Source organism: Altererythrobacter aquiaggeris, from assembly GCF_037154015.1.
In the GTDB taxonomy this organism is placed as follows: Bacteria; Pseudomonadota; Alphaproteobacteria; order Sphingomonadales; family Sphingomonadaceae; genus Aestuarierythrobacter; species Aestuarierythrobacter aquiaggeris.
In genome coordinates, this window is record NZ_JBANRL010000001.1 from 2,443,007 (window position 1) to 2,499,842 (window position 56,836).

General features: G+C 58.6%; 56 protein-coding genes (2 of these 56 cut by a window edge). 33 read left to right on the forward strand and 23 right to left on the reverse strand.

Going from position 1 to position 56,836, the window contains the following annotated elements; genetic code table 11:
• Positions 1 to 2,557, reverse strand: partial view of a DNA-directed RNA polymerase subunit beta gene (gene rpoB, locus WFP06_RS12050; RefSeq protein ID WP_336987405.1) — the 5' portion only. The gene continues 1,691 nt to the left of window position 1, outside the view; the window shows 2,557 of its 4,248 coding nt (coding positions 1-2,557); it begins with the start codon at positions 2,555 to 2,557; its stop codon lies off the left edge, out of view.
• 447 nt (positions 2,558 to 3,004) lie between these two features.
• Between rpoB and WFP06_RS12055 the strand changes: the two genes are divergently transcribed.
• The 8 genes from WFP06_RS12055 to WFP06_RS12090 all read left to right on the forward strand — a co-directional run bounded on the left by WFP06_RS12055 (position 3,005) and on the right by WFP06_RS12090 (position 6,712).
• On the forward strand, positions 3,005 to 3,136 hold the full coding sequence (locus WFP06_RS12055; protein WP_336987406.1) for a hypothetical protein: 132 nt from the start codon (positions 3,005 to 3,007) through the stop codon (positions 3,134 to 3,136).
• Between the two features lie 20 nt (positions 3,137 to 3,156).
• On the forward strand, positions 3,157 to 3,684 hold the full coding sequence (locus WFP06_RS12060; protein WP_336987407.1) for a DUF2975 domain-containing protein: 528 nt from the start codon (positions 3,157 to 3,159) through the stop codon (positions 3,682 to 3,684).
• Positions 3,684 to 3,890 (forward strand): helix-turn-helix domain-containing protein, encoded by a 207-nt coding sequence (locus tag WFP06_RS12065; protein WP_336987408.1) that lies wholly within the window; start codon positions 3,684 to 3,686, stop codon positions 3,888 to 3,890. The genes WFP06_RS12060 and WFP06_RS12065 overlap by 1 nt, the downstream gene beginning before the upstream one ends.
• Positions 3,891 to 4,153: 263 nt before the next feature.
• On the forward strand, positions 4,154 to 4,396 hold the full coding sequence (locus WFP06_RS12070) for a hypothetical protein (protein WP_336987409.1): 243 nt from the start codon (positions 4,154 to 4,156) through the stop codon (positions 4,394 to 4,396).
• A 93-nt stretch (positions 4,397 to 4,489) separates the two neighbouring features.
• Entirely contained in the window at positions 4,490 to 4,756 is a 267-nt protein-coding gene (locus WFP06_RS12075) for a hypothetical protein (protein ID WP_336987410.1), read from the forward strand.
• A gap of 402 nt (positions 4,757 to 5,158) precedes the next feature.
• Positions 5,159 to 5,674 (forward strand): 50S ribosomal protein L10, encoded by a 516-nt coding sequence (gene rplJ, locus WFP06_RS12080; RefSeq protein WP_336987411.1) that lies wholly within the window; start codon positions 5,159 to 5,161, stop codon positions 5,672 to 5,674.
• An 81-nt stretch (positions 5,675 to 5,755) separates the two neighbouring features.
• Positions 5,756 to 6,124: a 50S ribosomal protein L7/L12 gene (gene rplL, locus WFP06_RS12085; protein WP_336987412.1), complete on the forward strand. Its 369-nt coding sequence runs from the start codon at positions 5,756 to 5,758 to the stop codon at positions 6,122 to 6,124.
• A 294-nt stretch (positions 6,125 to 6,418) separates the two neighbouring features.
• Entirely contained in the window at positions 6,419 to 6,712 is a 294-nt protein-coding gene (locus tag WFP06_RS12090) for a hypothetical protein (protein WP_336987413.1), read from the forward strand.
• Positions 6,713 to 6,745: 33 nt separating this feature from the next.
• Here the strand turns inward: WFP06_RS12090 and WFP06_RS12095 are convergent, their stop codons facing one another.
• The gene (locus tag WFP06_RS12095; protein ID WP_336987414.1) at positions 6,746 to 7,285 is read right to left on the reverse strand and encodes an acyloxyacyl hydrolase; all 540 of its coding nucleotides are present in this window, start codon (positions 7,283 to 7,285) and stop codon (positions 6,746 to 6,748) included.
• A 124-nt stretch (positions 7,286 to 7,409) separates the two neighbouring features.
• Here WFP06_RS12095 and WFP06_RS12100 point away from each other — a divergent pair, with 124 nt between their 5' ends.
• From WFP06_RS12100 to WFP06_RS12115, 4 genes are all read left to right on the forward strand, one after another.
• Complete coding sequence (locus WFP06_RS12100) at positions 7,410 to 8,801, forward strand: MATE family efflux transporter (RefSeq protein ID WP_336987415.1); 1,392 nt, start codon at positions 7,410 to 7,412, stop codon at positions 8,799 to 8,801.
• Between the two features lie 243 nt (positions 8,802 to 9,044).
• Positions 9,045 to 9,332 carry a co-chaperone GroES gene (locus WFP06_RS12105; protein ID WP_336987416.1) on the forward strand — a complete coding sequence of 96 codons (288 nt, stop codon included), beginning with the start codon at positions 9,045 to 9,047 and terminating at the stop codon, positions 9,330 to 9,332.
• Between the two features lie 118 nt (positions 9,333 to 9,450).
• On the forward strand, positions 9,451 to 11,106 hold the full coding sequence (groL, locus tag WFP06_RS12110; protein ID WP_336987417.1) for a chaperonin GroEL: 1,656 nt from the start codon (positions 9,451 to 9,453) through the stop codon (positions 11,104 to 11,106).
• Between the two features lie 156 nt (positions 11,107 to 11,262).
• On the forward strand, positions 11,263 to 11,490 hold the full coding sequence (locus WFP06_RS12115) for a hypothetical protein (RefSeq protein WP_336987418.1): 228 nt from the start codon (positions 11,263 to 11,265) through the stop codon (positions 11,488 to 11,490).
• Here the strand turns inward: WFP06_RS12115 and WFP06_RS12120 are convergent.
• Genes WFP06_RS12120 through WFP06_RS12130 form a run of 3 tightly spaced genes read right to left on the reverse strand, consistent with a single transcriptional unit; the run spans position 11,487 to position 13,407 of the window.
• Entirely contained in the window at positions 11,487 to 11,960 is a 474-nt protein-coding gene (locus WFP06_RS12120; RefSeq protein ID WP_336987419.1) for a hypothetical protein, read from the reverse strand. The genes WFP06_RS12115 and WFP06_RS12120 overlap by 4 nt on opposite strands.
• Before the next feature lie 10 nt (positions 11,961 to 11,970).
• Positions 11,971 to 13,098, reverse strand: a complete 1,128-nt coding sequence (locus WFP06_RS12125) for a HigA family addiction module antitoxin (protein ID WP_336987420.1) — start codon at positions 13,096 to 13,098, stop codon at positions 11,971 to 11,973.
• 12 nt (positions 13,099 to 13,110) lie between these two features.
• On the reverse strand, positions 13,111 to 13,407 hold the full coding sequence (locus tag WFP06_RS12130) for a type II toxin-antitoxin system RelE/ParE family toxin (RefSeq protein WP_336987421.1): 297 nt from the start codon (positions 13,405 to 13,407) through the stop codon (positions 13,111 to 13,113).
• A gap of 125 nt (positions 13,408 to 13,532) precedes the next feature.
• On the opposite strand from WFP06_RS12130, the gene WFP06_RS12135 reads away from it, so the two are divergent.
• From WFP06_RS12135 to WFP06_RS12150, 4 genes are all read left to right on the forward strand, one after another.
• Entirely contained in the window at positions 13,533 to 14,420 is an 888-nt protein-coding gene (locus WFP06_RS12135; RefSeq protein WP_336987694.1) for an IS1 family transposase, read from the forward strand.
• A gap of 82 nt (positions 14,421 to 14,502) precedes the next feature.
• Positions 14,503 to 15,804, forward strand: a complete 1,302-nt coding sequence (locus WFP06_RS12140) for an APC family permease (RefSeq protein WP_336987422.1) — start codon at positions 14,503 to 14,505, stop codon at positions 15,802 to 15,804.
• Between the two features lie 118 nt (positions 15,805 to 15,922).
• A complete protein-coding gene (locus tag WFP06_RS12145) occupies positions 15,923 to 16,330 on the forward strand; it encodes a baeRF12 domain-containing protein (protein WP_336987423.1) in 408 nt (135 codons plus the stop codon).
• A gap of 128 nt (positions 16,331 to 16,458) precedes the next feature.
• Positions 16,459 to 17,475 (forward strand): serine hydrolase, encoded by a 1,017-nt coding sequence (locus WFP06_RS12150; RefSeq protein WP_336987424.1) that lies wholly within the window; start codon positions 16,459 to 16,461, stop codon positions 17,473 to 17,475.
• A 92-nt stretch (positions 17,476 to 17,567) separates the two neighbouring features.
• Here WFP06_RS12150 and WFP06_RS12155 read toward each other — a convergent pair whose 3' ends face one another.
• On the reverse strand, positions 17,568 to 17,816 hold the full coding sequence (locus WFP06_RS12155; protein ID WP_336987425.1) for a hypothetical protein: 249 nt from the start codon (positions 17,814 to 17,816) through the stop codon (positions 17,568 to 17,570).
• A 236-nt stretch (positions 17,817 to 18,052) separates the two neighbouring features.
• Between WFP06_RS12155 and polA the strand changes: the two genes are divergently transcribed.
• Positions 18,053 to 20,893: a DNA polymerase I gene (polA, locus tag WFP06_RS12160; RefSeq protein ID WP_336987426.1), complete on the forward strand. Its 2,841-nt coding sequence runs from the start codon at positions 18,053 to 18,055 to the stop codon at positions 20,891 to 20,893.
• 60 nt (positions 20,894 to 20,953) lie between these two features.
• Positions 20,954 to 22,030 carry a mechanosensitive ion channel family protein gene (locus tag WFP06_RS12165; protein ID WP_336987427.1) on the forward strand — a complete coding sequence of 359 codons (1,077 nt, stop codon included), beginning with the start codon at positions 20,954 to 20,956 and terminating at the stop codon, positions 22,028 to 22,030.
• Positions 22,031 to 22,048: 18 nt separating this feature from the next.
• On the opposite strand, the gene WFP06_RS12170 is transcribed toward WFP06_RS12165, so the two are convergent.
• Positions 22,049 to 24,355 (reverse strand): CDC48 family AAA ATPase, encoded by a 2,307-nt coding sequence (locus tag WFP06_RS12170; protein ID WP_336987428.1) that lies wholly within the window; start codon positions 24,353 to 24,355, stop codon positions 22,049 to 22,051.
• Between the two features lie 369 nt (positions 24,356 to 24,724).
• Here WFP06_RS12170 and WFP06_RS12175 point away from each other — a divergent pair, with 369 nt between their 5' ends.
• The 6 genes from WFP06_RS12175 to WFP06_RS12200 are packed head-to-tail and all read left to right on the forward strand — an operon-like array spanning position 24,725 to position 29,513.
• Complete coding sequence (locus WFP06_RS12175; RefSeq protein WP_336987429.1) at positions 24,725 to 25,432, forward strand: CoA transferase subunit A; 708 nt, start codon at positions 24,725 to 24,727, stop codon at positions 25,430 to 25,432.
• A complete protein-coding gene (locus tag WFP06_RS12180) occupies positions 25,432 to 26,337 on the forward strand; it encodes a hypothetical protein (RefSeq protein ID WP_336987430.1) in 906 nt (301 codons plus the stop codon). Before WFP06_RS12175 ends, WFP06_RS12180 begins: the two co-directional genes overlap by 1 nt.
• Positions 26,338 to 26,396: 59 nt before the next feature.
• Entirely contained in the window at positions 26,397 to 27,032 is a 636-nt protein-coding gene (locus WFP06_RS12185; RefSeq protein WP_336987431.1) for a CoA transferase subunit B, read from the forward strand.
• 5 nt (positions 27,033 to 27,037) lie between these two features.
• Positions 27,038 to 27,664: a glutathione S-transferase family protein gene (locus WFP06_RS12190; RefSeq protein ID WP_336987432.1), complete on the forward strand. Its 627-nt coding sequence runs from the start codon at positions 27,038 to 27,040 to the stop codon at positions 27,662 to 27,664.
• A gap of 7 nt (positions 27,665 to 27,671) precedes the next feature.
• On the forward strand, positions 27,672 to 28,823 hold the full coding sequence (locus WFP06_RS12195; protein ID WP_336987433.1) for a CaiB/BaiF CoA transferase family protein: 1,152 nt from the start codon (positions 27,672 to 27,674) through the stop codon (positions 28,821 to 28,823).
• A gap of 3 nt (positions 28,824 to 28,826) precedes the next feature.
• Positions 28,827 to 29,513: a glutathione S-transferase family protein gene (locus tag WFP06_RS12200; protein WP_336987434.1), complete on the forward strand. Its 687-nt coding sequence runs from the start codon at positions 28,827 to 28,829 to the stop codon at positions 29,511 to 29,513.
• 4 nt (positions 29,514 to 29,517) lie between these two features.
• Here the strand turns inward: WFP06_RS12200 and metK are convergent, their stop codons facing one another.
• The 6 genes from metK to hisS form a co-directional block, all read right to left on the reverse strand.
• Positions 29,518 to 30,735 carry a methionine adenosyltransferase gene (gene metK / locus WFP06_RS12205; RefSeq protein WP_336987695.1) on the reverse strand — a complete coding sequence of 406 codons (1,218 nt, stop codon included), beginning with the start codon at positions 30,733 to 30,735 and terminating at the stop codon, positions 29,518 to 29,520.
• Positions 30,736 to 30,788: 53 nt separating this feature from the next.
• The gene (gene lnt, locus WFP06_RS12210) at positions 30,789 to 32,363 is read right to left on the reverse strand and encodes an apolipoprotein N-acyltransferase (RefSeq protein WP_336987435.1); all 1,575 of its coding nucleotides are present in this window, start codon (positions 32,361 to 32,363) and stop codon (positions 30,789 to 30,791) included.
• Positions 32,364 to 32,403: 40 nt separating this feature from the next.
• A complete protein-coding gene (locus WFP06_RS12215; RefSeq protein ID WP_336987436.1) occupies positions 32,404 to 33,135 on the reverse strand; it encodes a DUF4167 domain-containing protein in 732 nt (243 codons plus the stop codon).
• A 229-nt stretch (positions 33,136 to 33,364) separates the two neighbouring features.
• Positions 33,365 to 34,198, reverse strand: coding sequence for a peptide chain release factor N(5)-glutamine methyltransferase (prmC, locus tag WFP06_RS12220; RefSeq protein WP_336987437.1), 834 nt, complete (start codon positions 34,196 to 34,198; stop codon positions 33,365 to 33,367).
• The gene (gene prfA, locus WFP06_RS12225; protein WP_336987438.1) at positions 34,198 to 35,265 is read right to left on the reverse strand and encodes a peptide chain release factor 1; all 1,068 of its coding nucleotides are present in this window, start codon (positions 35,263 to 35,265) and stop codon (positions 34,198 to 34,200) included. Before prfA ends, prmC begins: the two co-directional genes overlap by 1 nt.
• A gap of 118 nt (positions 35,266 to 35,383) precedes the next feature.
• The gene (hisS, locus tag WFP06_RS12230; RefSeq protein WP_336987439.1) at positions 35,384 to 36,676 is read right to left on the reverse strand and encodes a histidine--tRNA ligase; all 1,293 of its coding nucleotides are present in this window, start codon (positions 36,674 to 36,676) and stop codon (positions 35,384 to 35,386) included.
• Between the two features lie 118 nt (positions 36,677 to 36,794).
• Here hisS and WFP06_RS12235 point away from each other — a divergent pair, with 118 nt between their 5' ends.
• Both WFP06_RS12235 and ppa read left to right on the forward strand, forming a co-directional pair.
• Positions 36,795 to 38,735: a M61 family metallopeptidase gene (locus tag WFP06_RS12235; protein WP_336987440.1), complete on the forward strand. Its 1,941-nt coding sequence runs from the start codon at positions 36,795 to 36,797 to the stop codon at positions 38,733 to 38,735.
• A 48-nt stretch (positions 38,736 to 38,783) separates the two neighbouring features.
• Positions 38,784 to 39,314 carry an inorganic diphosphatase gene (gene ppa / locus WFP06_RS12240; protein WP_336987441.1) on the forward strand — a complete coding sequence of 177 codons (531 nt, stop codon included), beginning with the start codon at positions 38,784 to 38,786 and terminating at the stop codon, positions 39,312 to 39,314.
• A gap of 2 nt (positions 39,315 to 39,316) precedes the next feature.
• Here the strand turns inward: ppa and WFP06_RS12245 are convergent, their stop codons facing one another.
• Positions 39,317 to 40,711, reverse strand: a complete 1,395-nt coding sequence (locus WFP06_RS12245) for a mechanosensitive ion channel domain-containing protein (protein WP_336987442.1) — start codon at positions 40,709 to 40,711, stop codon at positions 39,317 to 39,319.
• Between the two features lie 97 nt (positions 40,712 to 40,808).
• Positions 40,809 to 41,201, reverse strand: coding sequence for a hypothetical protein (locus WFP06_RS12250; RefSeq protein ID WP_336987443.1), 393 nt, complete (start codon positions 41,199 to 41,201; stop codon positions 40,809 to 40,811).
• Positions 41,202 to 41,383: 182 nt separating this feature from the next.
• On the opposite strand from WFP06_RS12250, the gene lptB reads away from it, so the two are divergent.
• The 4 genes from lptB to trmB all read left to right on the forward strand — a co-directional run bounded on the left by lptB (position 41,384) and on the right by trmB (position 45,473).
• On the forward strand, positions 41,384 to 42,181 hold the full coding sequence (gene lptB, locus WFP06_RS12255) for an LPS export ABC transporter ATP-binding protein (protein WP_336987444.1): 798 nt from the start codon (positions 41,384 to 41,386) through the stop codon (positions 42,179 to 42,181).
• Between the two features lie 26 nt (positions 42,182 to 42,207).
• A complete protein-coding gene (gene rpoN / locus WFP06_RS12260) occupies positions 42,208 to 43,680 on the forward strand; it encodes an RNA polymerase factor sigma-54 (protein ID WP_336987445.1) in 1,473 nt (490 codons plus the stop codon).
• A 154-nt stretch (positions 43,681 to 43,834) separates the two neighbouring features.
• Entirely contained in the window at positions 43,835 to 44,530 is a 696-nt protein-coding gene (gene ctrA, locus WFP06_RS12265) for a response regulator transcription factor CtrA (protein WP_336987446.1), read from the forward strand.
• 226 nt (positions 44,531 to 44,756) lie between these two features.
• Positions 44,757 to 45,473: a tRNA (guanine(46)-N(7))-methyltransferase TrmB gene (trmB, locus tag WFP06_RS12270; protein ID WP_336987447.1), complete on the forward strand. Its 717-nt coding sequence runs from the start codon at positions 44,757 to 44,759 to the stop codon at positions 45,471 to 45,473.
• A 40-nt stretch (positions 45,474 to 45,513) separates the two neighbouring features.
• Here the strand turns inward: trmB and WFP06_RS12275 are convergent, their stop codons facing one another.
• Positions 45,514 to 47,082, reverse strand: coding sequence for an amino acid permease (locus tag WFP06_RS12275; RefSeq protein ID WP_336987448.1), 1,569 nt, complete (start codon positions 47,080 to 47,082; stop codon positions 45,514 to 45,516).
• 450 nt (positions 47,083 to 47,532) lie between these two features.
• The gene (locus tag WFP06_RS12280; protein WP_336987449.1) at positions 47,533 to 49,800 is read right to left on the reverse strand and encodes an NADP-dependent malic enzyme; all 2,268 of its coding nucleotides are present in this window, start codon (positions 49,798 to 49,800) and stop codon (positions 47,533 to 47,535) included.
• A gap of 112 nt (positions 49,801 to 49,912) precedes the next feature.
• On the opposite strand from WFP06_RS12280, the gene mutS reads away from it, so the two are divergent.
• Together mutS and WFP06_RS12290 are read left to right on the forward strand one after the other, a co-directional pair.
• Positions 49,913 to 52,510, forward strand: coding sequence for a DNA mismatch repair protein MutS (mutS, locus tag WFP06_RS12285; protein WP_336987450.1), 2,598 nt, complete (start codon positions 49,913 to 49,915; stop codon positions 52,508 to 52,510).
• A gap of 40 nt (positions 52,511 to 52,550) precedes the next feature.
• Positions 52,551 to 52,964 (forward strand): YidH family protein, encoded by a 414-nt coding sequence (locus WFP06_RS12290; protein ID WP_336987451.1) that lies wholly within the window; start codon positions 52,551 to 52,553, stop codon positions 52,962 to 52,964.
• Here WFP06_RS12290 and WFP06_RS12295 read toward each other — a convergent pair.
• From WFP06_RS12295 to gluQRS, 5 genes are all read right to left on the reverse strand, one after another.
• Positions 52,961 to 53,320 (reverse strand): hypothetical protein, encoded by a 360-nt coding sequence (locus WFP06_RS12295; protein WP_336987452.1) that lies wholly within the window; start codon positions 53,318 to 53,320, stop codon positions 52,961 to 52,963. The two genes, WFP06_RS12290 and WFP06_RS12295, sit on opposite strands and share 4 nt — an antisense overlap.
• A gap of 52 nt (positions 53,321 to 53,372) precedes the next feature.
• Entirely contained in the window at positions 53,373 to 54,242 is an 870-nt protein-coding gene (locus WFP06_RS12300) for a 3-hydroxyacyl-CoA dehydrogenase family protein (RefSeq protein ID WP_336987453.1), read from the reverse strand.
• A 65-nt stretch (positions 54,243 to 54,307) separates the two neighbouring features.
• Complete coding sequence (locus WFP06_RS12305) at positions 54,308 to 54,883, reverse strand: cob(I)yrinic acid a,c-diamide adenosyltransferase (protein WP_336987454.1); 576 nt, start codon at positions 54,881 to 54,883, stop codon at positions 54,308 to 54,310.
• A 16-nt stretch (positions 54,884 to 54,899) separates the two neighbouring features.
• Positions 54,900 to 55,130, reverse strand: coding sequence for a hypothetical protein (locus WFP06_RS12310; RefSeq protein ID WP_336987455.1), 231 nt, complete (start codon positions 55,128 to 55,130; stop codon positions 54,900 to 54,902).
• A gap of 9 nt (positions 55,131 to 55,139) precedes the next feature.
• A complete protein-coding gene (gene gluQRS / locus WFP06_RS12315; protein ID WP_336987456.1) occupies positions 55,140 to 55,970 on the reverse strand; it encodes a tRNA glutamyl-Q(34) synthetase GluQRS in 831 nt (276 codons plus the stop codon).
• 125 nt (positions 55,971 to 56,095) lie between these two features.
• Between gluQRS and WFP06_RS12320 the strand changes: the two genes are divergently transcribed.
• On the forward strand, positions 56,096 to 56,704 hold the full coding sequence (locus tag WFP06_RS12320) for an HNH endonuclease (protein ID WP_336987457.1): 609 nt from the start codon (positions 56,096 to 56,098) through the stop codon (positions 56,702 to 56,704).
• Here the strand turns inward: WFP06_RS12320 and kynU are convergent.
• Positions 56,701 to 56,836 carry the final stretch of a kynureninase gene (kynU, locus tag WFP06_RS12325; RefSeq protein ID WP_336987458.1) on the reverse strand. It continues 1,088 nt past the right edge of the window, so only the last 136 of its 1,224 coding nucleotides appear in the window; the start codon falls outside the window, past its right edge; it ends in the stop codon at positions 56,701 to 56,703. The genes WFP06_RS12320 and kynU overlap by 4 nt on opposite strands.

Consider the following 56,836-nt stretch of genomic DNA (forward strand, 5'->3'; position numbering starts at 1 on the left):
CGTAATTGTAGCCATTCCACGGCATAAAGGCGACGAGGCTGTTACGGCCCAGTGCCAGTTCGCCCAGATCGGTCGAAGGACCGTCAGCCAGAATGTCGCCCTGTTCGACGATGTCGCCCACTTTGCAAAGAGGTCGCTGGTTGATGCAGGTGTTCTGGTTCGAACGCTGGAATTTCTGCAGCGTGTAGATATCGACACCGGACCGTCCGGCTTCGACTTCACCCGATGCGCGGATCACGATGCGGGTCGCGTCAACCTGATCGACTACGCCGCCGCGCTGCGCTGAAATTGCCGCACCCGAATCGCGGGCCACGGTTTCTTCCATACCTGTTCCGACAAACGGTGCTTCGGCTTTTACCAGAGGCACAGCCTGACGCTGCATGTTCGAACCCATCAATGCGCGGTTGGCGTCATCGTTTTCCAGGAATGGAATAAGCGAAGCGGCAACCGAGACAAGCTGCTTGGGCGAGACGTCCATCAGCGTGACGTTTTCGTTCTGCGTCATCACGAATTCGCCGTTTTCACGTGCGGAAACGAGATCTTCGACGAAGAAACCCTTTTCGGTCAGTTCAGCCGATGCCTGGGCAACGGTGTGCTTCTGTTCTTCCATCGCGGACAGATATTTCACATCGCCCGAAACTTTCCCGTCCTTGACCATCCGGTAAGGCGTTTCGATGAAGCCGTATTTGTTGACCCGGCTGAACGATGCCAGCGAGTTGATCAGACCGATGTTCGGACCTTCGGGCGTTTCGATCGGGCAGATGCGGCCATAATGCGTCGGATGAACGTCGCGGACTTCGAAGCCGGCGCGTTCCCGCGTCAGACCGCCGGGGCCGAGAGCCGAAACACGGCGCTTGTGCGTCACTTCGGACAGAGGGTTGGTCTGGTCCATGAACTGCGACAGCTGGCTCGACCCGAAGAATTCGCGAACCGCGGCAACCGCCGGTTTCGCATTGATCAGATCGTTGGGCATGACAGTCGATACATCGACCGAGCTCATCCGCTCCTTAACCGCGCGCTCCATTCTCAGCAGGCCGACGCGGTACTGGTTTTCCAGCAGCTCGCCCACCGAACGCACGCGGCGGTTTCCAAGGTTGTCGATATCATCGACGTCGCCCTTGCCGTCCTTCAGACCGACAAGTTCCTTGACCACGGCAAGGATGTCTTCCTTGCGCAGGGTGGTTACGGTGTCTTCGGCGTCGAGTTCTAGACGCATGTTCAGCTTTACGCGGCCGACTGCCGACAGGTCATAACGGTCGCCGTCGAAGAACAGGCCTTCGAACAAGGCTTCTGCCGTTTCCTTCGTCGGTGGTTCGCCGGGACGCATGACCTTGTAGATCGCCTCGAGGCCCTCGTCGCGGTTTTCGGCCTTGTCGACCGCCAGAGTGTTGCGAATCCACGGGCCGGTGTTGACCTCGTCAATATCGAGCAGCTGCAGCCGGTCGAGACCGGCCGTTTCCAGCACTTCGATGTTTTCGGCGGTCACTTCTTCACCGGCTTCGATGTAGATCCGCCCGGTTTTCTCGTCGATGACGTCAAGCGCGGAATAGCGGCCGATGATTTCCTCGGTCGGGATCAGCAGATCCTTGAGGCCATCCTTGGCAGCCTTGTTTGCGCCGCGCGGCGTAATCTTCTGGTTGGCGGCAAAGATTTCTTCACCGGTTTTGGCGTCAACGAGCGCAAATGACGGCTTCTGGCCGCGCCATGTTTCCGGCACATAAGGCAGCTTCCAGCCCCCAAGATCACTGGCGCCTTTCTTGCCCGAAACACGTTCCCAGACGACCGTGTCGTAAAACTCGCTGAGGATGCCTTCGCTGTCGAGGCCAAGCGCATATAGCAGCGCGGTAACCGGCATCTTGCGCTTGCGGTCGATACGGACGTTGACGATGTCTTTCGCGTCAAATTCGAAATCGAGCCACGAACCGCGGTAAGGAATAACGCGCGCAGCAAACAGAAGTTTGCCCGAGCTGTGGGTTTTGCCGCGGTCATGATCGAACAATACGCCAGGCGAACGGTGCATCTGCGAAACGATAACACGCTCAGTACCATTGATAACGAAGGTGCCGTTATGCGTCATGAGCGGCATATCGCCCATGTAAACATCCTGCTCCTTGATATCGAGGACCGAACGGGTTTCGGTGTCCTGATCGACTTCGAATACGATCAGACGCAGCGTAACCTTCATCGGCGCTGCATAGGTAATGCCGCGCTGCTTGCATTCCTGAATGTCGTATTTCGGATCTTCGAGTTCATAATGCACGAAATCGAGTTCTGCCGAGCCGGCGAAATCACGAACCGGGAATACCGAGCGAAGCGTCTTCTCGAGGCCGGAAACATAACCCGCCGCCTTGTCGGAGCGGAGGAACTGTTCGTAGCTCTCACGCTGGACTTCGATCAGATTGGGCATTTCCACCACTTCGTGGATATCGCCGAAAATCTTGCGGATACGCTTTTTCGCGGAGCCATAGTTGGCCGCTTTCGCGCGCTTGGCTGCTTTTGTTTTCGTCACCGGGGTGTTCGCCGCCGGGGTGTTCGGCGCTTCGGACTTGGTTGCCATGGAGGAGATATGCCTCTTCTCTGATAGGCCGGAATTTGCACACCGGCTTGAAAATTTTCGAATTGCGGATGCGATTCTGTCAGACGCAAAGAAGGCCGCATGGCACACGCTCCCTCCATCGGGGAGATGTGGCCCGCAGCCTGCCGCGTCGTCAGAATGTCCCGCCGCTTCCTTCCCAGTCAGATCCCCGCGAATGGATCCGGCTTGCTCGAAGCGTGCGAGCTATGAAAGACCATATAGGAAACAGCCGCGCATGAGTCAAACGCTGCGATGACTTCCGCAAGCGCCCTGCCGGGGTCGGCGCGGCTGCCGAGCGCAACGTCAGCGAACACGAGTGGGACATTTTCTGTTTATCAATCAATGTTATATCGTTTTTCGATAAATCCGTTTGACAACGCATGAGAATTAATTATTGTTTATCAATATCAGAATTATCGGAGAACAATAATGATTCACATTTTCGATCACGCGCTCGCGGTTGTTTCGGCATTATTCGTCGCGGCATTAGTTACAGCGGCGCTGTTCATCCCGACTGCGCAATCCAGCGCGGCCATAACCGTATTTGCATCGCTCGCCTGACTTTAACGAGGAACCACGACATGACCACATTTGCCAAGGACCCGCTTCTCGCGGCCGCCAGGATCATCCTCTATTTCATACTTGGAGTGATTGCCTTTGCCGCGTTCTTCGTAACGCTGGGCGCAGCGGCGATGCTGCTCTACAATGCTGGTCTGCTGGCCGACATCCAGGATCCGGACATTCCGCGCAGCATGGGCTGGCAGGTCGCATTGCTGCTGCTTGCCGTTACCGGGGTGCTGTATCTGGGCTGGCGGTTCATGAAACATATGCTCGATATCGTGACCAGCGTAAGCGACGGCGATCCGTTTGTGCCCGCCAACGCCGACCGTCTGACCGCGATGGCATGGCTGATGCTCGCCATCAATCTGCTCGCCTTGCCGATCGGCGGCTTCGGGATCTACCTTGCAAAGAAACTGGGCGAACATACCGGCACCGCCGAAGTCAGCATGGATTTTGGCGGACTTACCCTGATTCTGACACTGTTCATCCTCGCCCGCGTTTTTCGCCACGGCACATCGATGCGCGACGATCTCGAAGGAACAGTCTGATGGCCATTACCGTAAAGCTGGACGATCTGCTTCACGAACGCCGTATGACATTGACCGAACTTGCCGAACGCGTCGGGCTCACGCTTGCCAATCTGTCGATTTTGAAAACCGGCAAGGCCAAGGCGATGCGTTTCTCCACGCTGGAGGCGATCTGCCGCGAACTTGGCTGTCAGCCGGGGGATCTTCTCGGCTTCGAACCGGATTGAAGCCGGCCCGGCATCGCTTCAGGGGACCTGCCGGGCGCTGCGTTCGCAATGGTCGTCATGGCGACGGCCGGGTAAACCTTGGCGGGGGAAATCCGGATTTCGGGGATAGGCAGAGCCGGGACACCGCTATAAACTGGCTGCCTGTTGCCACCGGAATACCGTAACGGCAGCTTGGCGGGGAAATATTTTTCACCGATAAGCGTTGACTATCGCCGAGTCGCTCTATTTACGATGGCTCTGATTAATTGAGAGGGATTATCTACATGAAACGTTTTGCTTTTGCTGTCTTGCCGCTCGCTATGATGGCGGTCGCTTGTGATAGCCCCGCAGAAGAGCTGGGCGAAGAGAAAGATGACGTGACCGAAGCCAAGGCTGAAGTCATGGACGAACAGTCTGATGTGCTTGACGCCCAGGCCGATATCGCTGAAGACGCCGGTAATGTAGGTGAAGCCGCCGAGCTCGACGCCGAAGCCGAGAAGCTGGAAAACACCGCCGACGAAATTTAACCTGAGACGCCTGTCTGGAAGACAGCAAAACCGGTTTTTCGGAACCGCCGATCTTCCGGATTATTGATACGACGATTAACAGGAGAATACCCGATGAAAAAATTTGCACTGCTCGCACTTCCACTCGCATTCGCAATTACAGCTTGTAATGGCCCGAATGAAGAAGCTGGCGAAGAAATGGACGAAGCGATGGGCACTGACGGTGTTCTCACCGACGGTCCGATGGAAGAAAAAGGCGAAGCCATGGATGATGCCATGGGCGAAAAGGGCGAAGCCATGGAAGAAGCCGGTGAGGCTACCGGTAACGAAGCCATGGAAGAAAAAGGTGACGACATGGAAGATGCCGCTGACGGCATGTAATCCATCACCGGCGTTCATCGCCTTGTGAACTAGATTGAATCGAATTGGGCTCGCCGGAAACGGCGGGCCTTTTTCTTTGGTGCTGCACCGGTCTGTCAGGCATTCTGTCCTTGACTTTTGTTTTGCGGTGCACCAATTGCCCGCTCGTTCGCTGGGCTGACGGGTTCAGCGAACATCCGTCCGAGACAGTTGGTGAAGGCAATCTGGCCTTCTTAATTTCCAGCCTAGGCGGGGATCAGAGTTTTCGCAGTCGGCCCCGCGCCACTGCAATCGCGCCGCTCCGACAGGACTGCGCACCTCCTTCCCCATCAACGGACTCGCCCGTGTCGTTTATTCGGCATGGACATACGTTAGCCGGTCGCACGGCAATTTCGTCATGCGGCCATAGTGAAGGAGTACGGCATGGATCGTTCGCAAAAATCTGACGCGGTCGCTGAACTTAACGCAACTTTCAAAGAGAGCGGCGTGGTCGTTGTGACCCGCAATCTCGGCCTGACGGTGGCCCAGTCCACCGAACTGCGCTCGAAAATGCGTGAAGCCGGCGGCAGCTACAAGGTTGCCAAGAACCGCCTCGCCAACCTCGCCCTGAAAGACACGGATTACGCCGGACTGAGCGATTTGCTTACCGGTCCGACAGCGCTGGCCACATCGACCGATCCGGTTGCTGCTGCCAAAGCTGCCGTGGAATTCGCCAAGACGAACGACAAGCTCGAAATCGTCGGCGGCGCAATGGGCGGGCAGATACTCGACGTCGCTGGGATCAAGGCACTTGCCTCGCTGCCAAGCCTCGACGAGCTTCGCGGCAAGCTTGTGGGTCTGATGAACGCCCCGGCGACCAAGGTCGCCCAGGTGGTCAACGCACCCGCTGCAAAGCTTGCCCGTGTCTTCGGTGCCTACGGCGCCAAAGAAGCGGCATAAGCGGTTTAAAGCATACACGAACACACCCTTATCGTCGGGGAAATTCTTCCCCGCACAGTCTTTTAATTGGAGTAAAACAACATGGCCGATATCGCCAAGCTTGTAGAAGAACTTTCAAAACTTACCGTTCTCGAAGCGGCTGAACTTGCAACCGCACTCGAAGAATCATGGGGCGTTAGCGCCGCTGCTGCAGTTGCAGTTGCCGGCCCGGCCGCAGCTGCCGAAGCAGTCGAAGAAAAGGACGAATTCGACGTTGTCCTGACCGGCGATGGCGGCAAGAAAATCCAGGTCATCAAGGAAGTCCGTGCGATCACGGGTCTCGGCCTGACCGAAGCCAAAACCCTCGTCGAGAGCGCGCCCAAGTCCATCAAAGAAGGCGTCAACAAGGCTGAAGCCGAAGAAATCAAGGGCAAGATCGAAGCAGCCGGCGGTACTGTCGAACTCAAGTAATTGAGTTCGGCGGACCGCTTGGGCTCGCCCGGGTAATCTTGACCAAAGTTTTGTGGGTGTCTTGAAGCGCCCGCAGATGGGAGGGCGGTACCGCAAGGTGCCGCCCTTTTGTGTTTGGGGTAATTAACGACCCAATCGCGGAGTTTGTTTGAATGAGCCATAATTAGGCCCGGTAAGCGGAGAAGGAAGTGTCTTGTTTCCTGACAATGAGAGCCAATGGGAACATTTCCCGTCAGTTATTGATGGAATTCATCTCCCGTATGTCAGTGTCACATTTGGTGCTTGCCATACTTTGTGGTCGATGAATTTGAATATTCGGTAATGGATCACGGCTTGCCCACGTTATTCTACGTTGGTCACAACTACATTAAGCGTGCGTTTACATCGAACCTTCTCGAAACTTATGAAACCGAAATTCTCAAGTGTCAGTGGCCGATTGTGCATCATTTTGCACTTGGCGGTGGCGATGAGTGTATCGAATTGGTGACACCTGAGCCGCTGCAGATTGTCGATTTGCACACGGAAAAAGATAAGAGAGATTGGATCGCAAAAGTGTGCGACGACATCATTTCGCTGCACGAAAATTAATGTCTGCTAACCACCCTAATATCGGCCACTAAATCACATCGCCAAATTCACCCTCAGCCCCATAATATCAATCCCGGGGTTCTGCTGCGAATTGAACAGCCGCGCGTGGCTGATGTGGACCCAGCTGGCCTCGACCGAAACATGCTCCGAAACCCGCGCGCCGATGGCGATTTCGGGTTCGAACAGCACCCGGCTGCCGAGGTCGGTCCGCTTGCCTGACACGGGATCGAAGCGTTCGTCCGGCCCGTCATGCACGATCAGGCCGATACCCGGGCGAAGATAAACGCGTTCCGCCACGCTGATCCTCCAGCTTAACCCGCCGCCGGCAAAGCTGGTGTCGCCAGCGGTGTTGAGCGAAGCCAGCACATAGGGCTGCGGCTTGCCGATAAAGCTTAAATCCGCGACCGGCGCAAAGCGGTACCCTGCCTGGATATCCGCGCCGCCTTCATTGACTGCGAAGGTGAAAGGCGTGGCAACCTCGTGAACATATACGCCGACAAACGCCTCTTGCGCGGCGGCAGGACTGGCCAGTCCGATCGTTAAGGCAGCAGACAAAGTGGCAAAGTTTCGCATGTATGTAATCCCCGTTTGCCGCACCTCTGGCTGTGGCAAGCTTGCCGCAGGCTGAAGCAATCTGGCTGCATTCACAAGGTTCCGCTTCGCCGCAGCGTCCATCGCGCCTATTCGGGCCGGCTTTATGCCGAACGCAGAAGCCTTACAGCCGACCGCCGCGCGCGGGCCATGGCGAACAGAGCTGGCCGCTACCATGCGGCTGGCCTGGCCGCTCGCGCTCGCCAATCTGCTGCAGATGCTGGTCCATGCCATCGATGTGATTTTCGTCGCGCGACTGGGCGAAAGCGAACTGGCAGCGTCCAGTCTTGCGATTGCGTTGTTCGGACTGGTCCTGTGGGGCTTATCGGGCCTGACAGGAGCGGTCGCGCCGCTGATCGCGGCCGAGCTTGGCCGCAAGAAACATGCCGTTCGCGAGGTCCGGCGAAGTGTGCGGATGGGCCTTTGGCTGGCGGTTTTTGCTGGTATCTTGGGGATGCTCGCCTGCCTGAACGGTGAACGCCTGATGCTGGCGACGGGCCAGGATCCGGTGATCTCGGCCATGGCCGGCTCCTTCATGTCGATCATCATCTTCGCGATGGTGCCCAGCATCATCGCGAACGTTCTGCGCATATTCGTCTCCACACTCGACCGTCCGATCTTCGCCACGCTGATCATCGCATCGGCCATCGGCATCAGTATTCTGGCAAACTGGGTGCTTGTATTCGGCAACCTCGGAATGCCCGCGTTAGGCCTTGAAGGCTCCGCTTTGGCGAGCGTTGTCACATCGCTGTACATCATGTTCGCCTATGTCATCGCGATTGCGTGGGACAAGCGGCTCCGCCGCTACCGCATCTTCGGAAACTGGTGGCGGACCGAATGGAGCCGGATGCAGGAAATCATCCGCATCGGCGCGCCGATCATGTTCACCATCATTGCCGAGGCCGGCCTGTTCAGCGGCGCGGCATTTCTGATGGGACGCATCGGGCCGAGCGAGTTGGCGGGTCATACGATTGCGCTGCAGGTGGCCGCGCTGGCATTCCAGATACCCTTCGGCATCGGTCAAGCCTCGACCATCCGTGTCGGTTATCATTACGGCGCTGGCGACCGCGCCGCGATGGGCCGCGCAGGCTGGGTGGCGATGGCGATTGCGGTCGGCTTCAGCATGGTTACGGCGGCCATCATGTGGTTCGCGCCGCATCTGGTGCTGTCGATTTACGTCGATGTGGATGCGCCAAAGAACGCGGCCATGGTTGGCTTCGCGGTTCAGTTTCTGGTGCTCGCCGCGATCTTCCAGCTGGTAGATGCCGCACAGGCCGTTGCCGCTGGCAATCTACGCGGATTGCAGGATACGCGCATACCGATGGTGATCGCGGTCCTCAGCTATTGGGCGGCAGGCTTCACCGTCGCTATCGGCCTGGCGTTCTATACGCCGCTGCAGGGCGTCGGCGTCTGGATCGGCCTAGCGACCGGCTTGCTGGTAGCAGCCGTGCTGCTGACAGGGCGCTGGGCCAGAAGAGAGCAACTAGGCCTAACCTAGCCCCGCCAAACCTTGGTCACGGCAGTCATAGGGCGACCGCCCGCCGGCGCTTATGCGCCGCCCTCTCGGAGGCGTTGGCGCAGCCAACCAGCCGCGAGAGATAATAATACGCCGGCGAGAGAAAAAAGAGTCCCCCACCCGTTGACTCTGCGGCTTGGCATCCCCACTTCGCACCCGCTGGCACTCTACTCATGTGAGTGCCAACAGATATCTATTCACTCTAGTAATAAAGAGGTCAGACACATGGCATTTCGCCCCCTGCACGACCGCGTTCTGGTCCGTCGGATTGAAGCCGACTCCAAGACCGCCGGTGGTATCATCATTCCCGACAGCGCCCAGGAAAAGCCCAGCGAAGGCGAAATCGTCTCCGTCGGTTCCGGCGCGAAAGCTGAAGACGGCACGATCACCCCGCTCGACGTCAAAGCTGGCGACAAGGTCCTGTTCGGCAAATGGTCGGGCACTGAGATCAAGCTCGACGGTGAAGATCTGCTGATCATGAAAGAAAGCGACATCATGGGGATCCTGGGCTGAGCCTGAGATAACCCTTGTCCCGGCGAAGGCCGGGATCGCTGGCCGAAAATCCAGCAGCTTTCGACTTAGAATAACCCGATCCCGGCCTCCGCCGGGATGACGATTTGGAGAAAATATCATGGCAGCCAAGGACGTAAAGTTCTCGCGTGACGCACGCGAAGGCATCCTCAAGGGCGTGGACATCCTCGCCAACGCAGTAAAGGTCACGCTCGGTCCCAAGGGCCGTAATGTCGTGATCGACAAGAGCTTCGGCTCACCGCGCATCACCAAGGACGGCGTAACCGTCGCCAAGGAAATCGAACTGAAGGACAAGTTCGAAAACATGGGCGCGCAAATGCTCAAGGAAGTTGCGTCGAAGACCAACGACCTCGCGGGTGACGGTACCACCACCGCCACCGTTCTGGGCCAGGCCATCGTTCGCGAAGGCATGAAGTCGGTTGCAGCGGGCATGAACCCGATGGATCTCAAGCGCGGCATCGATCTGGCTGTGACCAAGGTTGTCGAAAACCTTGTTGGCCGTTCGAAGGACGTATCCGGCAGCGAAGAAGTTGCGCAAGTCGGCGTGATTTCGGCCAACGGCGACCGTGAAGTTGGCGAGAAAATCGCTGAAGCCATGGAAAAAGTCGGCAAGGAAGGCGTCATTACCGTCGAAGAAGCCAAGGGTCTCGAATTCGAACTCGAAGTTGTCGAAGGTATGCAGTTCGATCGCGGCTATCTGTCGCCTTACTTCATCACCAACCCTGACAAAATGTCGGTTGAACTCGAAAATCCCTACATTCTCATCCATGAAAAGAAGCTGACCAACCTTCAGCCGATGCTGCCGATTCTGGAAGCTGTGGTTCAGAGCGGACGTCCGCTGCTGATCATCGCCGAAGACATCGAAGGCGAAGCGCTTGCGACCCTGGTCGTGAACAAACTGCGCGGCGGCCTGAAAATTGCAGCGGTCAAAGCACCTGGCTTCGGTGATCGCCGCAAGGCGATGCTGCAGGACATTGCGATCCTGACCAAGGGCGAAATGATTTCCGAAGACCTCGGCATCAAGCTTGAAACCGTAACTCTGGGTATGCTCGGCGAAGCCAAGCGCGTCACCATCGACAAGGATAACACCACGATTGTCGATGGCGCCGGTTCGGCTGACGATATCAAGGCCCGCGTCAATGAAATCAAAGCCCAGGTCGAAACGACCAGCAGCGATTACGACAAGGAAAAGCTGCAGGAACGTCTCGCGAAACTTGCTGGCGGCGTTGCCGTGATCAAGGTTGGCGGCGCTTCGGAAGTCGAAGTGAAAGAACGCAAGGACCGCGTTGACGATGCGCTGCACGCAACCAGAGCAGCGGTTGAAGAAGGCATCGTCCCTGGCGGCGGTACGGCTCTGCTTTACGCCACCAAGGCTCTCGACGGCCTGAAAGGCGAAAATGACGACCAGACCCGCGGTATCGACATCGTGCGCCGCGCAATTGTCGCTCCTGTTCGCCAGATCGCTGAAAACGCCGGCCATGACGGCGCCGTTATCTCGGGCAACCTGCTCCGCGAAAATGACGAAACCATGGGCTTCAATGCTGCGACCGACACGTACGAGAATCTCGTGGCTGCCGGCGTAATCGACCCGACCAAGGTTGTCCGCGTTGCTCTGCAGGACGCAGCTTCGGTTGCCGGTCTGTTGATCACCACGGAAGCAGCTATCTCCGACGCACCGGAAGACAAGAATTCCGGCGGCGGCGGTATGCCCGATATGGGCGGCATGGGCGGAATGGGCGGAATGGGCGGCTTCTAAGCCGGTCACCCCAGCCAAACGGCGCAAAAATCGGCCCGGCGGAGCGATCCGCCGGGCCTTTTTCATGGCTGGTTGACATCCCCGCAAGAATTTGGGTAGTGGGTCAGTTTGAAATCTAGCCCTGCAATTTCCCGCAAGGCTCGCTATATGGGGTGAATGGCAGACAAAAAGCCCAAGCGCCCACGCGATGCAAACCAGCTTGCAAAGCTGATGGTTGATATTGCTTCCGGTGAAGAGTCAGACGAAGAAATGACCGCCACACAGGCGCGCGCCTCTAAGGGCGGCAAGAGCGGCGGCAAGGCCCGCGCACAGGCCCTGACCCCTGAACAACGTAAAGAGATTGCCAGCATCGCCGCACAGGCGCGTTGGAAGAAGAAAGACTAAGCAGCTTGCTTATCATCGAGAAGCAAACGCTCTTCAACATCATCAGTGAAATCAAACGGCACCTGAATTTTCTCTTGTTCTGGATTCAGATCGTTATAAACTTCAACATCGGTCGCGAGTTGAACACAATCACCAACGACCTGCTCTCTTCGCTGCACAAACGCTTTGCGCATGTGTTCAAGCGGTGCGTTACCCATAATGGCCCACATGGTGTGCTGGACACCCGCTTTACTCACGCGCACAGCATGGTTCTTACGATACCGACGTCCAAGGCGGTCAGTGCCATATTCTTCCCGTAATGCACGCGACATATCTTTCGCCACAGCGTCGAAAGGGTCTAATTCAGGAAGTGCGATCATCTGGCGAGCAACGCCCCACGCAACCGCATCGCGCGCAGTTGACGGAAGAAAGCCGTGCTCCTTCTCATACTGATGCCAGACATTTTGAAGTTGTTCGTTGTAAGATGCCATTTCAGTTTCCTTAGATTGTGACGGGCGCGGGGACACCCCAGCCATCAGTGATGGCGCTTTGAGCGATGAATTTACGGACACTTACTTTATGTTTTGCAAGCCAGTTGTATCGGTCCATTTTCCACTGAAGCTGACCAACAACGATGCCGGGATGGCGATTGATCCTGCGAGCAAAACCAATCACATCTCTCTGAGAAATAAACGGAGCCTTCCGCTGATAGAAAGATTCTAGGGCTGCTGCTGGAACGCAAGCGTTTGCAGCAGCAAGGTTGGCTTTTCGCTCTTCTTCCGGCTGATCGGCGGACTGGTCATACTTCAAATCTACATCGATATTGATAGATTTTTCAGCCTTCCCGTCTTCGTTTAAGACGTGCTCCAACTCGTGGAATAGAACGAACCAGAAGTTATCAATCCGGTCAAAGCGCGTGGTCATACCAACCATCGGCTTTGCTCCATCCCAAAAACAAACCCCATCAATATTCGCCTTGGGCAGTGTTTCTACGATGGCATATCTCACGCCGCATTCATTGAGAATGCGAGGGACATGACGAACGCCCTCGGGGTCAGCCATGAGGGCTGGCAGGTCATCAGAGACAGCCTTTTGCAAGGCTTTCTTGGAATAGCGGGGCGTTATCATTTCCGAGCAAATCTGCTTCACCCGATAAAGCCAAGCCAATTGCTCTGGCGTCGTCCCGTCGTAGTTGGTTTTCTTTGCTGCGTGCTGCAAATGCGGAATGTTACTGACGCTATTCGTTCCGAAAAACCGCATAAGCTGTCCTTCGAGAAGCGGCACATCTGTATCTTCCAGCCAGCCTCGCTGAATCATCGCGCGAATGGGATAGACGTTCTGAAATTGCGCGCGACGCGCGACACCTGGGTCCGGCGCTGTCGCGCGAGACATTTCAAACGCCTTCTGCAAATTGGCGAAGAACTCAGGGTTTACATCAAAGGCATCGCCGAGCGCCTTTGCCATTTCAGGACTTATGCCCTTCTTGCCCGAGACAATCATGCTGACGCTGCCTTCCGGCACGCCCAAAATATAAGCCAGATCGCGCTGCGTCCAATCGCGGGCGTCCAGTTCCTCTGCGAGAAATTCGCCGGGATGCGGCACTTCTATCATGTAATTTTCGTTGCTCATATATCCCCGAATCTAATGCGTATCATCGATCTCCAAAATCGTTATCAGTGGCGGATTTCCATCATTGTCCAGCGTGAAAATAATACGGTATTGGTCATTGACCCGAATTGATTTCTGACCGTTTCTGTCGCCACTTAATTTCTTGAAATTCAACGATCTCCAGTTTCTAATAGTCCTCTCATCGGGCGCTTGCTCCAACAAGACTATTTTCTTCCGAGCACTGTTGATTACCGAAATCGGCAGACCCAGCTTGTACGCTTCGTCCGTGGCGATCTTGCTGAGGCGTTTTTCTGCGTAACCAACCTTCATGCTGAATCACTCTAAATAATGTGCTGGCCCACGTCAATACCCTACTTAGCATATCTAGCGAAGTATTATTATTCAAACTGACGGTTATGCTTGACTTAGTTGAATGGGTCGGTTATAAAATCAGCATGAACAAGCTAGACACCAAGGCCCGAGCTACCATCCTTCATATGCTCTGCGAAGGCAGCAGCATTCGATCAATCGTGCGGATTACAGGCGTCAGCAAAAACACCGTTTCAAAACTTCTCATTGATGCTGGCAAGGTCTGTGCAGCTTATCACGAAACGAATGTCCGCAACCTGCAAACAACGCGCGTTGAAGTCGATGAAATCTGGTCGTTCACTTACGCCAAGCAAAAGAACGTCAAGACTGCGAAAGCCGCTCCCACCAATGCTGGCGACACTTGGACTTGGACCGCGATTGACGCTGATAGCAAGATGATCGTTTCGTATCTGGTCGGTGGTCGTGATGCTGAATATGCGATGTGGTTTATGGATGATCTGCGCAGCCGCCTTGCAAACCGCGTCCAGCTTACCAGCGACGGTCACAAGTCCTACCTTGAAGCCGTGGAAGGCGCTTTCGGTGCCGATGTGGACTATGCGCAGCTAATCAAGATTTACGGCAACGCGCCGGATAGCTTCAAGGGTCGCTACAGCCCCGCAGATTGCACTGGTATCAAGAAGCGCGCCATTGAAGGGCGTCCCGACAAAAGCCTTGTAAGCACGTCTTATGTTGAGCGCGCCAACCTTACCATGCGGATGCACATGCGCCGCTTCACGCGGCTTACCAACGGTTTCAGCAAGAAGATTGATAACCACGCCCACGCTGTTGCGCTTCACATGATGTATTACAATTTCGTCCGTATCCACAAAACGCTGAAAGTCTCGCCAGCAATGGCAGCGGGCGTCACTGACCGCCTTTGGGATATTGCCGATATTGTCATGCTGATCGAAAAGGCAGAAGTGGAAGCTGCACCGAAAAAACGCGGTCCTTATAAGAAGGCAATTTCAAACTGACCCACTACCAGAATTTGCGCCGGATTGACTTGTCGCGGGAACGGTCCATGTTGCGGTCAGGGTTGCGCAAGGGGGCTTGCGCTTGGACAATACAAAATCGCCGCCACGCGTAGTGGGCAAATTCGGCGCAACGCTGATGAGCATCAATGGCATGATCGGGGCCGGTATTTTTGCCCTGCCCGCACTGCTTTATGCCGAGACCGGCAATTTCGCACCGTGGATGTTCCTGATTTTCGGATTGTTATTCGCCTGTAGCATTCTGATTTCCGCCAGGCTTTCCAATATGTTCCGGTCGTCGGGCGGACCGCAATTGTGGACGCAGGCGGCGTTTGGACCATTTGTCGGATTTCAGATCGGCTGGGTGCTTCTGTTGGGGATGGCGGCCGGGCGCGCGGCAACGCTTTATGTCCTGGTGTCGTATCTTTCGGTCATTTTCCCGGTGTTTGCTGAACCTGCCGCCCGCGCTTTGGCGCTGGGCGCTTTGCTCGCGGCGATGACGGTCATCACCGTTTCGGGCATGAAAAACAGCATCGGCGGGCTTGCCATCGGTACGCTGCTGAAAGTCAGCCCGATCCTGCTGCTTTGCGGATTTGCCTATGCATCCGGCGGGATCGCGACCGATTTTGCCTTGCCGCAGTTTGAAGCGTTTGAAAGCGTCGCTCTGCTGGTATATTTCGCATATTCGGGTGCGGCGAGCTCGGCCTATTCGGCGGGCGAGCTTAAAAACCCCCGCCGCGACTTACCCGTTACAATGCTGGGTTCGCTGGCATTAATCATGGCATTTTATATGGCGGTGCAATGGGCCTATATCGCAGCCGGTGCGCCGCAGAGCGATGGTGATGCGACACCGCTGGCGGCCGCTGCAGGGGCGGTGATGGGCGAAAATGGTGCCTTGTTGCTCAGTCTCGCAGCGATATTTTCGATTGCCACGAATTGCCTCAATTTCTTCATCGCCGGCCCCCGCGTGGCTTATGCAATGGCCGATCGCGGATTGCTGCCGTCCATGTTCGCGAATATCTCGCCGCGTTTCGAGACACCCGATCGCGCCATTTTCCTGTTTTCGGGATTGGTGGCCATCATGCTGGCAAGCGGCGCGTTCACGTTTCTTGCTACGGTCACCTCGCTCGCGGCACAGGGTTCAACGCTGGTTATGACCGCTGCATTCATCGTGTTGATGCGGCGAACGGAGGCAGGCCATGACGGCCGATTGCGATGGTACTGGTGGCCGGTAATCGCAGTGGGCGCATTCTTTGCCAGCTTCACAATTATCCAAGCCCCGGCCAGCGCATTTCTGCTGCTGGCCGGATTGCTGGTAGTGGGAACGCTGCTGTATTTCATCGCCCGGCGAGGACAGGTCAGCACGCCCGAACCCGTTTTTGATTAGGCAGCGCTGGCGCATCGAGGCGCGATGGAGGCGATGCGCATCAGATACCGTGCACAATCGTCGGCGCGTGCAACGATTGGGCGCTTTGTCCGTTAAGTGACAGAAGGAGAATCTATTCATGAAATTGCCGCATAAAGCCCATGTCGCCGTCGTCGATGGTAAACGCTTCATTCTGCTGCATAACACCGGCCAGCCATTCGAACCAAAGCTGGACGGAGCGGAGACACCCGATCTGGAAGCGACCAACTTCAGCGCGGGCGTTAAACATCAGGATGATGGCGGACAAAAAACCGGTGCAACCGATCTCGATGAACTGGCCCATGCTGCGGCTGCGGCCGAATGGCTGAACCGCGCGGTGATGGACGGCAAGATCAAGCAACTGATGGTTGTCGCAGACCCCAAAACGCTTGGCGAGATGCGGCGTCACTACAACGCCAAGCTGAAGGAGGCGCTGGTAGGGGAACTTGCCAAAACGCTGACTGGCGAAAATTCGTCGGTAATCGCAAAGGCCATCGCCTCAGCATGATCCGCGCCGGACACGGCTAACTTATCCACAGGACGCCAATCCAGCCCGCTTCGTCGCTCAGACGCTTGCGGGCTGGAATCTTACCCCGTTAAGGATTCGAAAAGCATAATCGGGGTATCGTTGCGGATATGGGACACTTTACAGGCGTATTCGGTAAAATCAGTGCAGCATTGGCGCTTGGCTTTGCAGTGCTCAGCCCGGCTGGCGCGCAGGCTCAATCCTACAATTTCGAAAACGCCTTCGACCGTGAACTGGGTACCGACACGCGCGCTCCGCGCGATTATTCAGCGCGCTACGATACGCCGCTTGAACGCCAGATCGCCATGTTGGCAGGTGGTGATCAGGGCAGGATCGGGGTTGCGGCCATCGATCTTGAAACCGGCCGCGAAGTCGCAATCCTGGGTGACCAGCGTTTCCCGATGGCCAGTACAAGCAAGATCGCCATTGCAGCGACATATCTCGAAGGCGTGGACCAAGGGCGCTGGTCGCTGGAAGATCGCTACCCGCTGCTGATTCCGGTCCAGTCGGCGAAATTCTCAAGCCGGGCAGCCCCGGTGAAGCGCGGGAGTTATCTTCCGGCAAGCGAATTGATCGAACTGATGATTACGCGCAGCAGCAATTCGGCGACGGATGCCATGATCGCTGCGGTGGGCGGCACGGATAAAGTGAATGACTGGCTTCGCAGGTCGGGGATCGAACATGTCCAGATCGACCGCGATATCGCGACGCTTGTCCGCGATGACGGCGAATTCGACCCGGCGATCATTATCGACAAACGCGATAGCGCCACACCGCGTGCGATGGTCGCGCTTCTATCGGGCCTCTATCAGGGCCGCTGGCTTACTCCGCGCAGCCGCGATGTCGTGATCGGTGCGATGGAACGTTGCCGCACCGGTAAACGCCGGATCCCCCACCTGTTGCCCGGCAACGCTCTGGTTGCGCACAAGACCGGATCGCTCAACAACACGTCCAGCGACGTCGGCGTAATCACAGCACCTGACGGCAGATCAATGGCTGTCGCGATTTACGTGACCGGTCAGGGCTCGAGAGCCAATCGGGAAGCCAAGATCGCCGCTATCGCGAGTGCAATCTATAATGGTTACACCAAACCGCAACAGCGCGGCTTGACGCGGTCCGCATACTGACCGGGCCGCGCGCGGCAAGTTGATCGACTACGCATAGAAAAAGGGCGGCGCCTTGCGGCACCGCCCCTTCGCGTTTCATCGAAACGACTGAATTAGTCTACAGCAGCTTCAGTGACGGTTTCGTCCTGAACGTCAGCTTCTACTTCAGCGGCTGCGCCTTCTACTTCGGCAGCAGCTTCGGCAGATGTGTCGACAACAGCGTCGCCAGCAGCTTCCATGTTGGCTTCAGCGTCGGCAGCAGCAGCTTCGGTCGTTGCTTCTGCAGCGTCCTGGGTGCCTTCCGAACAAGCGGCGAGCGAGAGAGCTGCTACAGCAGCAGTTGCGATTACGAATTTACGCATAAGATTCAATTCCTTGAACAGCGAGTAAAGATATGAAGCGGATTTGCTTCATACGAGGCTTGCATGTTCGCAAACTTCACAGCAGCAAATAAGGCGGGATTGTGGCGAGCGCAAGAGGTTTCGCCATATTTCTGCCTGATTTGACTTCGATCTATTGTAATCATTGGCTTTTTATCACTGTTGGGAAACGCATGAAAGCTGCTGACCAACCCCTCCGGCACTGCTACCAAGCCTGAATGTCAGAAAAACAGCATCTCTATCTGGTCGACGGATCGGCTTATATCTTTCGCGCTTACCACCGCTTGCCGCCGCTAACCGACAAGCGAGGTACGCCGGTTGGTGCGGTTTACGGATACACCACGATGCTGTGGAAGCTGGCGGAGGATTTGAACAAGGCCGATGGCCCGACCCATCTGGCCGTGATTCTCGACAAGGATTCGAAGAGCTTTCGTAACGATATCTATCCCGAATATAAGGCAAACCGCCCACCGCCGCCCGAAGACCTGGTGCCGCAATTCCCGCTTATCCGTGATGCGACAAGGGCGTTCAGCCTCGCGTGTATCGAGGAAGCGGGCCTCGAAGCCGACGATTTGATCGCATCATATGCCCGTACTGCGGCTGCACGCGGGTGGAACGTCACGATCGTGTCTTCGGACAAGGATCTGATGCAGCTTGTCGGCACTCATGCCGACAGCGGCGGCAAGATCGATATGCTCGATACCATGAAGAACGCGCGGATCGGGGTTGCCGAAGTAGAAGAAAAGTTCGGCGTAAGGCCGGAACTGGTTGGCGATGTTCTGGCGCTGATGGGCGATTCGGTTGATAATATACCCGGCATTTATGGCATTGGCCCCAAAACCGCGACCAAGCTGATCCAGGAACATGGCAGTCTGGCTGGTGCTCTGGATGCAGCGCCGGATATGAAAAAATCCAAGCTGAAGGAGCGGATGCTCGAAGGCCGCGAGATGGCGGAGCTCAGCCGTATTCTCGTTACGCTGAAGGAAGATTGCGATTTGCCGATCGCGATTGACGATTTCGCGCTCGAGACGATTCCGCAGGCGCCTTTGGCCGCATTTCTGGAGAAGCACGGATTTTCCAGCCTGTTGCGCCGGCTTGATGCCGGAAGCGGTAGCCCGGACCGCACAAATGATCTCGATCCGGCCAAGGTTGACAAACAAACAGCGCCCGCATCGCTCCAAGGCAACAGCCAGCCGGCACCCGATATGCCCGCTGTCGATCGCAGCACATATGTTTGCGTGCAGGACATCGGCACTCTGCAAACGTGGGTTGACCGCGCATTTGCCGCCCGGCTGGTTGCCGTGGACACGGAGACCAGCGCGCTTGATGCAATCAGCGCGGATCTGGTGGGTATCAGTCTGGCGCTGGGGCCAAATGATGCGTGCTATATTCCGCTTGGCCATGGCGGAACCGATATGTTCGCTGAAAAGCCCGCGCAAATCGCCATGGAGGATGCCATGGCCGCTTTGAAACCGCTGCTGGAAAGCGATGCCGTGGTGAAAATCGGCCAGAACATCAAATATGACCTCAATGTGCTGGCCCGCCATGGCATCGATGTGTCCCCCGTGGATGACACGATGGTGATCAGTTTTGATCTTGACGCGGGGCGCTCGCTTGACGGGATCGGCGGCGGGCACGGAATGGACGGATTGAGCGAGCAGCACCTTGGCCACACCCCGCTCAGCTTCAAGGACGTGTGCGGAACCGGCAAGAAACAGATTTCGTTCGGCGAAGTTCCGCTCGACAAGGCGACCGCATATGCCGCCGAAGACGCAGACGTAACGTGGCGGCTGCACAAACATCTGAAGCCGCGGCTCGCCATCGAACATTCCGCTATGGTTTACGAACGCGTCGATCGCCCGCTGATACCTGTCGTCGCGGGGATGGAGCGCCGGGGTATCAAGGTGGACCGCGAGGCGCTGGCCCGCCTGTCGGGTGAATTTGCCGTAAGTATTGCCGGGCTCGAGAAGCAAATTCACGAGGCTGCGGGTCAGGAATTCACCATCGGCAGCCCCAAACAGCTGGGCGACGTTTTATTCGACAAGCTGGGCTACAAAGGTGGGCGTAAGGGCAAAAGCGGGCAGTACTCCACCGATCAGGCCGTGCTGGAGAAGCTGGCCGGCGAAGGAGCGGGGGTCGCTACAAAAGTGCTTGAATGGCGCCAGCTTGCGAAACTCAAGAACACCTATACCGATGCGCTGCAAGCCGCGATCAATCCCGGCACCGGACGGGTTCATACATCCTATAGCCTCGTGGGCGCGCAGACCGGCAGATTGTCGTCCACCGACCCCAATCTGCAAAATATCCCGATCCGCACAGCGATCGGCCGCCAGATCCGCGAGGCGTTTGTGGCCGAAAAAGGCAATGTCCTACTCGCCGCCGATTACAGCCAGATCGAATTGCGACTGGCCGCCCATATGGCCGATGTCCCCGAATTGAAGGCGGCGTTTGCAGCAGGCGAGGATATTCACAACCGGACCGCGAACGAGCTGTTCGGCGAAGTAAACCGCGACACGCGCGCGCAGGCCAAGACGATCAATTTCGCGATTCTTTACGGCATCAGCCGCTGGGGCCTCGCGGGCCGGCTGGAAGTCGAACCGGATGAAGCGCAGGCGATGATCGACCGTTATTTTGAACGGTTTCCCGGCATCCAGCGCTATATGCACTCAACCTTGGAGGGCGTGCGCGAGAAAGGCTATTCGCAAACGCTGTTCGGACGCAAGACGTGGTTTCCGCGCATATCGTCCAAAAACCAGAACGAGCGGCAAGGTAGCGAGCGGGCCGCGATCAATGCCCCGATCCAGGGTACCAGCGCCGATATCATCAAACGCGCAATGGTGCGGATGGAGCCGGCCCTGCGCGAGGCCGGGCTCGATAACGTCCAGATGCTGCTGCAAGTGCACGATGAACTGGTATTCGAAGTGCCCGAAGGCGATGTTGATGCGGCAAAGCCGGTGATCGAAGGGGTCATGGCTAATGCCGCGCAGCCCGCAGTCACTCTGGATGTGCCTTTGGGAATAGAAATCGGTCACGGTGCCAGTTGGGACGCAGCGCACTGATCTGCCAGGCCTGACCGCGGCGACTTGTCGCTTCGTGCGGCGCGCGGTAGGGGCCGCGGCATGAACGATCTTATCAATGTGGCAGATCTGAATATCGGCTGGGACGAGACGACACGCGCTGTCATCGGGCTGGGTTTGGCGCTGGTTCTGGCGTTGCTACTGCACAAGGCGGTTTTCGCTATCCTGTTCAGGATCGCACAGCGTACGACCACCGATAACGACCGGATACTGTTTGAACGGCTTTACCGCCCGCTGCGCTGGTCATTTGTCGCCATAGCCATATCGATTCTGGCCGAAGCCAATTCGCTGGTCGAATGGGTGTGGGATGGTGCAGCCCGGTTTGTCGTACCCGCGCTGCTTGGCTGGGTCGCGCTGACACTGGTGCGCGCGTTTGCCTATACGGTCGAAATTCGCGAATTGCCCTCACAGGATCTGGCCGAGGAACGCAGCCGTAAAACGCGGGTCCAAATCCTGAGCCGTGTGGCTGCCTTTGCGATCATCTTTGTCACCGTCGGCCTGATACTGCTGGGCATTCCGCAGGTCCGCAATATCGGCGTAACTCTGGTGGCATCGGCAGGTCTGGCAGCACTGGCAGTGGGTGCCGCCGCCCAGCCGGCGCTGAAATCGCTGATATCGGGATTGCAAATGGCCATAACCGAGCCTCTGCGGCTGGGCGATCTGGTGGTGGTGGATGGCCATACGGGCCGGGTCGAAGAAATCCGGATGAGTTTTGTGGTCGTTCGCACGTGGGATGAACGTGTCGTCATTGTCCCGACCAGCCGCTTTCTGGATGACAGTTTCGAAAACTGGTCGCGCTCCAACGAAATGCTGACCGGCCCTGTTTACCTCCACCTCGACCCTGCGACCCCGATTGCGCCGATCCGCGCAGAATTCGAACGCTTCGTGAAAGGTCATGAGGATTGGGACGGCCGCACCGTTCAGATGCTGATGACCCAAGCACATCCCGAATCGATCGAGCTCAGGCTGGCGGTCAGCTCGAATTCCATCGCTACGCTGTGGCAGCTTCGCTGCAAAATACGCGAGCACATGATTGACTGGCTGCGGCGCGAAATGCCCGACGCGCTTATCCATCACCGGCTTGAAGTCGAAGCAGCCAATGCGAAGGTAGCAAAATAGCCACCTTCGCACTGCGGTCTAATCGTGCTTCTTGTCGCGGGTCGATTCGATCATGCCGTCGTGAACAAAGCCGATCGGGTGCACCGATGATGCGCGCATTTTCAGCTCGCCTTTGATGTTGGCGTATTCCTCCTCCATCTTTTCCGTAACGGTGGCGCGCGAATCTTTCAGCGCTTCGGTAAAGTCGGCGCCCGTTACGCTCTTGGCGCCGGGCCCGCTACGCCGGATCGCGACGAGGCCGGCACGGCGCACCACATCTTCCAGATCGGCACCGGTAAAACGTGTGGTTTGAGCCGCAATTTTACCCAGATCGACGCTTTTTGCGATCGGCATATTGCGGGTGTGGATTTTCAGAATATGCTCCCGGCCCTTTTCGTCGGGCGTGCCGACATAAACCAGTTCGTCAAACCGGCCGGGACGCAGCAGCGCCGGATCGACCAGAGCGGGCCGATTGGTGGCGCCGATCACGACCACCGACTGCAATTCTTCCATCCCGTCCATTTCGGCCAGAATCGTGTTGACGACGCGTGCGGTCACCTGCGGTTCCGCGCTGCCCGACCCGCGAGCCGGCACCAGACTATCGATCTCGTCGATAAAGATAACGCAGGGGGCAACCGCGCGTGCACGGGCGAACATCTTGGCAATTTGCTGTTCGCTTTCACCAAACCATTTGCTGAGCAGATCACTGCTTTTCATCGAGATGAAGTTGGCCTGCGCTTCTTTGGCTACAGCTTTGGCAAGCAGTGTCTTGCCCGTACCGGGAGGCCCGTAAAGCAGGAAGCCCTTGGCGGGACGGATGCCCAGCCGGCGGAACGTATCAGGATTTTTCAGCGGCAGTTCGATGCCTTCGTGCAATTTATCGCGCGCATCGTCGAGGCCGCCCAGATCATCCCAGCCGACATCGGGCACCTGAACCATGACTTCGCGCATGGCAGATGGCTGCACGCGCTTGAGCGCTTCGACAAAATCTTCGCGCGTGACGCTCAGTTCAGCAAGCACTTCGGGCGGAATGGTGCGTTCATCCAGATCGAGCTTGGGCATGATCCGGCGCACCGCTTCGATCGCAGCTTCGCGTGTGAGCGCCGCAAGGTCGGCACCGACAAAGCCGTGCGTCGTGCGCGCCAGTTCTTTCAGATCGACCTGATCGCCCAGTGGCATACCGCGGGTGTGGATCGCCAGAATTTCACGGCGACCGGATTCGTCGGGGACACCGATCACAATCTCGCGGTCGAAACGGCCGGGCCGGCGCAGCGCTTCGTCGATAGCATCGGGCCGGTTGGTGGCCGCGATAATGACCAGATTTACCCGCGATTCCAGCCCGTCCATCAGCGTCAGCAGTTGGGCGACAAGGCGCTTTTCCGCTTCGCCCTGGACCTGCTCGCGCTTGGGCGCAATCGAATCGATTTCGTCTATGAAAATAATCGCCGGAGCAGCGCGCGCCGCTTCTTCGAACACTTCGCGCAGGCGCTTCTCGCTCTCGCCATAGGCCGAACCCATGATTTCAGGGCCGTTTATCGTGAAGAACTGGGCATCGCTTTCATTGGCAACCGCCTGCGCAAGCCGGGTCTTGCCGGTGCCCGGTGGCCCATGCAGCAACACGCCGCGCGGCGGATCGACACCCAGCCGCGTAAAGATTTCGGGAAAGCGCAGCGGCAATTCGACCATTTCACGCAGTTGCTGGATGGTATCGCCCATCCCCCCGACATCGTCGTAATTCACAACTGCGCGGCGATCGTCGGCCTCGGCAAACTCGGCGCGTAATTCGACTTCGGTGTTTTCGTCGATATGCACCACGCCCTTGGGCACTGTGGAGACGACCCGCAGGCGTATCTGGGTAAGCGCATAGGCAGGCTGGTTGAACATCCTGCGCACTTCGTCGGGCATATTCTGGACCGGCTGCTGGCCGGTTGTCGCCACCAGATCGCCGGTAATCAGCGGTTTGCGAAAGAAATTGCGCTTCAGCGCCTGCGTGGGGCCCTGCAGCCGCATTTCCCGCTGGGCGGGCGCAAACACCACCCGCGTCGCCGCGCGCGATTCGATTTTGGCAATTTTGACATGCTCGCCGGACCCGGTTTCGGCATTGGCCCGCTGCAGTCCGTCCAGCCGCACCACATCGAGCGCCTGATCTTCGGGATAGGCTGGTGCAGCAATGGCGGGGGTGGAACGTTTGCCGGTGATTTCAACCAGATCGCCTTCGGTAATACCCAGCGCCTGAAACGCGCTCTTGGGTATCCGGGCGATACCCTGACCGCTTTCTTCCTGCCGGGCTGCCGCAACCTGCAACCTGACATTCTTATTTTCGATAGCGGCGTCCGCATCAGCCATCAGGCAAACTTCCCTGTCCAGTGTAAATCTTTCAGCCCACAGCTAGGGTGGAGTGACCGGCATTTCAAATGGTCTGTCCAAATGGGGGAACGGCCGAGAGCGGTTTACGCACGAGTGCGGTCAAAAAAATGGCCCGGACGGAGAACCGGCCGGGCCTTGGAAGTTTTGGGAGAGGATGCCTAAAAAGGCCTGCCCTATATGTTGGAAAGCGCATTTTTGTGCAAGTGCGAAAAGAGCACGTTCAGTTGCGTTTTACGCAACTCTGATTTGATCTGGCGCGCGGAACGCGAGGTCAGGCGTGGTGACATGGCTGTGACAAAACCCTAAGATACATCAGACGGCTGACTGCCTGTGACTGAGGATGCGCGAATGAAGAAAATCTTCCCCGATGCCGCTGCTGCACTGGACGGCATACTGGCCGATAATATGCTGATCGCTTCGGGCGGATTCGGTTTGTGCGGTATTCCCGAACGGCTGCTGACCGCCATCAGGGACAGCGGCGTCAAAGGCCTTGTGTTCGCAAGCAACAATGCCGGGATCGATAATGAGGGCATCGGAATGTTGCTGCGGACCAGGCAGGTCGCCAAGATGATCAGTTCCTATGTCGGCGAAAACAAGGAATTCGAGCGGCAGTTTCTGTCGGGCGAGCTGGAAGTCGAATTTTGCCCGCAAGGTACGCTGGCCGAAAGGATGCGCGCCGGCGGCGCGGGCATACCGGGCTTTTACACTAAAACGGGCGTCGGCACGCAGGTAGCCGAAGGAAAGGACGTCAGAAACTTCCGCGGTGAAGACTATATCCTCGAAGAAGGTATCTTTGCCGACCTTGCCATCGTGAAAGCATGGAAAGCCGACGAAACGGGCAATCTGGTGTTCCGCAAGACTGCCCGGAATTTCAACCTGCCCGCCGCCACGTGCGGCAAATTCTGCGTTGCCGAAGTGGAGGAAATCGTCCCGACCGGATCGCTGGACGCAGACTGTATCCATTTGCCGGGCGTTTACGTGCAGCGGATGATTGTCGGCGCGCCCTACGACAAGAAAATTGAATTCAGGACTGTGCGCGAGCGGGAAGCCGCCTGATGAAAGCCGGGCTGGGGATGGCGGCGTTAGCTTTGTCTTTGCTGAATGGCGGCTGCGTGGCCGCGTTGCTGCCGATTGCGGCGGCAGGCGCCATGTCCACTGTGCAGAAACCGGCCGCCCCGAACCTCGCCCCGAACCTCGCCCCGAACCGCGCCGGGACCGCGGGCGCCCCGGCTTTTGAAATCGCGGATGCAGGCGATGTCGTTTCGCCCGATCCCGTGATGCGGCAGCTGCCCGGAAAAAATATCGCGGCGCCGCCAGCCGAACCCGCTTACGAAGTTCTGGAAATAACCGAACTGCCCGCTCCAATGGCCGGCAATACAGCTGGCCCGGCTGGGGAAACCGGCTCCTACACCGCTTTCACGGATTTTGCGGTCAAGCGGGCGCAAGAGGATGCCGGCCTGGCGCGGCGACCATCGGCCATTTTGCAAAATCCCTCGCGCCTCGATGGTAAGACGCAGCTGTGCGGCAGGCAGCCGCCTGCCGTTCTGATTGACTTTGATCCCGACGATGACGTCTTCGATCCCTCCGCCCCCGGGACAATCAGCCGCGATTTGCAGAACGCACTTGGTACATTGGCCGACAATTCGATCGAGGTGTTATGGATTTCCGATCTGCCGGAAAATTTCGCCGGCGAAGTCGTGAACGCGATGCGGAAGTCGGGTATTTCGCGCGTGGACGGGTCGGCCTTACTGTTGGGCGCCGGAGAGGCGGGCCGCAAACAACTGCTGCGCGAACGCGCGGCAAACCGGTACTGCATTGTGGCAATTGCGGGCGACGAAAAGGGCGATTTCGACGAGATGTATTACTATTTGCGCGACCCCGATTCAGCGATCCGGCTGGAACCCTTGTTCGGTAACGGGTGGTTCCTTGCCCCTGCGCCATTTTTACAATCGGGGTCGTGAGCGCGATAACAGACTGCCGATCGCGGCCGAAAAGCAATTGACTGAGGTGAAACAAGACAATGCCATGGGATAGAAACCAGATGGCCGCACGGGCGGCCCGAGAACTTGAAGATGGCTATTATGTCAATCTGGGGATCGGCATTCCGACGCTGGTCGCAAACCATATTCCCGCCGGTATCGACGTCACGCTGCAAAGCGAGAACGGCATGCTCGGTATCGGTCCGTTTCCGCTGGACGGCGAGGAAGATGCCGACCTGATCAATGCCGGCAAGCAGACGATCAGCGAACTCCCGCAATCGGCCTATTTCGACAGCGCCGCCAGCTTTGCGATGATCCGCGGCGGCCATATCGACCTGACGGTGCTGGGCGCGATGGAAGTGGCCGAAAACGGCGATATCGCCAACTGGATGATTCCCGGCAAGATGATCAAGGGGATGGGCGGCGCGATGGATCTGGTCGCGGGTGTCAAAAAAATAATCGTGGTGATGGATCACTGCGCCAAGGACGGCAGCCCCAAATTCATTCCCCGTTGCACCCTGCCGCTGACCGGCCAGAATGTCGTCGATATGATCATCACCGATCTCGCGGTATTTCGCCGGGCCGATCATGACAGCCCCTTCAGGCTGATCGAACTCGCGCCGGGCGTCACAGCTGAAGATATCACCGCCAAAACAACCGCCTCTTTCGAAAGCTGAACCCCATGAGCATTACCATCCATCACCTGCGCATTTCGCGCTCTACGCGGATCATCTGGCTCGCGGAAGAACTGGGGCTCGATTACGAACTGGTCTGCCATGACCGCGATCCGCAAACTTTCCGCTCGCCGCCATCGCTCGCCGAAGTGCATCCCATGTCCAAGGCTCCGGCCGTCGTGATCGACGGAAACGTGGTGGTGGAATCGGGCGCGATCATCGAATTCATGACCGAGAAATACGGCAACGGGAAACTGACCCATGCCGCGGGCGACGCGGCACGCGCCGAATATCTCGAATGGATGCATTTTTCCGAAGGCACACTGGGTATGCCGATGATCATGCGGATGCTTGGCCCGCGCATGGGCCTGCCCGAAGGCGCATTGGCATGGATGGATGCGGAACTGGTCAAACAGCTCGACCATGTAGAGCGGCATCTGGAAGGGCGCGAATATCTGTGCGGCGATAATTTCACCGGCGCCGATATCAACCTTTCATATATGCTCGAACACGCAGAGGGTATGGGCCTGCTATCCACCCGCCCCAACACGGCGCGGTACCAGAAGTCCCTGAAATCGCGCCCTGCCTATAAAAAAGCGATCGAGCTGGGCGGACCGGTAACACTTGCCCGCTGATAGCCCGGTGAAAAACACACCGCTTGCCGGCCTGAAAGTGGTCGAGCTGGCACGCGTGCTGGCGGGCCCGTGGGTCGGGCAAACGCTGGCCGATCTGGGCGCAGAAGTGATCAAGGTGGAAAGCCCCGAAGGTGACGGGACGCGCCAGTGGGGCCCCCCCTGGATCGAGCGCGAGAACCGCGCCGGTGAGCATATCCGCGAGGCGGCCTATTACCACGCCTGCAATCGCGGCAAGCAAGCGATCGTTGCCGATTTCAAACAAGCGGACGATCTGGCACGCGTGCGCGATCTGTGCCGCGAGGCCGATGTCGTCATCGAGAATTTCAAGCCTGGTACGCTCGCCCGGTTCGGTCTGGACTACACCTCACTGGCGAGTGACAATCACGGGATCGTGTATTGTTCGATCACCGGCTTTGGCCAGGATGGGCCGCGGCGTGACGAACCGGGTTATGACTTCGTGATTCAGGGTATGAGCGGGTTCATGGCGTTGACGGGCGAGCCAGATGGCCAGCCGATGAAAATGGGGGTATCGATATCCGATCTTTCTTGCGGGCTGTATTCCACGATCGCGATCCAGTCCGCGCTGCTGATGCGGGCGCGCACGGGCAAGGGCCAGCATATCGATATGTCGCTGCTGGACTGTTCGGTCTCGCTGCTCGCCAATCAGGCGATGAGCTTTTTTGCGACCGGTGAAAATCCGCCGCGGATGGGCAATGCGCACGCGCAGGTCATCCCTTACGGTGTTTATGAAGTATCGGACGGTCATGTAATTCTGGCGCCGGCGAATGACGGTCTGTTCGTCAAACTTATGCACGTCCTGGCACGTCCCGACCTGGCCGCGGACCCCCGCCTTGCCAGCAATGCCGGCAGGTTGGAAAACCGCGAATGGATGGAGGCGGAAATCGTTAGGGAGGTGCTCGGCTGGACCAAGGACGGCATCCTGCAAAGCTGCAAGACCGCCGGTGTCCCGGCTGGCCCGATCAATCAGCTGGATGAAGTGTTTGCCGACCCGCAGGTGTGCGCACGCGGTATGCAAATCGATCTGCCCGGCGGTATTGCCGGAGTGCGCAGCCCGTTCACTTTCTCCGATGCGCAATTGGCGTTGGGCAAGGCTTCGCCGCGCCTTGGCGAAGATCAGGACAGCGTCCGCAAGGGTTAGGCCATGGGCGACTACACGCTGATAACCGCGAACAGGAACTATTCGAGCTGGTCGCTGCGTCCATGGGTTCTCATGAAGGCGCTCGGCATCCCGTTTTGTGACCGGATAGAGCCATTTGCGGCAGTTTCGAACTTTGCCGCGTTCAGATCATTTTCGCCCACGGGCATGGTTCCCGCACTGATTGATGGTGACCGTACGATCTGGGATTCACTCGGCATTACGCTGTATCTGGCAGAACGGCATGACGGGATCTGGCCGGCGTACGGGGCCGCGCGGGCGTTTGCACAATGCGCCGTCACCGAAATGCACGGCGGATTTGCCGCACTGCGTAACGAATGTCCGATGAATGTCGGGGTGCGAATGCAGCCGGTCGTTTGCGGCGGACGTTTGGCGCAGGATGTGGCGCGGCTGGCGGAACTGTTTGCGCAAGGGCTGGACCAGTTCGGCGGCCCCTATCTGGCCGGACCCCGGTTCAGCGCCGTGGACGCATTCTTCGCGCCGGTCGTCTTTCGTATCCGCACATTCGGCTTGGACATCGGTCGGGGCCAGAGATGGGCCGACGACATGCTGTTGCACCCGGCCATGCGCCAGTGGGAAGCCGAAGCGCTGGTCGAAGAGTGGCGCGAACAAGGCCACGAGGAAGAAATCCGCGCCGCCGGGATCGTGACGCATGATTTTCGCAAAGGCTGAGCGGTTAACCCGCCACTGCCGCCCTTAGCTCGTCCATCAGATCGGTGCGTTCCCACGGAAAATAATCGCCATCGGGCTTGCGTCCGAAATGACCATAGGCCGCAGTGACGCGGTAAATCGGTTTGTTCAGCCCCAGATGTGTACGGATGCCGCGAGGCGTCAATCCGCCAAGTGCCTCAATCGATTTGATTGCCTCCTCCAGCCCGGCATCGGTGATTCCCCCGGCTGCCGTGCCGTGCGTATCAACGTAAAGCGACAGCGGCTGCGAAACACCGATCGCGTAGGCCAACTGGATTGTACAGCGGGTCGCCATACCGGCTGCGACGATATTCTTGGCCAGATAGCGTGTGATATAAGCAGCCGAGCGATCGACCTTGGTCGGGTCTTTGCCGCTGAACGCGCCGCCGCCATGCGGCGCAGCGCCGCCATAGGTATCGACGATGATCTTGCGTCCGGTCAGGCCTGCATCGCCGTCAGGTCCGCCAATTTCGAACGCTCCGGTAGGATTGATGTGATAAACGGTTTCGCCGGACAACAGGTTGGCCGGAAGCACGCCGGCGACGACTTTTTTGACGTAATTCTTAAGCTCGGCCTCTTTTGCGCCTTCGTGGTAACCCTTGGCGTGCTGGGTCGAAACCACGATCGCAGTGGCGGCGACGGGTTTGCCCTTTTCGAACCGCAATGTAACCTGGCTTTTGGCATCGGGTTCGAGGAACGGCGCTGCTCCCGATTTCCGGTCTGCCGCCATCGTTTCGAGAATCTTGTGGCTGTAATCCAGCGTCGCCGGCATCAGGTCAGGCGTTTCATCGCAGGCAAACCCGAACATGATACCCTGATCGCCCGCACCTTCGTCCTTGTTGCCGCTGGCATCGACGCCTTGGGCAATTTCGGATGATTGCCCGTGCAGATGATTTTCAAATGTCAGCGTTTCCCAATGGAACCCTTCCTGCTCATAACCGATTTCGCGCACCGTCCGGCGAACGGTTGCCTCGATTTCGGCCAGCGCACCGTCCACCCACTTGCCGTTTTCATATATCCCGCGGCAACGGATTTCGCCCGACAGCATCACGCGCTGCGTTGTGGTCATGGTTTCGCAGGCAACCCGTGCCTCGGGATCTTTCGCCAGAAACAAATCGACAATTGCATCGGAAATCTGGTCGGACACCTTGTCCGGGTGACCTTCGGAAACGCTTTCGGAAGTAAAGAGATAGCTCTCGCGCATCGACGCGTGTTCCTTGTTGTAAGACGTGCTGTCCGGAAAATTCAAAACGCGGTCTAACCGCGCCTGAAACGCGGCGCAACCATTGCGATCAGTAAGACGAGAAACGCCCAGCCGAGCGGCAGGTAATTGCCCAGCCGTGCAAATAAAGTCGGCTCGCGCGGCGGCGGGATCAGGCCGTCGATCCTTCCCGCCTTCTGCAGACCGATGTGGTCGCGCACGATCCCGTCAGCATCGATCACCGCGCTGATACCGGTTGTCGTGGCCCTGAGAACCGGCAGACCTTCTTCGATTGCGCGCATTCTCGCTTGCGCCAGATGTTGCGGCGGCCCCCAGCTACCGAACCAGCCGTCGTTTGACGGGTTGAAGATAAAATCCGGGCGGTTGCGGCGATCGGTCACATGGCCGGAGAAAATAATCTCGTAACAGATTTGCGGACCGATCTTGCCCATATCGCCCAGATCCAACGTCTGCGGACCGGGCCCGGGCCAGAAATCGATTGTTCCGGCAACCAGCCGGTTGGCGCCCAGCGGTTCGAGCAACCAGCGAAGCGCGAGATATTCGCCGTACGGGACAAGATGGGCCTTGTCATAACCCCCGATGATTGCACCTGTTTCGTCCATCGCGGTGACCACATTGCGCGCACCGGCTGCGCGGCCCCGCCGTATCTCCAGATCGACCGCGCCGGTGAGAACGATGCTGCCTTCGCCGATTACCCGGCCGATCCGCTGACGGGCAAATTCCGGATCGCCCGCGGCAGTCATCTGGTCGTAATAACGCTGCGGATACCCCGACCGGAGATAGTCGGGCACACCCGATTCGGGCCAGAAGACCAGTCGTTTCTGCCCGGGATCCCTGGGCAGGCTAAGCGTTGCGATATTGCGAAATTGCGTTTCGAATGTCGCCGGATTGTTCACATCTTGCTGGCGTAAATCGGGCTGGACCAGCGTGAAGGTCAGATCGCCTTCATCGCGGGCAGAAGCTGGCCAGACCATCGCCGCTAGCAAAAGCGCAGCCGCGCCGCCAAGCCAAGGAAAACGGCGTCTGCCAAACAGGATCACCGCCGCCGCCCCCAAGAATACCGCCAGTCCGGATAGCGCGTAGGTACCTGTCCAGGGGAGCACGATCGCCGCGCCGGTCCGGTCAAACGGACCGACCAGTACGGCGCCGAACGGGTTCCAGGGATATCCGGTAAAAGCCCATGACCGCAGCCATTCCGACAATGTCCAGAACGCCGCGAATATGGCGGCGAATTGCCATGTCAGTCCCGATTTGCAAACCAGACGCGTGCAGACCGCGGCGATCGCGGGATAAACAGCCAGATAAATCGCGGCGAGCAAAACCGCTAGCCAGCCCAGCCATGCAGGCATCGCATCCTGATATTTGAAAGAATTGGCCATCCAGCTGTTGCCAACCGCAAAATGGCCCAATCCGAACAGCCAGCCCGCCATGGCGGCGCGCTTGATCGTCGCGGCGCGGGCAACGACAAATGCAAACAGGCCCACTGCCAGCAGGGCGAGCGGCCACAAGGATAGCGGCGCAAAACCGGTAGCCGACACTGCGCCCAGCACCAGCGCGCCCGCGTTGGGATACGCCCTGGCCCGGTCCGCAAAGTTCGCAGCGGAGCTCATTTTGTTATGCGCGCCCTGAGCCTGGTTGGTAGCCGCGAATTCAGCTCACCGCTTTGAGAGTATCGCTTTCATCCGGGGATGGTTTGCGCACCCGCGGCTTGCGGACTTTCTTGGGTGCTTCCGCATCCCCCGAAGCTGCACCGATTGCCGGTGGAAGTATCGCCATGTCGAGCGCCCCCTCCTGTACCGGCTTGCTGGGCCGGCGGGTACGGGGTTTGACAGCCTTGGGGCGGTCATCCGCTGCCTGCTGCCTATCACTATCACTATCGCGATCGGCCCGGCTGTAGCTGTGGCTGCCGCTATCGCTGTCATCGCGGCTGTTCTGGTTGCTGCCACGCTGGCCACGGGGACTTTTTTCCTGACTGTGCTGGTTACGGCTGTTCTGCCCGCGCGTATCCTGATCATTGTCATCGCGGCGCGCGCGTGGCTGGCGCTGGCTGCGGTCATCATCACTGTCGTTTGAACCATCGGAATTATCGCCGCGCTGATCATCACGCTTGACGCGCTGTTCATCCTGCCGCGCCTTGTTATCCGCGATTACGCGAAAATAGTGATCGGCAAACTGCAGATAATATTCCGACTGGACCCGGTCACCATTGAGCGAGGAATCATGCGCCAGCTTTTTATATTTATCGAGCATCTGCGCGGCATTACCGCGCGCACGATTATCGATCCGGTTGAGCTGGTTCGGGCCACCTCCACCTTGCTGACGGTTACTGTTGCTACGGCCGCGACGGCGGTTGTTCGTGTTGTTACGGTTATTGTTATTCAAAGGAATAATCTTCCCAATTCGGGATTGCCCGGCATCATTGCCATAATGCAATCACAAGAGCCCTCATCCATGTCCTGCCCGCGCATTGTGCGGACCGGGACCCCCCATCTGCGTTGCATTTCGGGCGTAAACCCTGCTTGCGGCAAATGTTGGAGCTGGGCCTGGCGGAGGACGCTTCCTTCCGCTGGCCTGCTATAGGCCTACCGCGATGCAGCGGCCTTGCCAAGCCCTAATTGCGTAACGTTTCAACAAGCTGGAGCGCGCGTGGCCTTTGTGCCAGATCGCGGTGGAGCGTTACTGAAAAGCCTGCATTTTTTGCAATTTGCGACACCGTTTCACTCTGGGAAGAACCGATTTCGATGATCGCATTGCCGCCCGGAGCAAGCAATTTGCCCAATTGCGGTATCAAAATGCGGTAATCATCGAGCCCTTCATCCCCGGAAAACAGCGCCTGAGCCGGTTCGAACCGCTGCACCGACGGCGCCAGTGCCGCGCCGCGTTCGACATAGGGCGGATTGGCGAGGATGAGATCGAACAGGCCCAAACCATCCATCCATCCATCATCGCGCCAGTTGCGGCTGAGCATCCGGGTCCGGTCTGCCAGCCCCAGTCTGGCGGCATTCGCGGCAGCGAGCGCCAATGCGCCCAGCGAGGCATCAATCCCTACGCCGCGTGTCGCGGGTCGTTCAGCCAATACGCTGAGCAACAAGGCGCCCGATCCGGTGCCGCAATCGAGCACCCGCGAAAAATCGCAGGTGAGCGCCACGCCCACGACCGTTTCACTATCGCCGCGCGGGATCAGGACTTCGGGCGATACCAGAAATTCGCGGCCATAGAATTCCTGCCGCCCGAGAATATAGGCCACCGGCTCGCAGCGCAGCCTGCGCGCTACAAACTCGGCATAGGGGCGCGGTGCATCGTCCTGCATTCTGCCAAGCAGCATTGCGGAACGGTCGACCCCCAGCGCCTCCGCCATCAGCAATTCGGCATCAAGTCTGGCGGTGTCGCTGGTCTGAGCCAGTCTGTCAGCCGCCTCGCGCAGAGCGTCGGCGACCTTGGCCATCAGTCTTCCATCGAGGCGAGGCGCTTGGCTTCGTCCTCTGCAATCAGGGCACCGATCATTTCACCAAGGCCGGTGCCAGCAAGCACTTCGGGCAATTTGTGCAAGGTCAGGTCGATCCGGTGATCGGTCACGCGGCCTTGCGGGAAATTATAGGTGCGGATGCGTTCGCTGCGGTCGCCCGATCCCACCATTGCCTTGCGCGCTTCGGCCTCCGCGCCCTGCACTGCATCACGCTGCGCCTCGAACAACCGCGCGCGCAGCACCTTCATCGCCTGTTCGCGGTTTTTATGCTGGCTGCGGCCATCCTGACACGTCACCACCGTGTCGGTTGGCAAGTGGGTAATCCGGATCGCGCTGTCGGTGGTGTTGACGTGCTGACCGCCTGCCCCACTGGCGCGGTAGGTGTCGATTTTCAGATCACCTGGATCGATCTTGACATCGACCTCGTCCGGTTCGGGCAATACGGCCACAGTCGCAGCCGATGTATGGATGCGCCCGCCGCTTTCGGTTTCGGGCACACGCTGCACGCGGTGGACGCCGCTTTCGAACTTCAGCTTGGCAAACACGCCCGTGCCGGTCACATTCGCGACAATCTCCTTGAAACCGCCAACCTCGCTTGCGCTCATGCTGACAGGCTCGACCCTCCAGCCCTGTTCGGCAGCGTATTTTTCGTACATCCGGTAAAGATCGCCCGCGAACAAGGCCGCCTCGTCACCTCCCGTGCCTGCGCGGATTTCGAGCATGGCGGGCTTCGCATCGGCGCTGTCGCGCGGCAGCAGGGCCAGCGCAAGCGCGCGTTCGGCATCAGGCAAACGCGCGCGAATAGCGGCAAGTTCATCCTCGGCCATCGCCTTCATTTCGGGGTCGGCGAGCATTTCTTCGAGGCCGGCAATTTCCTCGCGCGCCGATCTGATCTCGGCAGCGATTTTGGCGACCGGCTCCAGCTCGGCATAGTCGCGGCTCGCCTGGACAAACGCTTCGCCCTCCAGCGACCCGGAACCAAGCCGCGCCTCAAGCTCGGAGAAGCGGTTGCCGATCTGGCGGAGGCGTTCCTCGGGGATGGTCATTGGCCCAACCCCACGTACAAACGTTCGTCATTCCCGCGAACGCGGGAACCCGGCTGGCAAGTGCGACCAAGCAACTCTGGGTCCCCGCGTTCGCGGGGATGACGAGAAAAAGGATATATCAAAGCGTGAACCGATCTTCGCCAAGAATTTTCATCACCTCTTGGCTCAAGAATACTTCCGCGTCCGTTTCTGAAACCGATGTAATGTTGAATTCACGACCATCCTGATCAACGGGTCGAACATAAAGAGCGGCAAATGCGCCATCGGACCGGGCCTTAATGCCACGTTTTTTCGGGTTGCCTTTGAAAGCTGTCCAGCATTGGATGCCTCCTCGTCGTAGAATAGCAGCGACTTCAAGGGCTCGTAATTCTTGCTCCTCCGATTGGGGCAGGATGCCAACCGCCGTTTCATTCCAATCACGCTCCCCGACCAACATAGCCAGGCGCTCGATACCCGCCGCCCAACCAACCGCAGGCGTGGCAGGGCCGCCAAGGCTTTCCATCAGCCCGTCATAGCGCCCGCCGCCCAGCACCGTGCTTTGCGAACCCAAGGCATCGGCAGACGCGCTGCCTTCGTCGGGAATAAACTCGAACGCGGTGTGGCGGTAATAGTCGAGCCCGCGCACCAGCGCCTCGGCGCGCACCCATTCGACGCCCGCCGCGTCCAGCCCGGCGGTGACCTGCGCGAAGAAATTGCGTGCATTGTCCGAAAGGAAATCGTCGATCTTCGGCGCACCCGCTAGAAACGGTCTGTCCTTCCGGTCTTTGCTGTCGAGGATGCGGAGCGGGTTCTTCTCCAGCCGTTCCTGCGAATCTTCCGACAGATCATCCTTCACCGCGCGGAAATATTCAACCAGCGCGGCGCGCCATGCTTCGCGGCTTACCCCGTCGCCCAGCGTGTTGAGGTGCAGCGTCACATCATGAATGCCGAGCTCTTTCAGCAGGTGATCCGCCATCGCCAGCAGTTCGACATCGGCCTGCGGTTCGCCAGCGCCGATAATTTCCGCATCGAGCTGGTGGAACTGGCGGTAGCGCCCCTTTTGCGGGCGTTCGTAGCGGAACAGCGGACCATGCGTTGCCAGTTTGAGCGGGGCGTGCTGCTGCCAGCCATTGGTCAGATAAGCGCGCGCGATACCGGCGGTGAATTCGGGGCGCAGCGTCAGCGATTCCTCGCCCCGGTCGAGGAAACTGTACATTTCCTTCGACACAACATCGGTCGTCTCGCCCAGCGACCGCGCAAACACTTCGGTTTTTTCGAACACGGGCATTTCGGCGCGGCGGAAGCGGTAGAGTTTGCGGACGCGCTCGAATGTTTCGACGACAAAGGCAAATGCCTCAGCCTCTGCGCCAAAGATGTCCTGCGTGCCGCGAATGGCGTTAGGAGTTCGGGCGGTGTTTTGCTGTTTGGCCATGCGCTGCGCCCTAGCGCATCGCTGCCAAGCGCCGCAATCGCTTTAGCACACGCTTGACCTCGACTGCCCTTCTCGGCACTTGATTGCGCAACATTGGTCGCCCCCCGGAGAATTTTCAATGCGTTTCGCCGCAACTTCGCTTGCCTTGCTTGCAGCCATTACGGTCGCCCCCGCCGCAGCACAGGACCGCTCGCGGATGAGCGGTCCGCAAGCCGCGCCGGTCACCGATACGATCATGAAAGCTGTCGATGCTCCTTATCCCGGCGTTATGCGGCTGGAAGTGGACGCAACCGATATAATCCGCGGTGTCTATTCGGTGAAACAAACCATTCCCGCTGCGGATATGGAGGCTGTCGCGGGACAAATGACGCTGCTCTATCCCGAATGGCTTCCGGGCAAGCATGGCCCGCGCGGCGCAATTGCCGAACTGGTCGATCTGCAGATTACTGCCGGCGGCAAAACCGTGCCGTGGGTGCGTGACAGCTATGATGTGTATGCCTTTCATATCCAGATGCCCGAGGGTGCAGAGGCGCTCGACCTGACGTTCAAGTTCCTGACCCCGGTTCGCAAAAGCGAAGGCCGTGTTTCGGTTACGCCAGAAATGCTCAACCTCCAGTTCGAACAGGTTTCGCTGTACCCGGCGGGATATTACACCCGCCAGATCAAGGTGCAGCCGTCAGTCATTCTGCCCGAAGGGTGGACCGGTGTGGCGGCGCTGGACGGGGCGCAAGTCAGCGGCAACCGGATTGATTACGGCATCACCGATTATGAAACGCTGATCGATTCGCCGATGTTTGCGGGCAAATATTACCGTAAATTCGATCTGGGCAACAATGTGACGCTGAATGTGATGGCCGACGAACCATCCAGTCTGGAAGCTCCGCCCGCCGCGATCGCAGCGCACACACGGCTGGTTGACGAAGCCATCGCGCTGTTCGGATCGCGCCATTTCGACCGTTACGAATTTCTGCTGGGGCTGACCGACAAGCTGGGCGGTATCGGGCTGGAACACCACCGGAGCAGCGAAAATACGCTGGACCCGGATTACTTTACCGACTGGGACAATAACCAGCATCAGCGCGGACTGCTACCGCACGAGATCGTCCACAGCTGGAATGGCAAATTCCGCCGTCCCGAAGGGATGTGGACACCCGATTTCCGCACACCGATGGTGGGCAATCTCCTGTGGCTGTACGAAGGCCAGACCAGCTATTGGGATCTGGTGCTGCTGGCCCGTTCGGGCATGGCACCCAATGAGATGGTGCTGGGCGAAATTGCCCGCATGGCAGGGTTTTATTCCGAACAGGCCGGGCGCCGCTGGCGTTCTGTCGAAGATACGACGCTCGACCCGATAATGGCGGCGCGCAAGCCCAAGCCATTCGCATCGCTGTCACGCGGAGAGGATTATTACGCCGAAGGTGCGCTTGTATGGCTGGCCGCCGATATGAAAATCCGCGAACTGACCAAGGGCAAGCGTTCGCTCGATGATTTTGCCAGGGCGTTCTTCGGCATCCGCGACGGCGATTGGGGCCAGGTCACGTATGATTTCGGCGATGTGGTCGCAGAGCTTGACAAGGTCGCCCCCTATGACTGGGCAGATTTCCTCGACACGCGGCTTCGCCAGCCCGCCCAGCCGGCGCCGATCGATGGCGTCACCTGGGGCGGTTACCGGTTGGTGTGGAAAGACGAGCCCAACGTATATGACAAGGCGCGCTATGCAGAATCGGGGACTGCCGGCCTCGCGCATTCGCTGGGCATTTCCGTGACCAAGACAGGCAGTGTTTCAGGTGTAATGTGGGACAGCCCGGCGCACGATGCAGGATTGGTCAATGACGTGGAAATCATCGCAGTGGATGGATTGGAATATTCGGCAAAGCGCCTCGAAGAAGCCATTACCGCGGCGAAGACAACCGGAACCGTCAACCTGCTGACAAAACGCGGTGACCGTTACGAACAGCTTGCAATCCCTTACACCGGCGGCCTGCGCTATCCGCATCTGGAAAAAGCGGTGAACGGCGCCGCCCCGCTCGACCAGCTGATGATGCCGCTGGCAGATTAGGCAGAATGTTTGTTGCTGCAGCGCAGCAACGGGGCTAATGGCGCTGCTATGCAAATCGACAAGATCCCGACCGGCGATAATCCGCCCGAAAGCCTGAACGTTATCATCGAAGTGCCCACCGGGGGCGAACCGGTGAAGTATGAATTCGACAAGGCATCGGGCGCGTTGTTCGTTGACCGTATCCTGCACACACCCATGCGCTATCCGGCCAATTACGGTTTTATCCCGCATACGCTGTCGCCCGACGGGGATCCGCTCGACGCGCTGGTGATTGCGCGCAGCCCGTTTATCGCCGGCTGTGTCGTGCGCGCACGCCCGATCGGCGTGCTCAATCTGGAAGACGAACACGGCGGCGACGAGAAAGTGATCTGTGTACCCGTCGATACAACATTCCCGTATTATTCGGATGTTGGCGAAACCAAGGACCTACCTTCGATCATTTTCCAGCAAATCGAGCATTTCTTTACGCATTACAAAGATCTGGAAGCCGAAAAGTGGGTCCGTGTCGGCCTGTGGGGCGATGCGGCGGAGGCGCGCAAAGTTGTTCTCGAATCGATAGAGCGCGCCAGACAGGCGTAAGTTTATTCGACCGGACGCGAATGATCGAGCAGGTCGTCCGCATCGGGACCGCTTGATCTTTCAGCTTCGACCATCTGCGCGATTTCGTCTTTCGCCGTCACATCGATCGTCTCGTCCTGCACCGGCTTCCGCTTGAGTTTGGCCGCTTCGGTTTTGGCATTTTCCCTGATTGTCCCGCTTTCGACATTCTCGAACGGCAGCGGCGTGCCTGCATCGAAGCGCAGGCGGTAGATCGGCTCGGGCAAGGCGAAGCCGGCGCATTCCAGCGCATCTTTTACCGCCGGGATCGATTTGCTGCGCGCCTTGAAGAAATCGGTTTCGCGCTGATCGATCCAGCCGAGAAAGCGCACCACGATATTGGAATCGCCGACCTGTTCGATCCGGGCTTCGGGTGCGGGATCGCTCGAAATGAACGGCAAACCTGCGAGCGTTTCGATCCCCAGTTTGCGCGCGGCGCGCGGATCGTCATCGGCATCGACACCCAGTTCGAATTCAAAGCGGCGCTGCGGGTTGGTGGTGTAATTCAGGATCACCGCCTTGAAGACGGTGGAATTGGGAATCCGCAGATGGTTTCCATCCAGCGTCATCATGACTGTGGCGCGGCTGGTCAGCCGGATAATCCGCCCTTCAAGATCGTCGATCAGAACATGATCGTTCGCGCGGAACGGCTGGCGCAGCGACAACATCAGCGACGCCACATAATTTTCGACCGTATCGCGCATCGCGAAACCGAGCGCAAGCCCGATCACGCCCGCCCCGCCGAGCACTGCGCCCAGCAGCGCGGTCGCGCCGATTATGTCGAGCGCGATCACGATACCGCCGATCACGAACACCGCCCGGATCGCCGTTGCGATAAGCTCCGCCAAAAATGAATTCGGCATGATCTTGCGCCACAGACCGGTAAGCCCGGCAATCAGATAACCGATCAGCGCAATCACCAGCGCAACCAGCAAGGCCACCCCGATAAGCGGCAGCAACGCCATGAATTTGGCAAAACGGTCTTTCAGGCCGCCCAGATTTTCGAGATTTTCGCCAACCGAAATATCCCGCTCCAGATCGCTTTCAAGCGTCACCACGCCGTCCACACGCGACACGATTTCTGTCGCCCGGCTAATGTCTTTTTCAGAGGGAACCGTACCTGAAAGCGTCACCACGCCCTCAGTCACGGTCACATTTACGCCGGCAAGTTCGGGTATCTCGGCAAAAATAGCCTTCAGGCGAGAGGTTATCCGGTCATCTTCGCCATTGTCCTGCTGATTGTCGATGACCGCTGCGGGAGCGGCAGGCTCGGCCGTTGTCGCAGCTGCCGGCACAAGTGCCATGGCGGGCTGTGCTGTCATCAATGACACCGCACAGGCGGCCAGCACCGCGGCAGACAGGAAGTTGAGTAATTTCATGACCGGCCCCGCGCACACGCCAGCGCACAGGCCCGCGCGCACGCCCGCGCGCACGCCAGTGCACAGGGGGGCCGTGGGGGCCGCATTTGCAGAAACGTCAGTTCCCTGAAACCAGCGAGAACAGACCGGTCAGCACGACGGGCAGTCCGATGGCTGCTACCCATAAAAGCGTAACGGAACGTTTGAATGCACCCGAATGGGAGGGATCGGCAGCTTGGGTATCGTCGAGTTTTTCCCATCGCTTCTCAAATGCACGGCAGGCCGGAATTATCCCGCCAACCAGAACGACAAGCGCCAGATAAGGCAGGATCGAGGTGCCCTCGCCCTTGATGGATTCGACCGTCAGAAAAATCTGCAGACCGGTATAGACCAGCAGACCCCACGCCACGTGGTCGCTGATCTTCTTTCGCCAGTCGAGCGTCCTGCCCTGTTTGGCTGGTACCGCAGCCTTGCCTGCCATGGAATGCGAGTGTGGCAATGTTTTCGCCATCGTAGCTTCCTCTTTATCTCTCCAGACCGGATTAAAACAGATGGTCGCCGTGTGATCAAGGGCAGAAACCATCTGCGTGGTGCAAACCGCCCGCGGCAATCCTGCCGTTCCATGCACGAAGCCTGCCAGTTTTCTGCGATTGCGGGTTTCCTGCGGACTGGATGACGGTTAGACTTGTGCATATGAGCGCATTTGACGACACATCCCCCCTGCAGGACAACGTCCACCTGGACGAAGGCGCTGCGCCGCCCATCCCGCAAGGCGGGCTGGAAGTCGTGTCGATTGCCAAAAGCTACGACAAACGTGCTGTCCTTACCGATATTTCGCTGACTGTCGGCAAGGGCGAAGTGCTGGGCCTGCTGGGCCCCAACGGCGCGGGCAAGACGACGTGTTTCTACAGCATCATGGGGCTTGTCCGCCCTGACGAAGGCCGGATCCTGATGGACGGCGAAGATGTCACAAAATTGCCGATGTATCGCCGCGCGATCTTGGGCCTGGGTTATCTACCGCAGGAAACCAGTATTTTTCGCGGTATGACAGTCGAACAGAATATCAACGCCGTGCTGGAAATGGTCGAGCCCGACAAGCAAACGCGCGCTGCCGAGCTTGAGCGCCTGCTTGACGAGTTCGGCCTGACCCGGCTGCGTTCCAGCCCCGCGATGGCGCTGTCGGGCGGTGAACGCCGCCGCTGCGAAATTGCCCGCGCGCTGGCGGCAAAGCCATCGATCATGCTGCTGGACGAACCGTTCGCCGGGATCGATCCGCTGTCGATCAGCGATATTCGCGATCTGGTAAAAGACCTGAAAACGCGCGGGATCGGGGTGCTAATCACCGACCACAATGTCCGCGAGACGCTGGAAATCGTTGACCGCGCCTGCATCATATATGGCGGGCAAGTGCTGTTCGCCGGGACGCCTGAAGATCTTGTGGCCGACGAAAACGTCCGGCGACTGTATCTGGGTGAAGGGTTTACACTCTGATGCAAAGTCCAGCCGGCAACTGACCCATGGCGCTGGGCCCCCGCCTCGACCTCAGGCAATCACAATCTCTGGTGATGACGCCGCAATTGCAGCAAGCGATCAAGCTGCTGGCATTGTCCAACCTCGAGATTGAAGCCTTTATCGGCGATGCACTGGAATCCAACCCGCTGCTCGAAGCGGGCGAAACCGGCGACCGTGCCGCCGAAGCAGGCGAAATGCCGTCCTCCGCAGAAGAAAGCGCCACCGACAGTCTGTTCGAAAATGGTCCTGGCGACGGCGACCGCCCGCTGGATGTGTCGCCCGAGGCATTGCATGGCGACAGAAATCCCGGCGATGCCGACTGGGGTAGCGCCGCATCTTCGGGCGGATCGGATGATATCATGTCGATCGACGAGCGCGGCGAAGGTGATATCACGCTGGCACAGCATCTGGAGCAGCAGGTCGGCACTGTCGCCACTACGCCCAAAGAACTGTTTATCGCCCGCCATCTGATCGGCCAGCTGGACGAAGCCGGCTATCTCACTGCAAGCCCCGGCGATATCGCCGAGCAGCTGAAGGTCGAAGCGGGCCAGGTGGAAAGCGCGCTGGTTGTCGTCCAGTCGCTCGATCCGACAGGCGTTGGGGCGCGCACGCTCAGCGAATGTCTGGCGCTTCAGGCGCGCGAAGCTGACCGCTACGATCCCTGTATGGCACGGCTGATCGATAATCTCGATCTGGTTGCCAAAGGCAGCTTCGCCCAGCTTCGCCGGATGTGCGATGTGGACGATGAAGATTTCGCCGATATGCTCAACGAATTGCGAAGCTATGACCCCAAACCGGGCTTGCGCTTTTCCAGCGGCGGCGGCGAGGCGGTTGTGCCCGACATATTGATCGCTGCGGATGACGCGGACGGATGGAAAATCGCGCTAAACGAAGCGACGCTGCCGCGGCTGGTGGTCAACCGGTCCTATTACGTGGAATTGCGCGAAGGGTGTCAGGATAAAGACAGCAAAGCCTGGCTGAACGAAAAACTGACCGATGCCAACTGGCTGCTGAAAGCGCTCGACCAGCGGCAGAAGACCATCTTGAAAGTCGCCGCGGAAATTGTGAAGCGGCAGGGCGGGTTTTTCCGCAAGGGCGTGTCCGCGCTGAGGCCGCTGACGCTCAAAACCGTCGCCGATGCGATCAAAATGCACGAAAGCACGGTCAGCCGGGTTACCTCGAACAAATACCTCCACTGCGAGCGCGGCACCTATGAACTGAAGTATTTCTTCACCAGCGGGGTGGGATCGACCGGCGACGGCGGCGATGTGTCGGCCGAAACGGTGAAGGCGGAGATCCGCAATCTGGTGGACCGCGAAGACGCCAAAAAAATCCTGTCCGACGACCGGCTGGTCGAACTGCTGAAGAAGAAAGGCTTCGATCTGGCGCGGCGGACAGTGGCCAAATACCGCGAGGCTATCGGGATCGGCAGCAGCGTCCAGCGCAGGCGCCAAAAGAAGCTCGACGCAATGAAATAAGCACCGCGCGACTCGCTGGAAATGCTGGGTTTACTCTAAATTAACCTTTTCTGTTCAGAACTTGTGTGGTTAATACAGGTCAATACCTCTTACGGAGGGGTTACCGGCCAGGGACGACCGGTTACGGTTTTAATGGGTGAAAGGGGATTATCCCATGCGAGTGCTGTTGATTGAAGACGAGCCGACGACGTCGAAAGCCATCGAGCTTATGCTTACGACGGAAGGCTTCAACGTCTATTCCACTGATCTGGGTGAAGAGGGTTTGGACCTCGGCAAGCTGTATGATTACGACATCATCCTGCTCGATCTGAACCTGCCCGACATGCACGGCTATGATGTGCTCAAGAAATTGCGCGTCGCCAAGGTTCAGACGCCGGTTCTGATCCTGTCCGGTATTGCCGAAATGGACAGCAAGATCCGCAGCTTCGGCTTCGGTGCCGATGATTACGTGACCAAGCCTTTCCACCGTGAAGAACTGGTTGCCCGCATTCACGCCGTTGTTCGCCGTTCGAAGGGCCACAGCCAGTCGGTCATCCGCACCGGCAAACTTGCAGTGAACCTCGATGCCAAAACCGTCGAAGTAGATACCGCCCGCGTTCACCTGACGGGCAAGGAATATGCCATGCTCGAACTGCTGAGCTTGCGCAAAGGCACCACGCTGACCAAGGAAATGTTCCTCAACCACCTGTATGGCGGAATGGACGAACCCGAACTCAAGATTATCGACGTGTTCATCTGCAAGCTGCGTAAAAAACTCAGCCACGCATGCGAAGGCGAAAATTATATCGAAACCGTCTGGGGCCGCGGCTACGTGCTGCGCGATCCCGACGAACAGGCCGTTGCTGCCTGAGCAGATTTCCCAAGTAGCTTCAGTCTTCAGTTAACAGCAAACACCCCGGGTAACTCCGGGGTGTTTCTGTTTGGGCGCAGCATCTGGACGGGGTTCGGATCGCGGCAGCCAATAGGGCACCCGGGCGTTTGGGCCGCCGCGCTACCTTGTGCGAGCAAAGCCAGGCAATGCGGATCCACCGCGCCCGGCGCTTGAGGCGAGGCAAAAGACGCTCTAAGCGCGCGCCATGTCCGCAAACAAACCAGGTGACCCCACAACGCTGAACCGCCTTTACGGGCGCACACAGGGCCGCGCGCTGCGGCAAGGCCAGCAGGAACTGCTCGGCACGCTGCTGCCGCAAATCGCTGTGCCTGACGATGGCCCGGTCACCGCCAAAGCGCTGTTCGGGCAGGACAGGCCGCTGCATTTCGAGATCGGTATCGGCGCGGGCGAGCATCTGGCCTACCGCGCCGATCTGCTGCCCGATCACGCATTCATCGGCGCAGAGCCATTCGTCAACGGCATGGTCGGCGCGCTGGGCCATGTGCGCGACGGCGGCTTGACCAATGTGCGGCTGCATCTGGGCGATGCGCTGGAAGTGCTGGCGCGCATTCCCGACGGCGCTTGCAGCTTTATCTATCTGCTGCACCCCGATCCGTGGCCCAAGGCGCGCCACGCCAAACGGCGGATGATGAATGACGGCCCGCTCGATCTGATTGCAGCCAAGCTGAAGCCGGGCGGCGAGTTTCGTTTCGGCACCGATCACGACATCTATCTGCGCCACGCGCTGATGGTGATGCGCCGTCACACCCACCAGTTCAGATGGCTGACCGATGGCCCCGCAAGCTGGCAAAACCGCCCCGGCGGCTGGTGCGAAACCCGCTACGAGAAAAAAGCCCGCGATGTATTCGGGCACGAGGTCTGGTATTTTCGCTACCGCCGGCGCCTAACGCCTAACGCCTAACGCCTAACGCCTATCAGCCGGAAGCGGCGGAAGCGGCGGCTCAATCAACCTTGATCGGGATCGCCAGATGATCGCCTTCGATATCGTCAACCACTTCGACGATGCCGCGGCCCAGGCTGCTGTGCGACCGGCTATAGCCGAAATACACGATCAGACCGACGCCCGCCCAGATCGGCAGAACAGCCATGGCAAGCAGCGGCAAATTGACAAACAGGAAAATACATCCCGCGACGGTTGCGGGCCCGACCAGCCATAATGCGGGCGTGCGGAAGCCGCGCTTCAGATCGGGCTTCGTCCGGCGCAGGATCATCACCGCAATTGCCACCATCATAAAGGCATAAAGCGTGCCGCCATTGGAAATATCAGCCAGCTGGCCGACCGGCAGGAAAGCCGCGCCAACCGCAACCACCGCGCCGGTGATTGCGGTAACGATATAGGGCGTTTTCCATTTGGGATGCACCGCGCTCAGCTTTTCAGGCAGCAGGCCATCGCGGCTCATGACGAAGAAAATGCGTGTTTGCGCGAAAAGCAGCACCAGAATGACCGATGGCAGTGCCAGGAAGGCCGCGATACCCAGCATATTTCCGACCTGCGAGAACCCGATCTGGCGCAAGACATGCGCCAACGCTTCGTCAGAACAGACCAGCATCTGCGCATATTGCGGCAATGCACATTGTGCAGCCAGCGCTTCTGAACCGGCAGGGAACGGAATACCGCCAGGCCCCATGATCGGCTGACCGCCTATGCTGCCGATCGCCCCCGCCGCAACCAACACGTAAAAGACGGTGCAGAACAACAGCGACCCGACCAGCCCGATGGGCACGTTGCGCTGCGGGTCTTTGGTTTCTTCGGCTGCGGTCGAAACTGCATCGAAACCGACATAGGCGAAGAATATCGTCGCGGCGGCGCCCACCGCGCCGACACCGCTGCCAAACCCGCCAAACAAACCTGCGGGAAGAAACGGATTGAAGCGGGCTACCTCTACCTGAGGGAGCGTCAAAACCAGAAAGACCGTGAGAGCAGTCACCTTGATCACCACCAGCACCGCATTGAACATCGCCGATTCGCGCGTCCCCAGCATCAGCAGCCAGGTGACCAGCAACGCAATGACCAGCGCCGGCAGGTTTATCAGCCCGCCCGGCGCGCCGCCCAAAGCCAGTGGACCGGCAGCCAGCCATGGCGGCAGATGGATACCCAGAAATTCATTCAGGATAGTCCCGGCAAAATAGCCCGACCACCCGACTGAAACCGCGCTTGCAGCAACCGCATATTCCAGGATGAGCGCCCAGCCGACGGTCCAAGCGAGAAATTCTCCCATCGTGGCATAAGTGTAGGTGTAGGCTGATCCGGAAACCGGAATAAGCGAAGCAATTTCAGCGTAGCAAAGCGCGGCAACGATGCAGATGCCGCCTGCGATCACAAATGCCAGCATCAGGCCCGGCCCCGCCTTTTGCGCGCCCGCGGCGGTCAAAACGAAAATGCCCGTTCCGATTACGCAGCCGATGCCAAACAGCATTAGCTGGAAAGCGCCTAACGTCCGGTGGAGTGATTTCTTTTCGGCTGTAGCAAGGATCGCTTCCAACGGTTTTACACGGCTAAATTGAGGCATATCAGGCAAGACCCTCGATTCCGGCGGAAAAACCCTGTCGGAGAATCGGCTCATACGCCCGGCATCCGGAATTGCAATCGGTAAATACAGCCGGGCAAAATCGGCAGCATAGGTCTGCCATAAGTCGAACGCGGGCGCCGCCAGTACGGGGCCAGTACGGGGCGAGTACGGGGCGAGTGCGGGGCAAGTACGGGGCGAGTACGGGGCCAGTACGGGGCGAGTGCGGGGCGAGTACGGGGCGAAATATTTACCCTGCACCATTTTCCTACCGGCCAACTCCGCGCTATTGCAGCCGCGGCTCTTTCACATCATCAATCGGACCAACCGCTTTTTGCGCGCAGTCACGGGACCTGTCACCCTGCCCCCGGTAGCATTTAAGCAACTGATTATGTTAGCGAATAACTCGCATCTTTCAGAGTTACAGGGTGTAACTAGTGTAACCCTGACCGGTTAACTGACCACCCCGGCAGCTGCCAGAACCGCCAGCGTCAGAACATCGGGCGCAATCGCGGTCATCGGAGCGATCTGGACGGGTTTTTCCATCCCGATCAGCATCGGGCCGATCACCGCATTGCCCGCCAGTTCGCGCAGCAATTTGGCCGACAGATTGGCCGATTGAAGCCCCGGCATCACCAGCACATTGGCGGGTGCGGACAGCCGGCTGAAGGGATAGCGTTGCATAACCGCCGGATTAAGCGCGGCATCGGGTGCCATCTCGCCTTCATATTCGAAAGTCACGCTGTCATCCTCGTCCAGAATGTGCACCGCATCACGGATATTATCGAGCCATTTGCCCGACGGGTTGCCAAACGTCGAATAGCTGAGGAAAGCGACGCGCGGCTGATGGCCGAGACGCTGCGCCACCGCTGCGGTTTCCTTCGCGATATGGGCAAGCTGTTCGGCATTGGGCCGTTCGTTGATAGTCGTATCTGCGAGGAAAACGGTGTAATTCTTGCCGATCATCAGATGGATGCCAAACGGCACCGCGCCTGCTTTGGGATCAAGCACCAGCCCGACTTCGCGCGCGGTCTGGCCAAACGGCCGGGTCAGACCCGAAATCATCGCATCGCCGTGGCCAAGCGCGACCAGCAATGCGGAAAAGACGTTGCGTTCCTGATTGACCGTGCGGCGGACATCACGCTCGGTATAACCTTTGCGCTGCAGCCGCTTGTACAGGTAATCGACCATTGCCGGCACCAGGTCCGAATCTGCCGAATTCTGGATTTCGAAACTATCGGGATCATCCACGGCGAGCGCAGTCAGTTTCTCGATCACTTTCTGCGTGCGGCCAACCAGCACGGGTGTTCCGTACCCGAAATCGCGGAACTGGACCGCGGCGCGCAGCACCACTTCTTCTTCCGCTTCTGCGAACACCACCCGTTTGGGGTTCTTCTTTGCATCTTCGTAAACCTGCGTCAGCACCGAAGTCGTGGGATTGAGCCGGGCTTTGAGCGAATGGGCGTAAGCGGCAAAATCCTCGATCGGGCTTTGCGCCACTCCGCTGTCCATCGCGGCCTTTGCCACAGCGGAGGAAACCCGCTCCATCAGCCGCGGATCGAACGGCGCCGGAATAATGTATTCGCGGCCGAACTGCTGGTTCTTGCCATAGGCTGCAGCAACTTCTTCGGGCACGGTTTCGCGCGCCAATTCGGCGATGGCGCGCGCCGCCGCGATTTTCATTTCTTCGTTGATCGTCGTGGCCCGCACATCCAGTGCGCCGCGGAAAATGAACGGGAAGCCGAGGACGTTGTTGACCTGGTTGGGGAAATCGGAACGTCCCGTCGCGATAATCGCATCGGGCCTCACGGCCTTGGCCACATCGGGCATGATTTCAGGCACCGGATTGGCCATTGCGAAAATGATCGGCTGATCGGCCATATGCTCGACATCGCTCGCCTTCAGAGCGCCTGCGGCCGAAAGACCGAGGAAGATGTCGGCCCCGCGCAAGGCGTCTTCCAGACTGCGCGCATCGGTATCGACCGCATGCGCGCTTTTCCATTGGTCGATATTGTCGCCGCGGCCCCGGTAAATCGGGCCGGAGCGGTCGCACATGATCACATTGCCATGCGGTACGCCCAGCGCCTTGATCAGTTCGGTGCAGGCAATCGCGGAAGCGCCCGCTCCGTTGACGACCATTTTGACATCTTTGAGATCGCGGCCGGTCAGATGGCACGCGTTAAGCAGACCGGCCGCCGCAATGATCGCGGTGCCGTGCTGATCATCATGCATGACCGGAATTTTCATCCGTTCGCGCAAAGCCTGTTCGATGATGAAGCATTCCGGCGCGGCGATATCTTCCAGATTGATGCCGCCAAAACTTGGTTCCATCAGCGCGACGGCTTCGATGAACTTGTCAGGGTCTTCGGTGTCGAGCTCGATATCTATGGAATCGACATCCGCGAAGCGTTTGAAAAGGACTGCCTTGCCTTCCATCACCGGCTTGGACGCCAGTGCCCCCAGATTGCCCATACCCAAAATGGCTGTGCCGTTGGAAATGACCGCCACCAGATTTGCCCGGCTGGTGTAAATCGCTGCGCTGGCCGGATCGTCGGCAATCGCCTGAACCGGGGCGGCAACACCGGGCGAATAGGCCAGACTGAGATCGCGCTGGGTCGCCATCGGCTTTGATGCGATGATCTCGATTTTCCCTGGCCGGATCGTGCTGTGGTAGAACAGCGCCTCGCGCTCGGTGAAACTCAGATCTTTTTCGTCAGCCACATGCAATCCCCTCGTTGAGGGCTGCCATACAGACCCCGCCATGCGGGCGATAGGGGAAAGCGTATGCCAACGGGTTCCCGAATCGGAAGAAGGGCCGCTAACGCAGCAGATTATGGCGGGTAAGACCACTCCGATGATGCAGCAATATCATGCGCTCAAGCGCGAGGCAGGGGATTGCCTGCTGTTCTACCGGATGGGGGACTTCTTCGAGCTGTTTTTCGATGACGCAAAACTGGCAGCCGGCATTCTCGACATTGCTCTGACTGCAAGAGGTAAGGATAGCGGTGATCCGATCCCGATGTGCGGCGTGCCTGTTCACGCGGCAGAGGGCTATCTGGCACGGCTGATAAAGGCCGGTTGCCGCGTCGCCATTGCCGAGCAGACCGAAACCCCCGAGGAAGCGAAGAAACGCGGCGGTTACAAGGCACTGGTGGCACGCGATATCGTGCGGTTCGTCACCGCGGGAACATTGACCGAAGAAGCGCTGCTGGAACCGCGCCGCGCAAATATGCTGGTCGCGGTGTGCGAGGTGCGCGGCACGGCCGGCATCGCGGCCTGCGATATTTCTACCGGCCAGATGGAGCTGGAGGAATGCAGTCTCGATGGTATCGGCGCTGCTCTGGCGCGCTTGGGTGCAAGCGAACTCGTTGCTCCAGAAGGCTGGGATGCGGGCCCCGAAAGTGCTGTCACTCGACCGCCGCAAAGCTTCGCAAGCGACGAGGGTGAAATCCGCCTCAGGAAAATCCACGGCGTGTCCACGCTCGACGGGTTCGGCACATTCACACGCCCGATGCTTGCAGCAGCCAGTGGTCTGATCAGCTATCTGGACCATATCGGACGCGGCACACTGCCATTGCTGCTGCCGCCCGCAGCGCGCGACGGCGACGCGAATATGGCGATGGATGAAGCGACGCGCGCCAGTCTGGAAATCCTCGCCGCACAGACCGGCGGAAGACAAGGCAGCCTTGTCGCAGCGGTCGATCGCTGCGTGACGGGAGCGGGCGCCCGGCAGTTGGCCGGCGATCTTTCGGCGCCGCTTACCGATGTGGGCGCAATACAAGCACGGTTGGCACTGGTCCGCTGGCTGTATGATGATCCGCTGCTAAGATCAGATCTGCGTGAGGTGCTGCGCGCATTGCCCGATATCGGCCGGGCCTTGGGGCGTATCGTTGCCGGCAGGGGTAGTCCGCGTGATCTGGGTCAGGTGCGTGATGGCCTCGCCGAAGCGCGCCGGATACGCGATTTTCTGCAAGGCAAGCCCGATATCCCGCCGCTGCTGAACGGATTGTTGCCCTGCCTTGGCGGTCACGGCGCGCTGACCGATTTGCTTGGGCGCGCACTGGTACTCACGCCGCCAACCGAACGCGCAAAGGGCGGCTTCATCGCCGAAGGATATGATGCGGCGCTCGACGAATTGCGGCAAACATCTGGAAACGCGCGCCGCGCGATTGCAGCGATGGAAACCCGCTACCGCGACGAAACAGCGATCGCCTCGCTCAAAATCAAGCATAACGGGGTGCTGGGCTATTTCATCGAGGTTCCCGCCAAACACGGCGATGCGCTGATGACTGCGGATAGCGGGTTCACCCACCGCCAGACGATGGCCGGCGCGGTCCGGTTCAATTCGGTCAGGCTGCATGAGGAGGCCGCGCGGATTACCGAGGCTGGAGGCCATGCACTGGTTGCCGAGGAGGCGCATTTCCAGGAACTGACCGCTGAAGTGATTGCAGCGCGCGAGACGATCGCCCGCACCGCTGCTGCGCTGGCGCGGATCGATGTGTCGGCAGGGCAGGCCGAACGCGCGGCAGAGGGTAATTGGTGCGCGCCTGACATCGTCGAGGAGCGATGCCTGCAAATCTGCGGCGGCCGCCACCCGGTCGTCGAAGCGGCGCTGGCGGCGGGCGGCGACCGGTTCGTAGCCAATGATTGCAAACTTTCAGAGGATGACCGGCTATGGCTGATCGGCGGGCCCAACATGGGCGGCAAATCAACATTTTTGCGCCAGAATGCCCTCATCGTGCTGCTTGCTCAGGCTGGCGGCTTTGTTCCGGCCACAGCTGCCAGGATCGGTCTGGTTGACCGATTGTTCAGCCGTGTCGGCGCTTCGGACAATCTTGCCAAAGGCCGTTCGACTTTCATGGTCGAAATGGTCGAGACCGCAGCGATACTGAGCCAGGCTACCGAACGCAGTTTTGTGATTCTGGACGAGGTCGGGCGCGGCACTTCGACCTATGACGGATTGGCACTGGCTTGGGCAGTGGTCGAGGCGGTGCATGAAACCAACCGGTGCCGGTGTTTGTTCGCGACCCATTATCACGAACTTTCGCGGCTGGCCGAAAGCTGTGATGCCCTGTCGCTGCATCACGTCCGCGCCCGCGAGTGGAAGGGCGATCTGGTGTTGCTGCACGAACTTTCAAAAGGTCCGGCAGATCGAAGTTATGGTTTGGCGGTGGCGAAGCTGGCGGGTGTTCCGCCGGCGGTGGTCAGCCGCGCGCGTTCGGTACTGAACCGGCTCGAACAAAACCGTTCGGACACCGGGGGGCTGGCGGCGGGCCTTGGGGATTTGCCGTTATTCGCTGCCTCTGCGCAAGCCACCAGTGATGAACCGGATATATTGCGCGCAAGACTGGAAGAGCTCGATATCGATGCGCTTGCACCGCGTGAAGCGCTTGAATTGCTATATGAATTGAAGCGCGACGCCGAAAAATAGCTGTCTGTGCAAGCAAGCCGGGATCGGCTATCCAAAGCGAATGAGTGAGGAATTTCCCAGTTCGAACGAGCTTGCCGAGAAGCGCACCGATTTTGCCGAAGAGCGCACCGACTGGGCAGAGGATCGGACAGTACAGGCAACCGAACGCACTTATGCCGGCTGGCTCAGAACGGCCTTTGCAGCCATTGGCATCGGCTTGGGCTTTCGGGCGGTTTTCGGCGATTTCGACCCGCCGTGGCTGGCTAAGGCTATCGCAACGGTATTTATCATAATCGGCGGTATCGTCGCGTGGTCAGCCCAGCGTAACGCCTGCAAAAGCATGGAGCGCCTCCACACCCACGATGTAAAGGCGCCTCGAACGCTGCATATGCGCTGGCTCAGTTATATCGTGTCCAGCGGCGCGGCGATTTTGGTAATTGCTTTATGGCTGCTGCGCAAAAGCGTCGTCACCTAGCTACCGTCACCAGGCAGACCATCAGGTTTGCTGCGCTTGCCGTACTTATCGACATTGTCGTCATGATTTGGCTCGCCCTCGAACGCGCCCATATCAATCCGGCCCGAACATTCCATATCGCGCATATGGTCGATCACGTCCTGCGTGGAATCGCCCAATAGTCCCGATGAGTTTTTGTCTTTTGTGCTTTCCGTCGGGCTAGCTGTCTCTTCGGTCAGGTCGCGGGCCTGTTGCGCAACTTCCTGCGCCTGCGAGCGGTGGTCGTCCTGCTCGTCATTGTGCGTTTCGGGGGCAAGGTTTGCCTGGCGCGCTTCCTGACTTTCGCCGCCGGACTCTTTTTTTGATGCTTTCGACATTTTTATCTCCTTTGCCAACGCAACGGTCGGCGCAGGAAACCCGTTCCGAGAATTAGCGGGTCGGAACCGGACTTTCGCCGGTGTAGTCGTAAAATCCGCGCCCGGTCTTGCGGCCGAGCCAGCCCGCTTCGACATATTTCACAAGCAGTGGCGCGGGGCGATATTTGCTGTCGCCAGTCGTATTATAGAGCACCATCACAATGTCGAGACATGTGTCCAGACCCACGAAATCGGCCAGTTCCAGCGGCCCCATCGGGTGATTGAGCCCGATTCGGCAACCTTTGTCGATATCTTCGATACTGGCAGTGCCCTGCCCCAGAACAAATACCGCTTCATTGATCATCGGAAGCAGGATGCGGTTGACGACAAATCCCGGTTCGTCCTGCACTTCGACAACCTGCTTGTTCAGCTTGCCCGCGAAGGCACGCATCCTTTCTGTGGTTTCCGGCGCTGTCGCGAGGCCCGGAATGACTTCTATCAAACCCATGATCGGGACCGGATTGAAAAAGTGGAGCCCGATGAAACGTGCCGGATCAGGCGAATGGTTCGCCATCCGGGTAATCGGGATCGAACTGGTGTTGCTCGCCAAAATGGCATCGGGGCCAAGCACTTTTCCGGCCTCGGCAAAAATGGCCTGTTTGATCGGCTCTTTCTCGGTTGCCGCCTCGATGATCAGTTCGGCATCTGCCATGGGCGCATAGTCGGCAACCGGCCTGATGCGGTTCAACGTCGCGTCCGCTGCGGCAACTTCAATTTTGCCTTTGGCCACCAGCTTGCCGAGTGCGCCTTCGATCCCAGTTTTGGATTTTTCGGCGATGGCAATATCGACGTCAGCAAGCAACACCTGCATCCCCGCCTGCGCCACGCTCTGCGCGATGCCTGCGCCCATCTGGCCCGCACCGATAATTCCGACGATATTCATTGGTATTCCCTCTTCGCAGTTGCAGCATTGGCCCTAGCGACAGGGCGCAGCGATTGCCAGAGGGGTTATCGATTTGCGCCGGGTGTCCATTTTACATCGGCCACGCCATTATTATTCAACACCCGGGCAAGGACGAACAGATAGTCCGAAAGCCGGTTGATATATGCCCGCGCTGCCGGGTTAACCGGCTCCGCATCGGCGAGTGCCATCACCGACCGTTCCGACCGGCGCACGGAAGCGCGCGCAAGATGCGTACGCGCCGCGGCCTCGCTTCCACCGGGCAAAACGAAACTTGTGAGCGGCTCCAGATCTGCATTCAATCGATCGATTGCCTGTTCGAGCCAGTCCACCTGCGACTGGATAATTCGCAGCACCATTTCGGACGGCTTGAAATCTTCGTTATCGTCAGCAGGCGTCGCAAGATCGGCGCCAAGATCGAACAGATCGTCTTGAATGCGGATAAGCGCCTCGCGGTGCGCACCCCCCAGCGCGACTGCGGCGAAACCGACCATGCTGTTCGCCTCGTCTACCGCGCCGATTGCCTCGATCCGCGCCGAATATTTCGGGCAGCGCGAACCATCAACCAGTCCGGTCGAGCCATCGTCGCCGGTTCGGGTGTAGATCTTGTTCAGCTTTACCAATTGTCGGTTCCGGAAATTACCTGTTCAGCATCAACAATATGCCAACGACGACAACAGCCAATGCCTGATATTTTATCCGGGCGAACATGGCCTGGTTTTGTTTAAGCTGCATATCACTGGCGTCCTGGCCTTCGCCAGTCTCGAGATCGATTTTCGTGCTTTGCATAAATGCAATGATTCCGCGGACAAGGCTGACGACAACCATGACCGCAAGGATCACGATAACTATGGTGAGGATTGTGTTCATGAGCCCTATTTAGGGTCGACCCGGCGAAATGCCAGCGGGGAAGTTGCGCGATCGTAACCGGTCAGCCAGTTTTTTTCCGTCCTGGCCTCCCAGCCGCCGGTCTGCAAGCGACGGCGAGTTCCTGCTTTTGGCCAGTTTTTGGCCGCTTTCGTCCAGCAGCAAATCGTGATGATACCAGGTGGGAACAGCCAGGCCGAGCAATTTCTGAACCAGACGGTGAATGTGGCTGGCAGCAAACAGATCGGCGCCGCGGGTTACCAGCGTCACCCCGTCATCGGCGTCATCGATTGTCGCCGCCAGATGATAGCTTGCAGGCGCATCTTTGCGAAACAGGACAACGTCACCTGCTTCTGCGGCCTTACATTCCTGGGTCCCCGCCAGCCTATCATGCCATGTCAATGGCGGGCATTCGGCCAGCGCCCGCTGAACATCCATTCGCCATGCCACCGGCCCGGACGCAGGCACATCGCGGCCTTTGCAGGTACCGGGATAAACCGGGCCGTCGGGCCCTGACGCAATTGACGCAGCCAGCACTTCTGAGCGGGTGCAGATGCACGGATATAACAGGCCGCGCTTCTTCAACACGGCGCCTGCCGCATCATACCTTTCGATGCGGGCGGATTGCGGGGGCACCTCGTCCCAGTCCAGCCCGAGCCACCGCAGGTCATCACGGAACATTCCGGCCAGTTCAGGCCTGCTTCGCGCGCCGTCGATGTCTTCGATCCGCAGGATAAATTTTCCGTCTGCCTCGCGCGCCAAATCATGCGCGATTATTGCCGAAAACGCATGACCCAGATGAAGCGCGCCATTGGGACTGGGAGCAAATCGTGTGACGACCAAGCGGCTTACTCCTTCTTGATTTCCGGCCCGGGAAATGCAGATCCTTGTGGATTGCGCCCCTGTCACAGACTTGACGCTATAGGATGCTTCATGTTCCTTGCCGTCAATAGAGAGGTATCCGAACTTTGTTCAAGGCAGACCTGATTGAGCGCGCTGCCCGATTTCGTAGCGCCAATGAAGATCCAACGCGTAGCCCCGAAAGCTGCCCGGCACTGGTGCTCAATGCAGATTACACACCGCTATCTTATTATCCGCTCAGCTTGTGGCCATGGCAGACCGCGATAAAGGCGGTCTTTCTGGAGCGGGTCGATGTCATCGAAAGCTATGACAGGGCGGTCCATTCCCCCTCGCTCGATATGCCGATACCCTCGGTCATAGCCTTGCGGCAATATGTCAGGCCCAGCCAGTTTCCCGCATTCACGCGGTTCAACGTATTCTTGCGCGACCGGTTTTGCTGCCAATATTGCGGCAGTCCCCAAAATCTGACGTTCGACCATGTCGTACCGCGCCGTCTGGGCGGGAAAACGACGTGGGAGAATATCCTGACAGCCTGTGCGCCGTGCAATATGAAAAAGGGCGGACGGACGCCCCAACAGGCGAAAATGAGCATTTTGCGCGAACCCATCCGGCCGACAAGCTGGCAGATGCAGGAAAGAGGCAGAGCGTTCCCGCCCCATTTCCTGCATGAAACGTGGCGCGACTGGCTTTACTGGGATGTGGAACTGGAAGCCTAGGTGACCGCGCTGCGCTGCGAAAATTCCGCGCGCTGCCATTCGCCGGATCGAATAACCTGCGACAGGCCGTCTGCCGCGTTCATGATATCCTCGAACGTCAGATAACTCGGCGCAAACCCGAGCCGCAGGATA

Excerpts from the sequence above, each read along its gene's own strand:
- WFP06_RS12055 (WP_336987406.1), top strand. The coding sequence starts at position 3,005 with ATGATTCACATTTTCGATCACGCGCTCGCGGTTGTTTCGGCATTATTC.
- WFP06_RS12060 (WP_336987407.1), top strand. The coding sequence starts at position 3,157 with ATGACCACATTTGCCAAGGACCCGCTTCTCGCGGCCGCCAGGATCATC.
- WFP06_RS12065 (WP_336987408.1), top strand. The coding sequence starts at position 3,684 with ATGGCCATTACCGTAAAGCTGGACGATCTGCTTCACGAACGCCGTATG.
- WFP06_RS12070 (WP_336987409.1), top strand. The coding sequence starts at position 4,154 with ATGAAACGTTTTGCTTTTGCTGTCTTGCCGCTCGCTATGATGGCGGTC.
- WFP06_RS12075 (WP_336987410.1), top strand. The coding sequence starts at position 4,490 with ATGAAAAAATTTGCACTGCTCGCACTTCCACTCGCATTCGCAATTACA.
- rplJ (WP_336987411.1), top strand. The coding sequence starts at position 5,159 with ATGGATCGTTCGCAAAAATCTGACGCGGTCGCTGAACTTAACGCAACT.
- rplL (WP_336987412.1), top strand. The coding sequence starts at position 5,756 with ATGGCCGATATCGCCAAGCTTGTAGAAGAACTTTCAAAACTTACCGTT.
- WFP06_RS12095 (WP_336987414.1), bottom strand. The coding sequence starts at position 7,285 with ATGCGAAACTTTGCCACTTTGTCTGCTGCCTTAACGATCGGACTGGCC.
- WFP06_RS12100 (WP_336987415.1), top strand. The coding sequence starts at position 7,410 with ATGCCGAACGCAGAAGCCTTACAGCCGACCGCCGCGCGCGGGCCATGG.
- WFP06_RS12105 (WP_336987416.1), top strand. The coding sequence starts at position 9,045 with ATGGCATTTCGCCCCCTGCACGACCGCGTTCTGGTCCGTCGGATTGAA.
- groL (WP_336987417.1), top strand. The coding sequence starts at position 9,451 with ATGGCAGCCAAGGACGTAAAGTTCTCGCGTGACGCACGCGAAGGCATC.
- WFP06_RS12115 (WP_336987418.1), top strand. The coding sequence starts at position 11,263 with ATGGCAGACAAAAAGCCCAAGCGCCCACGCGATGCAAACCAGCTTGCA.
- WFP06_RS12120 (WP_336987419.1), bottom strand. The coding sequence starts at position 11,960 with ATGGCATCTTACAACGAACAACTTCAAAATGTCTGGCATCAGTATGAG.
- WFP06_RS12125 (WP_336987420.1), bottom strand. The coding sequence starts at position 13,098 with ATGAGCAACGAAAATTACATGATAGAAGTGCCGCATCCCGGCGAATTT.
- WFP06_RS12130 (WP_336987421.1), bottom strand. The coding sequence starts at position 13,407 with ATGAAGGTTGGTTACGCAGAAAAACGCCTCAGCAAGATCGCCACGGAC.
- WFP06_RS12135 (WP_336987694.1), top strand. The coding sequence starts at position 13,533 with ATGAACAAGCTAGACACCAAGGCCCGAGCTACCATCCTTCATATGCTC.
- WFP06_RS12145 (WP_336987423.1), top strand. The coding sequence starts at position 15,923 with ATGAAATTGCCGCATAAAGCCCATGTCGCCGTCGTCGATGGTAAACGC.
- WFP06_RS12150 (WP_336987424.1), top strand. The coding sequence starts at position 16,459 with ATGGGACACTTTACAGGCGTATTCGGTAAAATCAGTGCAGCATTGGCG.
- WFP06_RS12155 (WP_336987425.1), bottom strand. The coding sequence starts at position 17,816 with ATGCGTAAATTCGTAATCGCAACTGCTGCTGTAGCAGCTCTCTCGCTC.
- polA (WP_336987426.1), top strand. The coding sequence starts at position 18,053 with ATGTCAGAAAAACAGCATCTCTATCTGGTCGACGGATCGGCTTATATC.
- WFP06_RS12165 (WP_336987427.1), top strand. The coding sequence starts at position 20,954 with ATGAACGATCTTATCAATGTGGCAGATCTGAATATCGGCTGGGACGAG.
- WFP06_RS12170 (WP_336987428.1), bottom strand. The coding sequence starts at position 24,355 with ATGGCTGATGCGGACGCCGCTATCGAAAATAAGAATGTCAGGTTGCAG.
- WFP06_RS12175 (WP_336987429.1), top strand. The coding sequence starts at position 24,725 with ATGAAGAAAATCTTCCCCGATGCCGCTGCTGCACTGGACGGCATACTG.
- WFP06_RS12180 (WP_336987430.1), top strand. The coding sequence starts at position 25,432 with ATGAAAGCCGGGCTGGGGATGGCGGCGTTAGCTTTGTCTTTGCTGAAT.
- WFP06_RS12185 (WP_336987431.1), top strand. The coding sequence starts at position 26,397 with ATGCCATGGGATAGAAACCAGATGGCCGCACGGGCGGCCCGAGAACTT.
- WFP06_RS12190 (WP_336987432.1), top strand. The coding sequence starts at position 27,038 with ATGAGCATTACCATCCATCACCTGCGCATTTCGCGCTCTACGCGGATC.
- WFP06_RS12200 (WP_336987434.1), top strand. The coding sequence starts at position 28,827 with ATGGGCGACTACACGCTGATAACCGCGAACAGGAACTATTCGAGCTGG.
- metK (WP_336987695.1), bottom strand. The coding sequence starts at position 30,735 with ATGCGCGAGAGCTATCTCTTTACTTCCGAAAGCGTTTCCGAAGGTCAC.
- lnt (WP_336987435.1), bottom strand. The coding sequence starts at position 32,363 with ATGAGCTCCGCTGCGAACTTTGCGGACCGGGCCAGGGCGTATCCCAAC.
- prmC (WP_336987437.1), bottom strand. The coding sequence starts at position 34,198 with ATGGCCAAGGTCGCCGACGCTCTGCGCGAGGCGGCTGACAGACTGGCT.
- prfA (WP_336987438.1), bottom strand. The coding sequence starts at position 35,265 with ATGACCATCCCCGAGGAACGCCTCCGCCAGATCGGCAACCGCTTCTCC.
- hisS (WP_336987439.1), bottom strand. The coding sequence starts at position 36,676 with ATGGCCAAACAGCAAAACACCGCCCGAACTCCTAACGCCATTCGCGGC.
- WFP06_RS12235 (WP_336987440.1), top strand. The coding sequence starts at position 36,795 with ATGCGTTTCGCCGCAACTTCGCTTGCCTTGCTTGCAGCCATTACGGTC.
- ppa (WP_336987441.1), top strand. The coding sequence starts at position 38,784 with ATGCAAATCGACAAGATCCCGACCGGCGATAATCCGCCCGAAAGCCTG.
- WFP06_RS12245 (WP_336987442.1), bottom strand. The coding sequence starts at position 40,711 with ATGAAATTACTCAACTTCCTGTCTGCCGCGGTGCTGGCCGCCTGTGCG.
- WFP06_RS12250 (WP_336987443.1), bottom strand. The coding sequence starts at position 41,201 with ATGGCGAAAACATTGCCACACTCGCATTCCATGGCAGGCAAGGCTGCG.
- lptB (WP_336987444.1), top strand. The coding sequence starts at position 41,384 with ATGAGCGCATTTGACGACACATCCCCCCTGCAGGACAACGTCCACCTG.
- rpoN (WP_336987445.1), top strand. The coding sequence starts at position 42,208 with ATGGCGCTGGGCCCCCGCCTCGACCTCAGGCAATCACAATCTCTGGTG.
- ctrA (WP_336987446.1), top strand. The coding sequence starts at position 43,835 with ATGCGAGTGCTGTTGATTGAAGACGAGCCGACGACGTCGAAAGCCATC.
- trmB (WP_336987447.1), top strand. The coding sequence starts at position 44,757 with ATGTCCGCAAACAAACCAGGTGACCCCACAACGCTGAACCGCCTTTAC.
- WFP06_RS12275 (WP_336987448.1), bottom strand. The coding sequence starts at position 47,082 with ATGCCTCAATTTAGCCGTGTAAAACCGTTGGAAGCGATCCTTGCTACA.
- mutS (WP_336987450.1), top strand. The coding sequence starts at position 49,913 with ATGGCGGGTAAGACCACTCCGATGATGCAGCAATATCATGCGCTCAAG.
- WFP06_RS12290 (WP_336987451.1), top strand. The coding sequence starts at position 52,551 with ATGAGTGAGGAATTTCCCAGTTCGAACGAGCTTGCCGAGAAGCGCACC.
- WFP06_RS12295 (WP_336987452.1), bottom strand. The coding sequence starts at position 53,320 with ATGTCGAAAGCATCAAAAAAAGAGTCCGGCGGCGAAAGTCAGGAAGCG.
- WFP06_RS12300 (WP_336987453.1), bottom strand. The coding sequence starts at position 54,242 with ATGAATATCGTCGGAATTATCGGTGCGGGCCAGATGGGCGCAGGCATC.
- WFP06_RS12310 (WP_336987455.1), bottom strand. The coding sequence starts at position 55,130 with ATGAACACAATCCTCACCATAGTTATCGTGATCCTTGCGGTCATGGTT.